Below are 57,671 nucleotides of genomic sequence, written 5' to 3'. Positions count from 1 at the left end.
ATGATGGCGTTTTTAGCACTGAATATTTTTGATCGCAGTATTAATGTTATCTCTTTGGCCGGACTTGCATTTGCCGTTGGCCTAGTACTCGATGCGGCAATCATAGTGCAAGAAAATATCGCACGACTAAAATCAACCGGCTTTGATAACCACAAGGCGGCGCTCAAAGGCGCAACACAGGTCGCTGGCGCCCTGTTTGCTTCAACCGCCACCAGCGTCGCCATCTTTTTACCTATTTTGTTTATGGCCGGTATTGAAGGACAACTGTTTTCAGATTTGGCGCTGACCTTATCCATTGCGGTGATTGCATCACTCGTTAGCGCACTCACCATTATTCCAATGGCCAACCGTTACCTACCTGATAGCAAGGCGAAAAAAGACCCCTACCAGGCATATTGGAAAAAGCTAACCAACTTTATCATGATGCTCACCAACTCTAGGGTGAAGCAAATAAGCTGGATAGCTGGCTTATTAGGCTGCTCGATGCTCATCACGATCACCATGTTGCCAAAAACAGACTTTATGCCACAAGCTCCCACTGATGGCTTCTTCTTTTCTTTAGTTACCCCACCCGGTGGCAATGTTAACTATATGGAAGAAGAGCTTTTAAAGCGGGTTAAAGCGCGCTTAATGCCCCACTACACTGGAGAAAAGCAGCCGGGTATTAAAGACTTTAACTTTTATCTATTCGGTACTAACGCAGGTGGGTTTATTTATTCGGCAGACCCGCAAAGAGTCGAAGAATTAATGAAAGTAACGCGCGAAGAAATCCTCGTTGATTTACCTGATACCCAAGTCTTCCTCTTTAGAGGCTCAATGATCCAAGTATCAAATGGTGGCGATGGACGCAATATTGATATTGAGATCACAGGCCCGAACATGGATGATCTCATTACTGGAGCACAGGTTGCGTTAACTGCCGTGAAAGAAGCGATTCCAGAGGCCACAGCCCAACCACAGCCAAGATTAGATATGGCAGAGCCTGAACTCAGGTTGCATCCAAATGATCGACGTATTACACAGGCAGGCATTACACGCCAAGATGTTGCGCAAGCTGTGCAAGCGTTTACCGGCGGCTTATTCGTGAATGAATATTTTAACGGCAATGACCGAATGAATGTGATTTTACGCGCCGAAAATTGGGAATCACCAGAAGCACTTAAAGCTCTGCCAATTGTTACACCTGATTCAGGTATTCAAACCATAGGTGAACTTGCGCATGTCGAACGCACAGTTGGTCCCAGTCAATTACGTCGCGTGGACGGCCGCAGAACGGTGAGTGTTGTCGTCACGCCTCCAGCAACGATGTCACTAGAGCAAGCACAACAAATTTTAACCACACAAGTTATTCCTAAAGTGAAGGCCTCGCTGCCTGAAAATGCCGGTGTTATTCTCTCCGGCAACGCCCAAAAAATGAATTCTGCTATTCAAGAAATGGCCATCAACTTTGTGCTAGCCCTCTTCATCTTATTCTTATTAATGAGTGCGTTGTTTAAGTCTGCCAAAGACAGTTTGCTCGTGCTTATGGTCATGCCATTGGCCGCTGCGGGTGGTGTGATAGCACTGTATATACTGAATTTATTTACTTTTCAGTCGCTTGATTTACTGACGATGATTGGCTTTATTATTTTGCTCGGCCTGGTCGTCAACAACGCCATCCTCCTTGTTGATCAAACGCGGGTCGCAGAAGCTGCTGGTATGTTGCGACAAGATGCTGTCAGACAAGCCGTATTACTGCGTGCAAGACCTGTTTATTTAAGTACATTAACCAGCCTCTTTGGCATGTTGCCCCTCACATTAGTACCCGGTGTTGGTGCGGAAATCTATCGCGGTTTAGCAACAGTGATTGTTGGCGGCATGGCAATTAGCGCGCTATTTACCTTGATATTAATGCCTAGTTTGCTGCAACTCGGTAAAGGGAAACAGCCAAAACCAAAGCAAAATAGCGAGTCAGAACCCGCTTTAAATTTAGTGTCAAACCAATAAGGACCGACAATGCGTAAAACCTCTTTAACCATTAAATTTTTCTCATTGGCTTTGACATGCAGCACACTCATGTACGGTGCCACCAGCCATGCTGCGCTTCCTGTGTCTGTCGAATCAGTCACCCAAGCACCAATATCTAGCTCACTTGCTGTCAGTGCTACCTTGTTTGGTAAACAAGATGTAGTCATTACTTCGGGGCTTGCAGGACGACTGTTGTTTGTTGCAGAGCCTGGGCAGCAAGTAAAACAGGGGGATGTCTTAGTTCGCATGGACACCTTGCCACTTGAGCTTGAAAAAGCGCGCCAGCAAGAAATGCTCAAACGCGCAAAAGTAAATCTAAAGTTCCATACACAAGAACTCAGTCGTTTACAAAAGCTGGCTAAAACAAACAGTGCAGCGGCAACGCAAGTTGACCGTGTCCAAAACGAACATGACTTGGCGCTTTCTGACATTGCGCTGGCTGAAATAGAGCTTCGCGTTATTGCTGATAAGCTATCAAGAGCGACAATTAGAGCGCCTTTTACAGGTGTCGTCAGTGAACGATTTAAACGCGCTGGCAGAGAAGTCAGCCGTGCTAGCGACTTGCTCAACTTTGTGGATATTTACAACCTCGAAGCCAGACTATATGTCCCGGTTAAGTATTTACACTACCTCAAGCCCGGTATTGCTTTGCCATTTAAAAGTGGCGATTTAAGCAATCCAACAAGCAATACAGCCACCATAAGCAGCGTGATCCCGGCAACCGATCCGCGCTCGCAAACGGTAGAGGTCAGAGCCCAATTGGACGCAGAGCTTGGGCATACTTATGCAGTTGGTCAACTCGTTGATGTCACCGTGCCGCTGCAATCGAAGCAATCTGTGCTATTGATAAATCGCGATGCCTTAATTATCCGCCAGCAGGGGATCCACATTGTTAAAATCAATAACGATAACACTGTACAACAGATCCCTGTGAGTGTCGGGAAAGGTGAAGGCAAACTGGTTGAGATACAAGCGATGGATAAGACGCGTCAACTGAACATTGGTGACCGTATCGCTGTGCGCGGTGCGGAGCGTTTAGCAGATGGACAAGAAGTAGACGTTCAAGCCCGCAATTAAAAGCTAAATTACTAGCCCAATGAGCCTGCTTATGGATGAGTAAGGCTCATTTTTATATTCTTAAAAATCATGCGTTTAATATTTTTTAATAAATTAAAATAGACAAATTTCAGTAAGTTTAATTCGCCCTTTTTGTGCCTGTGCAACAAGCTACTCCAAACACAAGAAAATGGAGTAAACTCGATGCTGACACACAAAATATTAATAAAAGCACAACTTGGCTTATTGGTTGCGGGTACGATGGGTATTTGTGCCACATCCCCTGTCGCAAATGCAAACTCACCTCAGATCATGTTTGATGATTTTAGTTATCGTCAGTTCTCTGATGCACAAAAAAATGGTTGGCAAGTTCGTGATGAAACCGGCCACCCGGGCATTAAAAACGCAACTTGGTGGAAAGAAGGGGTTACTTTCCACCCAGACCCTATCAATCACAACAATACAGTAATGCGCATTACCGCAAAAACTGATGGCACAGCAGAGAATACACGCCACACACAAGTCTGCCACAATCGAAAATATAAAGAGGGAACCTATGCTGCACGAGTCTATTTTAATGACGCGCCGCAATATGGACCAGATGGGGACGCCGTCATACAAACGTTTTACGCCATTAGTCCTTTAAAAGCACCGATGGATAAAAACTACAGTGAAATGGATTTTGAATATCTACCCAATGGTGGCTGGGGGACCGAGCGTCTTGCCTTGTTTGCTACCTCTTGGGAAACCTTTCAATTAACGCCTTGGACCAAGGTCAACGCATATGACTATCATATCGAGTCACTACAAGGCTGGAACACACTGGTTTTGCAAGTCGCTAATAATACCCTCAAGTATTATATAAACGGCCACTTATTCGCTGAGCATGGTGCCGACGTATACCCAGAAGTGCCGATGTCAATTAACTTTAACCAATGGTTTGACCCGAATAAATTAGTGCAATCTACACAAATGCGCCAATACTACCAAGATGTAGACTGGGTCTATTTTGTAAAAGATCAGGTGGTTAAGCCGACAGCCGTTGTAAAAGCCGTAGAGCAACTCAGAAAATCTAACGTTGCTCAACGTGATACCGTGCCTGACTGGCGCCCCAAACAGGCGGATTACTGTAGCCTTTAATTCACTGTGTGAATAGGCACATGAGCAAACCAAGCCTGCACTCTGGCAATGAGTTGCGGGCTATCCGCTAGGTGGGCGATATCTAGCGCCTGTTGCGCCATTGTATGCGCACGTGCTTTTTGCCCCAAATCGCGATACATGTCAGCCTGTGCTAACAATACCCAAATTTGATTTGGGCTGGCGTTACTTTCATTTGCAACTTGCATCGCTTTGGTGAAATAGAGTTTGGCCTCGCTGATCTCTTCTTGTGCTATGGCGATTTTAGCAAGCTCAATCAAAGCGGCGGTTTGCCCATAGCGACCATGGAAGCTCTGGTGATATTCAAGCGCAGCCAATAGCCATCTTGTCGCTTCACTATATTGGCCCTGTAAACGCTTAATTTTTCCCAGCTCTTCATATGAATACGCAATAAATAACTTGTCTTGACTGGATTGAGCTAACCCTTTCGCTTTCGCTATGTACTGCTCTGCTAAATCTAATTCTTGCTGCCTGTTGTCACCTTGAGGCCAATGGATCAATAGGTACCCTATTAATAAATTGGCACGTAAGTGCTCTTTTTGACTGATTGAGTTATCTTCTAGCAATAAACTACCTTGAAGCAAATTAATCGCTTCGGGCAACTTGTAAGTGTTGGCCAAACTGCCAGCCAAATACCGCCTTGCAGCTAACATATTGGGTTGCTCAACTAACGCACTTTGAAACAATACAATGGCAGCTTCATAATCGCGCTTTAAAAATGCATTCACTCCTTTTGCAAAAGCTTGATTGCTGAACGCACCTTGATAATGGCTGCCGTCAGTTATTTCTCGTTGACCAAACTTTTCTGCCAATGCTCTGATTAATTGATTTAGTGCATCATCGACGCTGTGGGACAAAATTACCCCTTGCTGGGGGCCATGTTGAGAATGCAGTGTGTAATGTAACTGTAAATCTTCAGGGTAACCTGTCAATCGAGTTTGGACTATCAATTGTGCTCCGAGCTTTTGCTGAAGCTTAAACACCAGCTGTGCTATAGGCATCGTATTTTGCAGATCTCGTTGCTGTAAATGCTCAACGGCCAATAACACATCGTCAGTATCACTTACAGGTAACTCCGTTTGTTGAGCGAGACCATAGGTAAGGTGATCCATGCCCTTTATAGGCACCCAATCATGCAGTCTATCTGGCATATTATTTTCTACAGGTAAAAACGCAACGCGAGGCAACTGCTGTGAGCTGGATTTATCTAAAATATAATGTGCCAAGCCAATGACTAATATCAACGTTAAAAAGGCCAACGCCAAGATACGCATCGGAATAAGCGCTTTAAGTTGAACTGGCTTTTGAATGCGTTCTATCTCTGCTACCCATCGATAACCTTTTTTAGGAAAGGTTTTAATCGTATTGGGGCCGAGCATATCTCGTATCTCTTTTATCGACTGCACCAACACTTGATCTTGTACGACTAAATCGCGCCAAATCATTTCGAGTAACTCTTGCTTAGTTACAACACGATCAGCGTTTTCAACTAATACAGTCAAAACTTGTAAGGTTTTTGCACGTATCTCATGCCGCTTTCGTTGCTGTGCGTCTAGGGTATAAGCCACTCCGCGAACGAGATCGACTTCCTTGTTATCTATTTTAAAGCGCATGACATCACACCATTAGGTTGGCTTTCACAAACATTCAATATAACCAATTGTTTTACATATAGTTTGCCTCATTGTTTAAATGCACTCAAGCGTCATAAGATAATCTTCAGTCAACATAGTTTGTCGCAGGTTTATTCACTTAATAAATCGAGGAGCATACTCAACCTTACCATCACAAAGTTAACCTTTGTGCTACATTTAATTTTAATTATTTAAATGCGCCGTGCAGTAGCAGTTTATTGGGCCATTAAACAACTTACATAATAAATGTAAAACGTTATGTAAATCGCAGATTTAACTATCTGCTTTTGCAGCACAGTCGCAGTAGTCGTTTATAAGAGTAGTCGTCTGCCAAAGTAGACTTAACCATCAAGGCTAAGGAAAAACTATGACACATTACACATTTGGCAAAGAGATCACGGATAAACCCCTCCCCTCAAAAGTAAAAGTTGCCATTGTTGGCGCGGGCATGTCAGGTCTATATAGTGCCTGGCGATTACAGCAAGAAGCACAAGTTCAAGATCTGGCTATATTTGAACGCTCAAATAGAACAGGCGGACGTTTAGACTCTGATCTCATCGAATTTAATAATCTGCGTTCAGATCAGCCAAAAACCATCACGGTTAAAGAAGAGCAAGGCGGCATGCGCTTCTTGTTTGATGGGATGGACGATCTAATGGCGCTATTTTTAAAGCTCAACTTACAAAACGACATCGTTCCTTTTCCGATGAACAGTGGCGGAAATAACCGTTTATTCTTTCGCGGTGAAAGCTTTAGCGTGACAGACGCACAGCAAGATAATTATGCTATCTGGTCACACTTATATAACCTTGACCAATCTGAGCAAGGTGTGAACCCAAAAGACATCGTTAATGTCGTGTTTAATCGCATATTAGAAGCTAACCCACAGTTTCAGCAACGTCCCGAAGTCAGAGGCCCAGAATTTTGGCAAGCCTTTAGATTAGAATGTAAGTGGCAAGGACAAACGCTAAATGAATGGACCTTGTGGGACCTGTACACCAATATGGGTTATTCACAAGAGTGTATAAATATGCTCTATCGTGTACTTGGCTTCAATGGCACCTTCTTATCGCAAATGAACGCGGGGGTTGCGTATCAACTCCTAGAAGACTTCCCTGCTAATGTGCAATTTAAAACCTTTAAAGACGGCTTTAGTACATTACCGAATAAACTCGTACAAGAAGTCGGCACTGATAATATTCACTTACAGACCAATATTGAAGAAATCGACTTTACTGAAGAATCTGGACTGTATTCATTACACTATAGTCACACTGATGAACATGGAAAAATACACACAGGAGTCGTGCAAGCAGAAAAAGTGATATTAGGCTTACCTAGGCTTGCACTTGAAAAACTATTTGTTCGCTCCAATGCATTTAACCAACTCGACAAAGATAAATCTGAGCAACTTTGGAACACCCTGCAATCAGCCAGCAACCAGCCGCTGCTAAAAATTAACCTGTATTATGACTCTGCATGGTGGGGTCGTGGTACTACTGGTAGGCCTGCCGTTGAGTTCGGCCCTAACTTTGCCGACTTACCCACCGGTTCAGTATATCCTTTCTATGCCGTCAATGATGAATTGGCCGCAGCGCTGATGTACCAAGAGCGAACAACGCACCCTTCAAAAGATGTACAAGCCAAATTGGATCGTATCGGCAATGACAAATACGAGCGACCTGCCGCATTAACCATCTATTGCGACTATTTAAATATCAACTTCTGGAGCAACTTGCAAAACATTGGCGAGACTTACCACCACCCGAATCAAAGTCACTATGTGCAAGATGTCCCAGGTGATATCTATCCAGCGTCGACAGCGGTTGTGGCTCAGGCAACAAAATTCTTCAAAGAAATATTTAATACCCATTACGTACCAGAGCCGATCCTGACCAGTGCACGCATTTGGGAAGGTAGTACCAAGTTTGATATCCCAGCAAGCCGACAATTTGGTTATGGCGTTCACCAATGGGCAGTGGGTGCCAATGATAAAGAAGTCATGGAAACACTCAGTGAACCATTGCCCAACCTATATACCTGTGGTGAAGCTTTCTCTGATTATCAGGGCTGGGTCGAAGGCGCATTGCGCTCAACTGATTTGGCATTAGAAAAAAGCTTTGGTTTGAAACCATTTAGCCAAGTGTACTTTGAAAATACCAACATTCATGCAGCGGATGCAATCAAAGCAATTTATGAAGAAAACTCCAGTAAACTCATCAATCAATATATAGAAACTAACTTCTCAGCAAATGCAGCACCAATAGACCAAGCACAAGACTTTGATAGTGTTATCGGTGTTGACCTTTGCTACTTCGATACCAAGTAATCGGCAGTATCAACGTGGCGGCCAAGCAAATCGCTGAGCCGCTTTTTTGCGAACTAATCTGAGAATTTAGTTATGAGTTCATGTTTCAAAGAATATACGGTAGCAGACTATTTCAAAGACCGGCTGGAAGAAATTGGCGTTGATCACATGTTTGGCGTCGCCGGCAATTACACCGCAGGTTTACTCGATACTATTTTAGCCGACAGCCAATCCCCCATCACCATTAAGGGCAATGCCAATGAAATTTGCGCGGGGTTTGCCGCTGATGCGTATGCCAGACTCAAAGGCCCCTGCGCCGCTTATGTGACTTACAGCGTGGGTGCATTTAGCCTGCTCAATACCATCGCTGGCTCTTATGTCGAGCAAGTTCCGGTTATTTTAATCAATGGTGCTCCCACCAATAAAGAAGACCAAATATCAAAGTGCCAAGGCTTGCTTTACTCCCACACCACAGGATATGAGTTTGTCGATATTCACATGTTTCGTCCAGTCACGGTGGCCGCAGAGCGCATTACCAATGCACTACAAGCCCCCTATCAAATCGACTCGGCATTAACAGCATTGCTCAGTGAGCAGCGCCCTATCTACTTTGAGGTCACTGAGGATATTTGGCGTAGCCCATGTCAAAGGCCACAGGGGCGGATCAGAGAGCGGCAAAATGATACGCTTACGGTCAGTTGTGCCAAACAAGCTGCCGAAGCAACCTTGCAGCTAATGCTATCAAAACCAAAAAGCATATTTTGGGCTGGCATTGAACTGCAACGACTCGAATTGCAAGATGAGTTTCTCAATTTAATGGAAGTTATCAACCGCCATCATGCCATGCCCGATGGACAGATACATTTTGTAACCTCTGCATTGAGTAAGTCCGTCATTGCTGAAACACACCCTTGGTTTGAAGGCTGTGTGACACTCTCCCCATCTGAAGTAAAAGATCTGGTTGGTGAAGATGGCGTGTTAGTCGGTATAGGTGCATGGACAACGGGTAAAGATACCGGCAATCAAGATATTCGTAGTAGCAACACTATATTATCGGCGCATAAAGGTGTCTATGTGGGTGCTGACTTTTATCCATCGGTCCAACTTAAAGACTATTTGTTATACCTCACAGAGGCCTTTGAAAAACTAGCTAAAGAACAACCAGCCCAACTGAGCGGCATTCGCAAACCAATGCCACTAAGCAGTATGCCTACGCCAGAGCAGCAATTGGGCTATGATAGCTTTTTCTCTGCAATCAGCAGCTGGCTCTCAGAAGAGGATGTTTTAATTGTGGATGCCGGCTTCCCACTGATCGGTGCCCAAAAAGTTAAAATTCCCTCGCGAAATGGCTTTGTTGCACAAGCCGCCTGGTTATCGATAGGTTACTCTGTGCCAGCTGGCACAGGCGTAAAATGTGCTTACCCTGATAAACGCTCCATTGTAGTGGTCGGCGATGGCGCCTTTCATGAAACCTGTCAAGCGGTGGCCGATCAACATGCATACGGGCAAAATACCGTTGTGTTTGTCTTGGCAAACGGTATCTATGGTATCGAGCAATACCTTGTAAATCCAAATCCATTTCGTGATCCGCCGGTAGATTACCAAGATAAACTACTCAACACAGTTTATAGCTATAATGATCTGCCTTCTTGGAACATCGCTAAGTTACCGGACGCATTTGGTGGTAAAGGGATCAAAGTTACCTCTGTAGAACAACTGCTCACTGCACTAGAAGAAGTTCGCCAGCACGACAACACCAACTATGTTGTTGAGGTGTGTATACCAAAAGAAGATACCCCATCAAGCATCACAGCCGAAGCACCAACGGCCGTGGGAGAAGATGAAATATGCAACCCTCAATGGCCGCCAGCCGGTAAATTTTAACTGCCAATACCAGCCCAAGTGGCTGGTTTTGATTTTTTGGCTTGCATTAAAAAATGATCTTACTGTGATAAATTTGTGATAATTGAGGGAGGCTTTCGCAATAATTGCCCTGCATGCTTAGTGTTGTCAATTACAAACAACAAGAGCCAATTATGAAAACACGTATTCTATCACTCATCGCAGGCACACTTCTTAGCTCCGGTGCTGCACATGCAGCCTCGCTTGAAGTTAAGGTTACTAACCTAACCCAAGGAATATACTTCACCCCTTTACTCATTACTGCGCACACCAAGGATGCCATGTTATTCAATGTTGGAGACACAGCATCCGATGAGCTACAAGCCATGGCCGAAGGCGGCAGCTTGGATGGCCTTAACACCATATTGACAGGCATAAATGCGAATACTGCCCTTAACCCTGCTGGAGGCTTACTCGCGCCCGTGACAAGTACAATGACCGATTTAGAAACCACTGATGGCAACGATAAGCTGTCTATCGTGGCCATGATGCTGCCGACCAACGATGGCTTTATAGGGCTCAATAGCTGGCAGATCCCAACTGAAGCGGGCACCTATCATGTCTATTTGAACGCCTATGATGCAGGTACAGAAGCTAATGATGAACGTCTTGAAGCTGATTCCGGTGCGCCTGGCGTACTCGGTATTCCAGCCTCCCCAGGTGTTGCACCAGGCACCAACGGCGGTGGTGTAACGACTGAAGAGGAAAATAAAATGATACACATTCATAGAGGCAACCTGGGCGATGATAATGCAACAGGTGGTAACAGTGATTTACACAATACGGTACACCGCTGGTTAAACCCTGTTGCTAAAGTGACTATCACAGTAAAATAAGGTGGCTATCATGAAACTCTCTAAATTGATTATACCGATTGCTTGCCTGGCTCTAGTTGCCTGTAGTGATAATGACGATGAACCAATGACAGTCGTTGAAAGTCCGGCACCGGCTCCCACGCCTGATCCAACCCCAGCTCCAACTCCGGACCCAACACCTGACCCAACGCCGGACCCGACACCAGATCCGGAGCCTAGCGAGGCCATGTTAAAAGTCACTGTGACAAACATGACTTATGCCCAACCTCTTTCCCCTGTAGGTGTAGTATTGCATAAAGAAGGACAACTATGGGAAATTGGCCAGCCAGCCAGTGAAGCACTTGAAAAAATGGCTGAAAGTGGAGACAACAGTGATTTGCTTGCCTTGGGCGTCGTGCAGGGTAAAGTGTCTGGAGAAGGGGTTTTACCACCTGGGGCAAAAACAGAGCTTATGTTAACGCAATCGTCACTGGATGAACAAAAGTTATCATTATTTACTATGATGGTGAATACAAATGACGGCTTTACCGGTCTTAATGCCTTAGATGTGTCTTCTATGGCTGTAGGTGACGAGATGCACTATGTCACCTATGCGTATGACGCAGGTACTGAAGCGAATTCAGAAACCAGTGGCACCATTCCTGGCCCTGCTGATAATGGGGAAGGATTTAATGCGCAAAGAGAAGAACTGAACAAGGTTGCCATGCATCCTGGTGTTGTCGGTCAAGACGATGGTCTGACGAACTCTGTGTTAAGCAGTGCTCATAAATTTGACAACCCGCTGATGTCAGTAACCATTATGAGAACCAAATAGCCTCCTACTCGCCCCGGCAACCGAGTAGCTGGGGCGTGTTTGCTTGTGTAATAAGCACGAGCAGGAGGTTAGGCTATGCATCAACGTGTGCTCATTGTCGAAGACGATTTAGACATCGCTCGTTTACTACAAGTACATTTAAACGAACTTGACCTTGAAGTTGATCACCTTGCGACTGGAGAAGGTGTAATGGCTCAACTAGCGCAGCAACACTATGCCATCGTATTGCTAGACGTCATGCTACCTGTCGTCGATGGTTTAACATTGTGCAGAGAAATAAAAACACTCCACCCCAAAATCAGTGTTGTCATGTTAACTTCAAAAAGCAGCGAGATGGACCGCGTCATTGGTTTAGAAATGGGAGCCGATGACTATATATGTAAACCCTGTAGCTATCGGGAGTTTCAAGCTCGTATCAAAGCACAGTTGAGACACATTAAGCTGTTAGAAGCTCAGCAATCTATTGAAATACCTAAAGGTATTTCAGCTCCAATAAAACTCGGCGATCTGCATGTTGACCCGCACTGCCACGAAGTATCTTTACATCAAAAGCTGTTGGAGCTGACCGCAACTGAATTTGAGCTTATGCTATTTTTCGTCAAACATCCCAATCAGGTATTTTCCCGTGCGCAATTGCTAGAGTCTGTGTGGGGCTACGACCACTTAGGTTACGAACACACCGTCAATTCTCATATTAATCGCATACGAACCAAAATAGAAAAACTCACAGACCAAGCGATCATCGAAACCGTTTGGGGCGTTGGCTATAAACTCAATTCTAAGCCTTTGCAACAGGACAGGTTATGACCTTTTCACTCTATCACCGCCTTGCACTCGTCATTACTGGTGTACTCATGCTCACAGTCTCTGCGTTTGTGTTCTGGACGCAAAACCTCTCTTCTATTTCCAGAGCCCAAGCGGAGCAACAATTACATTTAGGGCTTGCTGAACATTTAGCGCAAGATAATCCGCTACTTAAGCAAGGCGTCTATGATTACAAAGCACTTGAGAACTTGTTCCATACACTGATGGTGCTTGGTCCAGCTTTTGAGTTTTACTTTGTTGATCCCAGTGGCAAGCTACTTACTTTTTCAGCAAAACCCGGTGAAGTAAAAAGACAGTCTATTGATTTAAGGCCGCTTATTCAGCTTATTAATGAACCGACTAAGCTGCCCGTATATGGTGATGACCCGCGTTCAGTTGAGCAAAACAAAATATTTTCAGTCTCCCCCGTGTATAACGGAGACAAGCTGCAAGGATACCTATATGTCATTATCGGCTCGTCGATTGCGGATTCTATCAGCGCGCATATTAAAAGCTCTGAACAATTAGCACAGAGCATTGCTTGGCTAATCGCCATGGCCGTTTTTCTGTTTGCCATTTTGTTGCTGCTATTTCGTACTATGACTCAGCCACTAAAACGTCTCAGCCAATTTATTCAAAAAGTTGAACAAAATGACTTTGATATGCAATCCATTAACCCATTAGCTTGGCCATCCAAACACAACGAAATTCATCTGGTTGGGCAAAGTGTCAACAGCATGCTGGCAAAGATAAATCAGCAAATGACGCAGCTTACAGCCATAGATGAGCAACGTCGCAAGCTGTTAGCACATCTATCACATGATTTGCGTACGCCACTTGCGTCACTGCAAGGGTATTTAGAGCTTATAGAAAAAAAACCTCCGACGGGCAACAACGAGCAAGAATACCTCGCGATTTCGCTTAAAAACTGCAATCAGTTAAAGAGCCTCATCGATCAGATTTTTGAACTTGCTCATTTAGAATCAGGACAGTCTAAAGTCAACTTTGAAGTGTTTAATCTGGGCGAGCTTGTTTATGACGTACTCGCTAAGTTCGCATTAAAAGCGCAAAAAGCAGATATATCATTAAGTGTGTACCCAGTTGAATGCGACTTTACCGTTTACTCTGATATTGCAAAGTTAGAACGAATTCTCAGCAATTTAATTGAAAATGCGCTGCGTCATACCCCTGCAAAAGGCAATATTTGTATCTCAATTTGTGCCGCCGAAAAAGCTTACAGCATTGCCGTGCAAGATACAGGCGTTGGGATCAGCCCCAAAGAACTGCCGTATATTTTTGAAGCGCGCTATCAAGCGAGTAATACGCGTGGCTGTAAAAAATCTCATGCAGGCCTTGGCCTTGCCATCACGGCAAGACTCATCGAGCTGATTAAATCCGAAATCAAAGTAAATAGCCGCCTTGGTCAAGGCAGTGAATTTATTTTTCAAGTCAGAGGGGCTGAAGGGTCACAATGAAGCTGATTTATTTGGTGTATCTTTAGCTCTATATAGTGGTGGCCACTTTGCTTTGAATTCACTGATGGACACCAATTTCAGGCCCTTTTTGTACAATTCACTTTTAAGTAAAAAATGACTGATAACCGCTTGTACTAGCCATGCATAATATGGATATGAACACGCCTTGTTAAACAAAATATTAGCATGCTGTCTATCTTTTCTACCTACAGCATAAGATATCAAAGTACCCATACCCACATTAAGTACTTGCGGCGCTGCCCACTTTTCCCACAAAGTAAAGCTCAACCATAAAGTTTAAAGTATGCACCAACATACCCATCATAATGGGCAAACTCATGAAGGGCAGATGCTTGTGTATCATGCCTTGCGTTAAATCCTTCAGTTTAATTCCTCTTATACTCTGGCATGAGCTATATCAGTTAGGTTATGCCCACTGTAAGGCAGAGCCAGAAAACAAAACAGAGATACAATTTCACGTTGAACGTAAACTTAAAAGAATATCCATGCCATCAAGCGCTAAATATTGCGCCGGATCAACCCTGGCAGTGCAAAACTAGATACACTCAATATCAGCACAATCAATTGTCTTCTATTTACGAAAGGACCCACTATGAAAGCAGCCGTTGTTCATGAATTTAAAGCGCCGCTGTGCATAGAGACTGTTGCACAGCCACAAATCCAACCAGGGACAATTTTAGTTAAAATTGCGGCTTGTGGCGTATGCCACACCGATTTACACGCCTGTCATGGCGATTGGCCCGTAAAACCCAAGATGCCGCTCATCCCCGGCCATGAAGGTGTTGGCGTCATTGAAAGAAAAGCGGATGATGTCCACCATTTAAACATTGGTGACAAGGTAGGGATCCCTTGGCTACACACAGCGTGTGGACATTGTGAGCACTGCTTAAAGGGAGACGAAAACCTCTGTCCTCAGCAGCAAAATAGCGGCTACTCAGTTGATGGTGGCTATGCGGAATATTGCTTAGCTGACGCCAACTATGTCGTAAAAATTCCCGCTAATTTAGGATTTGTCGAAGCTGCTCCCTTATTCTGTGCTGGCGTTACAACCTATAAAGCACTTAAGATCAGTGAGGCAAAGCCGGGGCAATGGGTATCTATTGTTGGTGTTGGTGGGCTTGGGCATTTAGCAATTCAGTACGCTAAAGCCATGGGCTTAAATGTGATTGCTGTGGATACGGGTGACAATAAGCTTGCTCTGGCCAAAGAACTTGGGGCCGATCATTACATCGATTATCAAAAAACCGACCCAGCTACTCATATTCAGTCAAACTATGGCGGCGTGCAAGCGGTTATCTGTACTGCTGCTTCAAAAAGCGCTTTTGACAGTGCATATCAAAGCGTCAAACGCGGCGGTAAATGCGTGCTGGTTGGATTACCCAATGATGCACTGCCGATCCCTATCTTTGATACGGTATTAAAAGGGATCAGTGTAATAGGCAGTATCGTCGGAACGCGGCAAGATCTCATCGAGTGTCTTGAGTTTGCCTCGGCAGGAAAGGTACGCGCCATTGTGCAAACGCAACCTCTTGCCAATATCAATCAAGTCTTTGATCAGATGCTAGAAAACGATATTCAAGGGCGTATTGTACTGACACTAGATTAAACCCCCTACTTTATCCCAACTTGCTAGGCTGCGATGGCAGCCTTTTTTATAAAAACTACGCCCCTTGTTGACTTTGCGACAGCTTAATTAAACACTGCAAAGCCTTATCAGCACATTCATTTTGTACAAAAATATGGTCATGATAATACCCTGCAACGACATTCGCACTGAGTCCTTCTTCCCCCAATGCTGTTGCGAATGCGGCAGTCAGGCCAACCGCCTCTAAACTAGAATGCACATTTAAGGTAATACAGCGATAATCCCCTTGATAATTAATATCCGCCTCTTGTGCATACGCCTTGCTGGTGATCACCGTGATCCCCTCTTTTTCTCGGAACATACCGTGTATTTTACTCAGTGAAAGGTGCGCTAGTTGACGCTCCGATACAACACAATAGACATACAGCTGCGCAGATAAAACAGGCTCCATACTGGCTAGCAGCACCGATAAATTGGTTTCTCCCGACATACTTTGGCTCTCTTTAATTGTTATTTTTAAATATCAAATGATGCATTAATCTTCTTCAGATTTTTGCTTTTTCCGCTGCTCTTGCTTCGCTTTAGCTATATTCTTAAATTGTGGCGGTGGAATTGGAAATAGCGCAATTAAAGGCATTAAAGCCATAAATAAAAAAGCGCCTTTGGGCATTTTCTTGGCCCAACGCACCGCGCGATACATAAGTATAACGACACCGAGTATGCAAAGCATGAGTAGCACGCGAGTTTGCCAGTCCATATTCATTAGTCCTTTGTTAAACTGTCATATTGCTATGTGGCCACCGTATATCTTTTTCAAGCTAAGCGCTGTTTCGCGAGTTTTTATGACGTAAAAAAAAGAGTAAGATTAGGATAGTCATCGCATCGCTGCTAGGAGATAAACATTCATGACACAGGCATCAAACAATCAAGACCAAGCCATTGCTGAGATAATCTTAGCTATTCGAAGCAAAGCACTGTCAAAAATACTCACAGCCTATCAAGCGCAAGATGACAAAGGCCGTGCTGCACAACTTAAGTTTTGCTACGAAACAGGTGAGTCGCAGCCCAACCGCTATGCCGATTATCAGAATATCGCTGCACAATGTATCGCAGCGCATGGTCTGCCTTCAGGGATTATTGCTGGGCTGAATAACAATGATAGAGTGAACTTTTTTATGCCCGCACTGCAAGCATCAGAGTCATTCACACAGACAAATCATCAGGGCAATACGTTTCTACACGCCTTATTTGCCAATACAGAGCAATCGCCTCCTCCGTTTAACTTCATTCGTTCATTATTATTATTTGAACGTAATGAATCACTGGCTAAGACACTGCGTGTACGTAATCAAAACAAGTTAACGCCACTGGAGTGTTATTTTGTTTATGCTCTCAATGAACAACCGCTACCTGAGCATGAGCTCACCGCCCTATTTGCGTTAATCGAAGCTGAGCAATCAGACAATACGCCTGCACTCCATGATAATCTATTGCATGTCAAAGCTGCATTGAAAAACCGTAACATCACGCTGAATACACAAAATCAAACACTACTGATTGTCGCAAGCTATTATCAAGTCGATATCAACCAAGTGTGTCAGTTACACTAATGACTTATTCTCAAACTCATTACGCGTCACTGCATATAAACAGTGCGATTGTAAAACATGCCCATTTGGTAAATCAGGATGGGCAAAGTTTTTATTTAAGTTCGTCATACCCAAGCGTCGCATCAATTGCTGCGATGGCTTATTTTGCAAAGCCGTGAACGCGTACACCTGTTCCAAAGACAGTACCTCAAACGCAAATTTCAGTGCCGCTTGAGCAGCTTCGTATGCATACCCTTTGCCCCAAAAATCACGATGTAATCGCCAGCCTATCTCCATAAAAGGTTGATTTGGATTTACCCTTGTTTGCCAGTGTAAACCGACAAAGCCAATAAACTGGTCCGTGCTTGGGCTAGTAACAGTCACGTCTTTACCTCCACACAGCGCCACAGCCCAAAAGCCATAACCTCGCTCAGCTATCAGTGCTGCAATTTTATCACTCAGCGCATTGCTTTCATCGATGTTTAATTTAGCAGGAAAGTAACGCATCACCTCGGAGTCTGCACTCATTTGTGCAAAAGGGTCTTTATCTTTTTCTTGCCACTGTCTCAGTACGAGTCGCTGAGTCACCAGCTCTGCAACCCAATGATACTCAGGTATTTTTGCCATACTCTATATATTCCTTTGCAGTCATAGGAAAGTACTTAACTTTACTATGCAAGATATGAGTTGGATCTGGATCGACAACCTCAACGGGAATGTCTTTATGACGTGCAATATCTAGGGCCATTTGCGTTATATTGACACTAAAAGAGGTGCCCATGAATACTATTTCACTGGCATCCCACATACGTCTTTGGGCTCTACCAATACCGTATAAATCAGTATAAAACTCATCAAATAGCAGTACAAAAGGCTTCAAAGAGACGTTTAGCTCCGGCCCTTTACTAGAAATTTTAAAAAGTTCTAACAAGGATGTCGTTAAATTATTTTCATCGACTAAATCCCAAGGTGCTGTGTCTATCTCTACGTCTTCTCCTTGAACATGGTATTTGGTCATTTTATCAATCCGACCATGGATGGAGATATAATCATCATTGCCTGCTTTGCCATCTAACCCATCGATGTTTTGTGTTATCAACAACCTATCAGCCAACCAATGATGTACTTCGTTTGGACCATGATGTCGATATGTTACAAAGCGATGATAATACCACTTTAAAAACTCAGCTGGATTTTGCTCATACATGGCTCGTGTCGCCATTTGCTGCGGTGTATAGTTACGGCTGCCTATTGTCCAGAATCCATCCTCACCTCTAAAGGTAGGAATACCACTTTCGGCGCTTACACCAGCGCCAGTAATATATAGTGTCGTCATTTAAAGTTACTCTACAAAAAAATTAAACAGACAATTGAGCTAGGTTCTTACCACAGCACGAATTCAGCAGGTATACTTTGAGTACTCAAACAACATTAGCATCAGGCATTAACTTTACTTGTTGTTTAGCTGAACAAAAAGATAACCATTTTGATGTATTTTTTAGACTAAAACTATACACGGTGCCGCCAGTTGATTTGTCTCTTTTGCAGGCATACTGGACAGCTTCCATGGCACTTTTTCCAAAATCCATTGCAGCAATGGCCCAATTAGCCCCCGAACCAATCGCCCAATTCATCTGCAAAGGCTCTAAAAAGCGTTTTCCATAACGGATCTCACCATAAAAAACTTCATCACGTTTGTTGATGAAGAAAAAAGTGCAACTTATCGCCTCAAAACAGTTTTTTTTCCAGTTACTGAGCAAGTGGTAGATTTCGGTACAATTACCCGTAGCAAAAACAAACCCATTATAAACTCGTTGGCACTTTTGTGCCTCGTCGGTCACGATGCTTTGTGATGTGGTAGTTAAGCTATCAACACAAATGACTTGTGTTGAGTGATGGTATGCTATCGTAGTCAAATAACACTCCTTTTTGGTCAAAATAGACTAGCATGCAGGCTAGCTTAAAGGCACCAACAAAAACAGGTCAAACATGCCCTAATATTACGCCTTTATACTTAACTTTGGCAAAAGAACTCAAACTAAGTTCGATGCTAAAAGTTATAATTGAGACAAAATAAATTCAAATTGCTACTTTAACCAGCTGAGTAATTATTTTTTACCTATAAATAAGGAACATATAATTTATGAAAAGTCAGCGCCATGCCTCCCCTCATTTACACTCTATTGTAATAGATCTCACATAGACATATCACGAGTACATTGGCACCTCTTAAGCAAACGCTAAATAGCCACCGAAGACACCAACTGCAAGCAGTGCTGGTACAATAATCATCCATGGTAATTTAGCTGACTGACCAACACTAACTTGTTTTACTTCATTGGCTGTATCTGACTCTAATCTTGAACTCGGTGTATTGTCTTGACTTGCAGAAGAGCTTTGCGCTTTGGCTTCAACAGGATCGCACGGCAGCTGCCACTGATAGCCTTTTTTCGAAAAAGTCTTTATGGCTTCGTCACCAAATAAAGCCCTTAAGTGACCAATATTTTGAAATACAACCTGTTCTGTGACAGTCCTACCTGGCCAAACTTCCTCTAATATCTCGACCTTACTGTGGATCTTGTCTGGCTGGGTGATCAGCAGAGCCAATATTTGCGCTGGCTTCTCTTTTAGAGAAATTTTTCGTCCATCTTTTGATAATGTGAGCGCCTGAATATCAAATTGAAAATCTTCGAATGCTAGTTTCATTGTCCCTGAGCTTATAATTATAGTTTTTACCGATGTTACTATTTCTACCACAAATTGTAATATAAATTAAACCTGTTATTTCTTTTAGGTATGAATTTCATGTTATTTGAAATAAAACAGTTTGAGTCAATATAATTACAAAATTTTAAGTAAACTTATACAGATCATTTATCTAATTTTATTTGTGATGTATTTTTATTGACCCTAAACAAGCCAGTTAACTGGCCTCCAAACTGATATAGCGCCAAACTTGAAATTATAATAATGGTGCCAGCCAAAAGTAACGGTGTAATCGGCTCATCATTAACCTGTGCTCCCAATGTCATGGCCAGCCCTGGGGTGATTAAGGTCGTCAACGCTACGGTACTCGCTTTCATCTTTTGTAAAATATGGAAATACGCTAAAAACCCAAAGAACGAGCCAAAAATACCAAGGTATAAGGTTGACCATTTCGACTTTTCGCTCCAATTATCAACTTCAAATGGGGCGCCAGCTAACAACCACATAACCAAGAAACCTGGCACCGCAATCACTAAGGACCCTAAGGTTGTGGCCATCGGGTGGATCATTATCTCTACTCGTTTTACTAGAATGCCACTAATGCTAAAGTTGATAGTGGCAAATAAAACATATATCAGGCCTAAAGGCTCAATCTTTAATTCCTTAAGTTGAGTAAAACACACTAAAAACATGCCCACTAACGCCAAGCCAAGTGCACATTTTTTTACCTTGGTAAATTTATCCTCTCCCAAAAGCTTCTGTGCCAATACACCAGATATAATCGGAGCCAATCCGAAAACTAATGAAATGACGCCAGAAGGAACCGTTTTAGATGCCAAGTATGAAAGCATCATGCCAGCTAAAATCCCCCCACCTGAGTAGGCATATAAGCGCCAAGCAGTGCTTGTCCAGTGCATTTTGATTTTACAGAGTGTCACTACAACAGCTGCAAGTATCAAAGCGATGACCATCCTCAGTAATACACTTGTCGTCGGCGCCATAGACGAGCTACTCCAGACAATAGTCAAAGGTGTAGTAGACCAAATTAAAACGACAAATGCATAAGACAATTGCACGGGCATTGTTATTTATCCTTGTTAAAAAAGGACGATAAATGGGGTGAATTATTCAAGATAAGCTAACCGCATTCATCGTCGCGGTTAGAAAAGTGCTAAACCGCTACACACTTAGCCATGTGACAGAGTGCCACTTGCAATTGAGTTGTGTATTGGAAAGCAAATTCATGGTTATTTCTTATTATCCTGTGAAGAAGAATGGTTACTATGTACCCTTCAATGGAATGAGTCAATACGATTCGCAAATAAAATCTGATGACCTCTCAAAGCAATTCAGATAGACAAATAAAAGTGCTCTGGCATAGCATCGCACAGTGATGAATTAAGGGTAGTTTGAAAATGTTATTGGCCTATATTTTAGTAATTGTATTAGTGAAGACTTCCTTGTTAGGCTTGGGTGCAATCAGTATTTTGCTCGCAATGCTCGCGCTGTTAGTCATTAAATATGCGCCCTTGAAAATAGAGCAGCAAACAAAAAGTCAATTCAACAAAATATATCTCGTGGTTTTGTTTGGGCACTTAAGTGCCTACATCGGGTTACTCATAAAGGCATTTTTTATCGATGGCATTGAAGATATTCCCACGTTTATTGTCAGCCATTTAGTGCTACACCATATTCTGTGCGCATTGGTTGCGGGCGTTACAACTTTTATGGCGCTGCGCATATTCACTGCACAGCGCAACCACAATAGCGCCACTGTCACGCACTAATTTATAAAAGATCATGATTGATTTATCCTTGGACATATTTTAAGCAAATCGTCCCTAAAGAAATAACACAGTTGGCCGATTAATAGAGCCGTAAATCAGATTCTAAGGATAAGGTGATGATTAATCGATTGGCCAACTTGGTTGCAGGCAGTGCACACAACTATTCGAACAACAGTAAAAGCCCCCATCTCAATTCAGCAGTCAAAGACGCAGGCGCAAAGTATGACCCGAATACACTGCCCAGTGGCGGTGATTATCATGTATCACTTTCAGCAGCTCAAGGCGATGACCTTTTCGAAGATTTTTTAGATGATAGCTTCTTTAAAGCAATACCGGAGTTAGTTTCTTTTGGCTATTCCAGTGTATATAGAATTCGAGCTGATAATAAAGAAGAGAACAGCTTTCAATATGGGGAGCTCACAGAACAAAGTGATATTGACGCATTCTTGGTACAAAAAGACAGACTGTCCTCAGACGGGCAAATTCGATTTTCATTCATAAAACCCACTAAAGAATTACTCGAACTGAGCCAGCGTTTAAATGACGATGAATTAGAAAAACTGGCCGAAGTCCTAACATCTGCGCCACGCTATAATGAGTACACCAACTTAATCAGCGATCACAGTGAAGACATCATCTCAACATTAAGCACATTATCAGATGATGTGCTCAGTAGTTCACTGGACGTTATGGCTCACTTAGTTCAACAAAATAAAGCACACGACAGAACAGCCCCCTTCACACCTGCGGGGCTACTCGGTGAAGATGGAATTGAAAACCCATTGCTACGAGTTGAATATGGCCTATTTGAAGACCTAGGATTAAGCGAGTTAAACGATTACTCTTCACACCTGATGCAATACGTTAAATTGCTTGATAACAATAAAATGCATGATGGCCAATTACTAGAGCTCAATCAACATATTAACCAAGGTGATTTTGCAACCAATGCGGGGATCATTGATATGGCCACTACCATCAAACCTTTTGAGCAAGACAGTTTCTTTGCCATGTTACAAGAAGTAGATAAGTCAAACACTCAGAATATTTTCGCCATGCTAGGACAACAAACAGACAAATGGGCGCATACTCAATACTTTATGACAGAAGGCCGAGAATTTGTAGTACATCACGATGAAGATACCGATGAAAGCGAGCGCAGAGATTTGCATAAAAGCGTCTTGGAAGCGTATGAAAATAATGGACTGAGCTGGATGAATGAAGTCATTGAGTTTACTTTTGATACGCCCGCAGCGACTCACGGGGATATGTGGCAACAGCTTTTGCACGATGTAGATAACCATCCAGATGAATTTCTACATTCAGACTCCATTGAGGTATGGGCAGAAAATAATTTAGACATCATAAAGAAAAACTTTGTGCAACAGCAGATACAAAAAGTCTACGAATTCAACCTCGATTTACGTGTCCCTTACCAATTAGGCGAGTTGAAATACATCGAACCGGAAATACAAGATGAGCCGACGGATAATAGCGTACAACCTTAACTTTTAATCCAAGCTTGGGTATATCCGCATAAAACATGTCTTTAGCCGTACTACAAAGTAAAGCGGATATATTACACTTGGCTCATTTTTTACAACAGCTTCACTCGTTCAGCATTGACGCAAGCAAAAAAGCATGGTCAACTAGCGCCGAAAAATAACCAGATAAATAAACCCGTCGAACATCGCAAGCCCAGCTCGCTTCCAAAGTTAAGTAAGACGCCACTGAAATATCCCAAAGGTTTAACACATGAATCAAAACGACATGATACTCTGTCGCGCGCCTCTAAGATTAGGCCTTGCCGGTGGTGGCACGGATATTCCCCCTTATGTTGATTTATTTGGTGGGGAGGTACTCAATTGTACTATCAACTTATATGCCCATGGTAAAATCAAGCCAGGGGGCAATACTCTGAAAATGCACTGTCGAACTTCACAGCAGGAGCTCGTTACAACAGCGTTACCGCAGCCCCCATTGACCGGAAAACTAGTTATTCAACAAGCGGTGTACTTATATTTTATGGAGAAATATAACAATGGGCGTTTTTCTCCCTGCCAGATAGAAACATGGTGCGATACCGGCTATGGTAGCGGTTTAGGGGCATCCTCGGCTTTAACCGTGGCACTGATCAAAGGGTTTTGTCAGCTTTTTAAACTGTCTTTTTCTTCGGCTAAACTTGCTGAGACTGCTTATTTCATAGAACGAAATATATTGAAGTTAAAAGGTGGATTACAAGATCAGTACGCAGCTGCTTACGGTGGACTGAATCTCTTTAAGTTTGCTAATCAGCACTCACATCAAGTCAAAAACATTGCTCTTCCAACTCAAGCAAAAATGCAGTTGGAGTCTCAAATCGTGTTAATTGACAGTAATATTACTCGTACTTCCGAAAAAGCTATTACAACACAGTCGATAGACTCTCCCTCCAATAACGCAGCTAAATTACAAAGCCTAAATAAGCTAAAAGCGCTCGTTTCTCCTATGTTTCATGCGCTAGAGCATAATGACATTGCGCTTTTTTGGTCGTTATTTAATAGCGCTAGCAAACACAAACACACCCTTGGGGAGGCAGTTTTGCCTCATACTCTAAATAATATTTTTGCTAATATTATGGGCGCTGGCGCCTTAGCTGGAAAAGTATGTGGTGCCGGAGGCGGAGGATTTATGATGTTTGCTATTGCAGAGCATAAGCTCTCTACTTTAAAAGAACAATTAGGTGAGACACACGCACAGAGTATGCGACATATTAAACTCGTTAATCACGGCGCTCAGGCACTTACATTACATCACAATGATGCTTATAAGCAGCCATTTATTGAAACAACTAACAAGGAGTTAATATGGATGTAGTAGTGCTGGTTGGTGGTCGAGGAACTCGTTTAAACTCTATTGTAAATACTGTCCCTAAGCCCCTTGCCCCAGTTGCTGGGCGGCCTTTTTTTGATATTATTTTACACAAATTACAGCATGCTTTTGGTCAGCAGCTTAACTTAGTATTTGCAACTGGCCACCTGCATCAATGCTTTGTCGATTACGCGAATCAGCATACTCACCAAGTGAATATCTCATTGAGCCAAGAGCTAACGCCACTGGGGACCGGTGGAGCCATTCGCCAAGCACTTACATATTGTAAAAGTGAATCGGTCTTAATACTCAACGGTGACTGCTATTTTGATATTTGCTATCGAGCATTTGTTGAAAGTATTCCTAAAGGTGAAATCATCAGTATCGCTAGCGCTTATGTTAATGATATCAGCCGCTATGGCGCCCTCACATTTAGTGACAATAACACCGTTATTGATTTTAAAGAGAAAGGCCAAATAGGTTCAGGCTATATCAACGCTGGTGTTTACTTAGTCAATAAAGCGCATTTGCTCGCAACAACCGATATGTCAGCATTTTCTTTTGAGCAATACCTTATGAACTTTGTCAAAACAACGCCCTTGTTTGCAAAGCGGTACAATGCTGAATTTATAGATATTGGTACGCCTGAGGACTTTCACAAAGCACAATCTTTACTCAAACCTCTGCCAAGAGCATAAAGCAGAACTCGCTTCCACATTATTTGCGCAATTAGTAGTCAAACTAAAATAACTAACCTGTTGGAGCTAATTGCCCATGATCACACAAGCTACGCAATCATATTCACACTCTGCACAAGCAAGTCGCCCTCAGACCACATTATCTGAGCAGCAAACAAGTACTATCAAAGAGACCTTGGAACAGTTTGACCCCGACAACTTGTCAGAAGCCGATGCACAAAGCATCGTAAACAGTTTCAGCGAGGCCGGTATAAAACCGTCAAAAGCATTAGCTGAGCAAATGTCTGAACTCGGCTTTGATGCCAAAGCCATCGGCGAACTCGCAGGCGCGCCAGCAAAGCCTCCAAAAGACAAGTCTGCTCCGCAAGTGGATTTAAAGCAAGTCGTCGATTATTTGAGTGATGCCTTGTCGGCGCAAGATACCAATCAATTAAATGATGAGCAAAAGCAAGCGCTATTATCTGACTTAAAGTCTCAATTTGGTTTGCCCGAAGATGGGAAGTTAGTCAATCTTCATGTTTGAAATTTGAGCGCAGTTATGTCATTGTAGCGTTATCGAGTGGGAACCATTCGATAATCACAACGTAAGCGGGATAGACCTGCGTCGCGTTTTACAACAACAGCAAGGGGTTTGCTGCAATGACATTACAATACGATCAAAAGTACGATTTTCTCGTATTTATTGGCCGCTTTCAGCCTTTTCATCAAGGTCACTTAGCTGTGATCCAAGAAGGGTTAAGACGTGCTAAACATATCATCATATTATGTGGCTCTGCCCACCAGCCTAGAACAGTTAGAAACCCATGGACAAGCTCTGAAAGAGAGTTAATGATCCGCGGTTCACTCACCACTGAACAAAACAATCGAGTCCACATTGCGCCTCTAATGGATACAGTCTATAACGACGACGCTTGGGTTCGTAATGTGCAAACAACCGTCAAAGGCATCATTACCGCACAGCATAAAATGCCGCACAAAACGCCTCAAGTAGGTTTAATTGGCCATAGTAAAGACCAGTCATCTTACTACTTAAATTTGTTCCCTCAATGGGGCGCTATTCCTGTAGAAAACTATCAGTCTATCTCTGCCACACCAATTCGAAAGCAGCTCTTTTCATCTCAAGGTGAAGATTTTTTAACTTCACAAGATGCCCAAGTGTTACCTCACTTTGTCCGTGATACGCTAGATAAGTTTATGCGAACCGATGACTACTCTGCGATTCAAAGTGAGCATGATTTCATTGAAAAATATCGTCAAGCATGGCAAAACGCCCCTTATCCGCCGACATTTGTCACCGTCGATGCGGTGGTCGTACAAAGTGGCCATGTGTTGTTAATTGAGCGAAAAGCACGTCCAGGAAAAGGGCTTTGGGCGCTGCCTGGTGGCTTTGTCGATGGCAGTGAAAAGCTTGTTGACGCTTGCTTGAGAGAGCTCAGAGAAGAAACCAAGTTAAAGGTGCCTGCCCCGGTGTTAATGGGGTCAATGAAGCAACAACAAGTATTTGATGACCCAAATAGATCGGCACGAGGACGCACTATCACTCATGCATTTTATTTTGATTTGGCGCCGAATAAATTACTGCCCAAAGTCAAAGGCGGGGATGACGCCAAGCATGCCATGTGGGTACCGCTCGCAGAGTTAGAGCCAAGTAAATTATTTGAAGATCATTACTTTATCATTCAAGAATTAACCGGTATGTAAATGCCAATGCCGATTGGGATAGACCCAGTTAGCAAATAGATAGGAGGAACTCCATCATGACCAATATCATACTTAACGCAGATAGCTACAAAGCCTCACACTTTAAGCAGTATCCAGAAGGCACTAGCCAAGTATCAAGCTATATTGAGCCTCGCGGTGGGCAATATAACAAAACGCTGTTTTTTGGTTTACAGATGTTCATAAAACAGTACCTAACTACCCCGCTCACACATCAAGATGTGGATGACGCTAAAACCATTCTAGAAGCCCATGGCGTGCCTTTTCATGAGGCAGGTTGGCGACACATTGTCGACAAACACCAAGGTTTGCTGCCCATCAAAATCCAAGCATTACCAGAAGGGAGCGTTGTGCCGATCAGTAATGCATTGGTTCAAGTTATCAATACCGATCCCAAATGCGCATGGCTAACCAGCTATGTTGAAACCGCCCTGCTGCGCGCAATTTGGTATCCAACTACAGTTGCTACTGTGTCTTATCACTGTAAACAAATTATTCAGCAATATTTGGCCGAAACGGCTGACTCGCTAGATGGGCTTGAATTTAAGCTACATGACTTTGGTGCGCGCGGCGCAACCACTGAAGAGGCAGCTGCTGTCGGTGGCGCTGCGCACTTACTCAATTTTATGGGTACCGATACGCTCAGTGCCATCGTTGCTGCAAGACGATTTTATGGCGCAGCTATGCCAGGGTTTTCAATTCCTGCGGCAGAGCACAGTACCATTACAGCATGGGGGAAAAACGGCGAAAAAGCCGCGTATGAGAATATGCTCAAACAATTTTCAGGCCCAGGAAAGCTCGTCGCAGTAGTCAGTGATTCATACGACCTTTGGCATGCCATCGATAACATCTGGGGTGATGAGCTGAAAGAGCAAGTAGAGCAAACAGGTGGCACTTTAGTGATCCGCCCAGACAGTGGCGAACCTGTGGAAGTCGTTACCAAAACCATCGAAAAGTTGATGGCAAAGTTTGGCTATCGCATCAATAGCAAAGGCTATCGCGTCTTACCTGATTGCGTTCGTGTGATCCAAGGGGATGGCATCGCAGAAAACAGCATTCGTGAAATTTTGCACACCATGAAAACCAAGCAACAAAGCGCTGAGAATATCGCGTTTGGCATGGGCGGTGCGCTGCTGCAAAAACTCGATAGAGACACGATGCAATTTGCCATGAAAGCAAGTGCCGTCAAAGTGAAAGGCCTGTGGCATGATGTATTTAAAGATCCCATCACAGATCACGGAAAACGCAGTAAAAAAGGTCGCCTCGCAGTGGTTCACGATAAGGTTAAAGGAGTGAAAACCATTCGCGAGAGTGATTTGGGCAACCGCGAGAACTTACTTAAAACTGTATTCAAAAATGGGACGTTATTAATTGAACACAGCTTTGATGAAATCAGAGCGAACATTCGCTAATACAGGGTCTAGTCACATAATGGCGTATGTCATTGTGTGACTTTTTTCTATTCAACATCAACAGTGAGTTCCGAAACTGGCCAGTAGTACAGAGTAATTCGCATATACTTATCCCATTAACGCGGAAGGACTGATTTGATGTTAGATGTAGAAATCTGTAAAAAAGCGCGCCATTCACGAGACCCACGCTTTGACGGTAAGTTTTTTATTGCAGTAAAAACCACGGGGATCTATTGCCGTACAACTTGCCCTGTGCATCCTCCAAAAGAAGAAAATGTGACTTATTTTAGTACTGCGATGTCTGCTGCACAGGCCGGGTTTAGACCATGTTTGCGGTGCAGGCCAGACAGTGCACCTGGCTCTGCACCATGGAAAGGGGTTGGCACAACATTAGACAGAGCACTTCACTTAATTGATCAAGGTGCGTTGCAACAGGGCTCCTTGCCGCAACTTGCCAGCCGGCTTGGCGTCAGTGACCGATATATCCGTAAGCTATTTAATCAGCACCTAGGGGTGTCGCCAAAAGCTTACGCGCTGTATCAGCAGTGCTTGTTCGCCAAGAAATTACTGCATCAAACTCAGCTCCCAATCACAGAAATTGCCTTGGCAAGTGGCTTCGATAGTATACGTCGCTTCAATGATTGCTTTAAAAGCCAGTTACAGTTGACCCCCACGCAAATGCGCAAACAGCAAGGCCACAGCAATTCAAACATTACATTGACGCTTTATTATCGCCCTCCCTTCAACTGGCAAAAAATGCAGCAATTTTTGTCCAAGCGCCAAATCGACGGACTTGAATGGGTAACGGCCGATAGCTATGGCCGCACCTTTTTTTGGCAAGGTTGTAAAGGGCAATTCACCGCCAAGCACTGTGATCAAAAGCATTGTTTTGAAGTAGACATTGAAATAGATGAAATCAAATACCTTAAACCTGTGGTAAACAATATCCGTCGTATTTTAGATTTGGACGCCGACTTGGGCCAAATTGAAGGAGATTTGAAAAATGCGCTGCCCAATGAGTTTACATTGGTCACTGGGCTACGATTACCCGGGATCTGGAGCTTATTTGAAGCAGGCGTACGGGCCATACTTGGACAACAAGTCTCTGTGCAAGCAGCGAAAAACTTGGTCACTCAGCTGGTACACGAGCTGGGAGAAAAACACGAAGAACAGGCTTTTTTCCCAACCCCAAAAGCAATGGCGACCAGTGATTTAGCTTTTTTAAAAATGCCCACCGCACGTAGGCAAACGCTGATCCGCTTTGCTGAGCATTTTTCACAAAACGATGTGACCGACAATGCAGATGACTGGTTACCGATTAAGGGTATTGGCCCTTGGACAGTCGCTTATGCCAAAATGCGTGGACAAAGCGACCCGGATATTTTTCTGGCTTCCGACCTTGGTGTAATCAAAGCCCTAAAATCACAACAAGCATTTGATGATAAAAAAATTTCACCTTGGCGCAGCTACCTCACTTTTCAACTATGGAGTCAATTATGAGCTTGTACACAGACTATTTTCAAAGCCCACTGGGGCTGATTGAAATAAAGGCATCTGATATCGGCGTGCGCCAACTGATATTTTGCGGGGAGCAAACGTCTGATGTGCATCCCAGCGCATTATTGCAAGAGTGTAAACAGCAATTATCTGCATATTTTGACCAGAAACTGACGCAATTTGATCTCGACCTTGACTGGCAAGGCACGCCTTTTCAAAAACAAGTCTGGCAAGCTTTAACGACCATCCCATTTGGCCAGAGTTTATCTTACTTAGAATTAGCACAGCAGCTTAATAACCCCAAAGCTGTACGCGCAGTTGGCGGTGCCAATGGACGAAACCCGATTACCTTGATCGTGCCTTGCCATAGAGTAATAGGCGCCAATGGTAAAATGACAGGTTATGCAGGAGGCGTTCTACGTAAGCAATGGCTGTTAGCCCATGAAGGCTTAATCGATCAAAAGCCAGATGATCAAGCTATTGCAGAGCTGGCCACTCAACGCCAAGCCAAAACTGAGTTTTTACAATAGGTATTCTGACAGCAAGTCATCGACTCTTCGAACTTATATACTGAACAATCCGCTGTAAATTGGCAGCAACCAAAGCACATAAACAGCACAAATCATTTCAGCACGAGTTTGCTCCTGATAATCCCACTGTATTAACGACACAAATAATTACCAAATAATTAACACAAAAACCCTTTAAAGTAAGAATAAACTATATATATTTATAAGGGTGACAGTGCATAATTTATGGTAGAGAGTATGTCGCGTGCCAGCAAAAAATAACAGTCAGTATTCGCTGCGTTTAAACACCTATTTTGATGGTAAAGGCAGAGTGTTTCCGCTTTTATCTTTAATCATTTTAGCGGTGTTTACCCCCTTAGCAATCAAAAACCTGATTGTCGGTGAGCATGCCCTCGGTGCGCTCATATTGATTTTTGTATGCGCTTTCATTGCTGATGCAAACGCATTAATTAAAGGCCACGCCTTGCCCATTCATGAGCATATAATTGCTACTTTGGCCATATCATGTGTCGCGTTATCGCTTTTTACCTTGGGGGCTGGCACCATCTTTTGGGTATTTCCTGTGAGTATTATCATCAGCTTCGCATTTCCATTGGCCACATCCATTCTCTTTAATTGTGCATTACTACTCACCGCAACCACCTATGTGTTTTTAAATTATGACATGGCAGATGCGCTGAGGTTTTTCTTTGCCTATTTACTCACGGCTTGCTCAGTCCACTTATTACTTAAACATATTGATGCCCTGCACACGCTATTAAAAGAGGAGTCAAGCAAAGACGCCCTCACAGGGGCGCTGAACAGAAGACAGCTCAACCTTTTTTTGAAAGATGCGTTAGCAAATAAGGTGCACTACCACTATGACTCGACATTAATCATGATTGATGTGGACCATTTTAAGCAAATAAACGACGTATATGGTCACGCAAAAGGTGACGAAGTACTTATCAACTTGGTGTCTGATATTCGCGAACAGATCAGGGAAACGGATTTACTGTTTCGCGTCGGTGGAGAGGAGTTCGTCGTATTACTCCCAAATACAGATCTCAAGACTGCGCAAAAAGTTGCACAAAAACTCAGGGCAAATATCAAATCTCTTGCTCTACTGGATAATCAAACGATCACCGTCAGTTTGGGCTTATGTGCAAGTGCTGATGACCTGACACAAACAAAATGGATGAACTGCGCCGACAAAGCTTTGTATGCTGCCAAGCAGCGTGGCCGAGACAGAGTTTGTCAGTACAACTTACATCACAACCGTATCGAAGACGTGGCAGCCTAACCTGATATTTACTCCCCAGATAGTCAAAATGGCTGATGTAGCGCTTCACCGAACACTTGCTATACTCAGCCCAAGACCGAAGCACAAAGGAAATACCATGAAAAAAAATTTTCTGTTCACGCTCATCTTTGCTTTTAGCTTTATTGCGCTCGCAAAAGAAGAAAAAAAAGAACTCCCGCCTTTAAACCCTGCTTATCAAGGTGAGCATGGTATGGTACTGATGAATCGCGGTTCCAAAATCTACGCCACCAACTTTGCGTCTTACAAATTACCCAGTGATATTCAAATTGTGTATCAGATTGATAACCCAGACGTCGCCTTTTTAAACCTTGTCAGAGATTCAGATCTCATCACCATTAAGCCAAAGCCTTTCAACTTGCAACGTCTAGAGCGAGGTGAAGAAGTCAATATTGTCGCCGATGTGTATGAAGGCCACTACAAACGCGACGGCTTTAAAGTCTACAGTGATCGCACCATTGTTTTTAGCAAAAAACTGTATGCACGCAAATTAAAAGATTTACCCGCAGCATCTCAATGGCAAGAGTATGACAGTATTGAGATCAATAAATCTGAACGGATCTACATTCATAAATTAACCCAGCCACCGAGTTTTAATCACTTGATTTTTGTTGATTTAACCAATGCATGTATGCAGAAATTCAAAACGTCAAAGCGCGTGCCTAAAAGCTCAGAGCTAATGTATAAATTCGTAAATTGCGGAACGTTAAAGCACCTGTATTTTGATGAAGAAGACTACCGTTAAATTACAGCTTTAATGGATACAAGCGGGGTCAGTTTGTTTAACCTACTGTTGAATTGCTCATAGGCAGTTTAATACCAAACTGACACCCTTGATGATGCGCACTTTGACAAGTTATCTCGCCATGTAGCTTTTGCGTCACAATATTGTAGACGATATGCATACCCAACCCCGTTCCACCCGCACTGCGCCTTGTGGTATAAAATGGGTCAAACACCTTTGCCAACGTTTCTTTACTCATGCCCACCCCATTGTCAACAAAGCGCCACTCAATATGTGAGGCTTTATGTTGCAAGCTAATTTCTATTTTGCCTGCATGCTTGCCCTCTTCAAAGCCATGGCGCACGGAGTTTTCAATCAGATTTGTCAGCACTTGCGCAATTGCACCAGGGTAAGTCGACAACACAATCCCATCATCAAAGTTAGTTTCCACAACTATCTCAGTATGCTTCCATTTTGGCCTTAAGCTCATCAAGATATCTTCAAGATATTGGCCAAGATTGACCTCCCCACGCTCCTCTATCGATTGATCGACAGCAACTTGCTTAAAGTTTTTAACCAACTGCGCGGCTCGAGATAAATTCGACTCAAGTAAGTACAAACTTTCGCTCATCACCTCAAGAAATGAGTGCAGTTTTCTTTTTGTCAGCTTGCTGCTATCAAATAACCCTTGGCATTCGCCCAGCTCTTTCATTGCATGTGAGCTCGCTGTAATACTAATACCTAATGGCGTATTGATCTCGTGAGCAACGCCAGATACCAAACGTCCCAAACTCGCCATCTTTTCCTGCTGGACCAATTGCTCTTGTGTTTGCTGAAGGTTGTCATGGGCTTCCTTGAGCTGGGTAAAAGTAGTCTCTAGTTTTTCCACTGACTCCGCATTAGCCAATGCAATTGCAGTGTAATTGGCAATGGTACGTAGCATTTGCACATCATTATCATTAAATGCGGCCGGTTTAAAGCTCTGTACAGTAATACAACCTAAAACATGTTTATCAATAATAAGGGGCAAATAAATTAACGACTCTGTATTAGCCCCGCTCACAGGTGCTGCCACATATTCCACATACTGTTTCAACTCCTCAATTCGATTAACCACCAATTCTTTTTGATTATTGATACACCAAACAGCGGGTCGGCGTAGGTCAGTGAGCGAGTACTCAAAAGGCGTTAATTTTTCTCCTTGCTCTATTGCCAATTGGCATAAAATTCTTTGACTTGGCAAATCCAAAATCCCCACCACAAAGACATCTGCATTCATTAGCTTGTTAACATGTTTATATACCCGATCTAATACTGAACCTAAGTGCAAAGTCGAGGTGATTTCCTGACCAATAGTACCAAGCATTGAAATATTTTCGGTACGAGATTGCACCAATGAATCTAGCACTGTTTGCCGCATCGTTAACTCGCGGATACGCCAGCGATAAAAACCATAAAAAAGAGCTAAAAACAGTGCAAATAGAAAAAACTTAGACCACACAGTTTCAAACCACTTAGGTAACTGCTCTATGCTCAAGATAACTTGATGGTCACTCCAAATACCCTTACGGTTCGTGCCCTTTATATGTAATTTATAATCTCCAGGAGGAAGACGAGTATAGCTAATTCGCCTTTTTGAGGCACCTGTATGGATCCAGCCCTCATCAAAGCCTTCAAGTTTATATGCATATTTAAGTTCAGAAGATGTAAAGTCCAATGCTGCAAATTCAACGGAAAAACTTTTCGTAGTAGCTGGTAAAACTAAGTGTTCTGGAATGGGGATAGTCTGATTATTAATTTCTAGCTCACTAATCACCAATTTTGGATGATATTCCCAGCTTTCCCAAAGGTCTGGTCGCAATAATAATACTCCCTTTGTACCACCATATAACATAGTGCCATCACGCAGTTTTAAATATGCACCTGTCCACATAGTACCAACATCCCAATCATCTGCATTTGACAGATCCTCCCAAGTCCGTTTATCAGGGTCTAACCATCCATATCCATTCCATAACCGCCCCTGCTTATCTTCCAATAAATTACCCGCGGTGCTACTTGGCCTGCCAACTAGTTGATTTAAGGATTCAAACTTGGCGGTACGTCCATCAAAGTCAACTAGACGGTCCAATCCATGGGATGTTGCAACAACCAGATTTTGTTCCTTATCAAAGAGCAAGCTATTTATATAGTTATCAGATAAATTTTGTGCTGTCCCCGCTGCTTCACTAATTTCAATAACTCGTTTTTCATTCAAATAAATGACAAATAACCCGTTATGAGTGCCCACCCATAACTGAAACTTGCCATCATAAGCAAAGTTAATGATAGATTTACCCTCTATCAAGTCATGTCCTATATACTCAGATAATGATTCAATTTGATTAGTTTCAATATTCATCACAGCCAGCCCCTCGCCAGTGCCAAGCCATAATAAACCTGAGGGTGCCTCTATAAGAGATACAACTTGAACACTCGGCAACCCATGTTGTTTCGAAAATCGCTGAAATTCAGACGTCTCTTGTATAAATTTATGTAATCCTTTATTTGTTGTTCCAATCCATATACTGCCATCTTGAGTTTGATACATAGCCCTGATATATCCGTCGGCTAAAGCAACGGGATTGTTTGGTTCGGGGCGAATGCTTCTGATCACACCGTTATTCGGGTCTATCACATCAATGCCTGTTTGTGCTGTACCAACCCAAACCAAGCCATTATCTAGTTCAACGAAGCCCCTGACATCATTATGGCTTAGCGTGTTCGTTTTATCTAAATGATGCGTCACTTTTCTAAATGCCCTATTGTGTGGGTTATAGCGGCTCAACCCTCCCCCCCAAGTGCCAACCCAGATAACCCCTGAGTCGTCTACTAACATAGCCCCTAATGAATCAAGCCGAATACTGTGTTCGTTCAGAGGTTCATGGCGTATATGTCTCTGTACTTGCATAGTACTTGCGTTAACAACAATTACTCCATTTGCCGATGTGCCTAACCAAATTTCATTTTGATTCGGCTGTATAATGCCATTAATCCATTTAGTGCTTCGCGCCTCAGAAGATTTAGCTTCATATCCTAACCAATCTACTTTTGAAAGAGCTTGGCTGATACGTGCAGCACCATGATCTGTCGTTCCGACCCAAACATTACCATCTGAAGCTTGAAAAAGACGAAACACATTATGTCCGTTAAACTCTTTATAAGTGACCCCTTGTAACTGCGAACTCCAATTGGAGCTATCTAAAGGCAGTGAAATTCTGCATAACCCCGATGTAGTCCCTACCCACAGAAAACGCTTTTCATCGAGCAATAAAGAACGTATTCGAGAAGTTTTAAAAGGAGCTTCACACCCTCTCACTTTTTCTACCCGAGTCACAGTCCCTGAAAGCCCATGGATATAATTAAGCCCCTGATTGCTTCCAACAAAAATATCTCCTTCCCCATTACCAACCAACGCGCGAATGTTATTGTTAGAAAGGCTTTCTTGGTTAGAGGGGATATGTTTGAAATGATTGAACAAAAGAGTTTTAGGGTCAAAAACAGTAACCCCATCAGAGAAAGTACCAATCCAAATCTTATCATCATGCCCTACCCAAAGCGTGCGGATAAAATCACCAGATAAAGAGTTTGGATCATTCTGCTTATATTCAAAAAGCTTAAACCTGTAGCCATCGTAGCGTATTAAACCTGTCTGCGTACCAATCCATATAAAGCCACGCTGGTCTTGTACCATCGCTGTGATAACCCCCTTAGGGATCTTGTCACTGTCCCCGACCTGATGAAAAATCAATTCCCCTAAATCAAAAAAAGAACTATTAAGCTTTTTTGAGTTAAAGCCATCATTTGCAGAGACAACACAAGAAAAAAGTACACAGAATGTGAAGATAAAAAAATTTAAAAGTCGAAAGGTCACACTGGCGTTCACTGCAATATCCGCTTGAAAAGTTCAACGAAGGTAAAGCTCACACAGCTATTGAGTATAGATAAGGGATAGAAAGTTGAAAAGAAATCAGCAGACAGAGATGTTATATGAGTGATTGCAGGTTAATCTAAGTCGCTGCCATCTTTGTCTATCACAAGAAAACCCAATAAGCGATATAACAAACGTGAGATCCAAATAAAGCATTCAACAGGAAACAGAACTATCGCTTCGAGGATATCTAACGCAGTACTACCTTTTTCACGGCTTTCACGCTTTGGCCAGATAAAATATGCGCTCACAAAGCTAATAGGGATTAATAAGCAGAAAATAAGATTAAAGCCTGCCGAAAAAAGAATATAAAGTGCCACAATCGCAACAACAAAAAGCATCGTTGCCACCACTTCACGAATGAAATCAGTCATAGTTATATTCCTTATATAAAAAATTAGCGCTTGAAGCTGACAAGGCGCAATAAAACGAATCCCTTCGTTTTAATCAATATTCGAATCCTGTCGTTTTACGCCATACACGAATCCTGCCGTTTTACGTCACAAACAAATCCTGTCGCTTTACGTCATACACGAGTCCTGCCGCTTTGCGTCATACACGAATCCTGCCGCTTTGCGTCATACACGAATCCTGCCGCTTTACGCCATACACGAGTCCTGCCGCTTTACGCCATACACGAGTCCTGCCGCTTTACGCCATACACGAATCCTGCCGCTTTACGCCATACACGAATCCTGCCGCTTTACGCCATACACGAGTCCTGTCGCTTTACGTCACAAACAAATCCTGTCGCTTTACGTCACAAACGAATCCTGTCGCTTTACGTCACAAACGAGTCCTGTCGTTTTGCGCTAAATGCGACTCCTACTGCGTAATACTAATAAGAGCTCTCTCATTACATTAAATAAACGACCTTATTTGATTTAAAAAACGCAATAAAAAACAAAAAATAACACGCTACTGAAATTAATTTTGAAAAAGTTTAATGAAAGTTCCTAGACTTGCTTTCAAAGCCTTGCAATAACTGGCTTTGGTCAATCAGCCTACCTGCAATAACATGGATAACCTCCCCTTCCTTTTCTACAATTCCTTTAACTTCTAGTAACTTTGCCCCCAAATAAGCCTGCTTTTGAGCCCGCGCAGTGCCAGCCCACACCACAACATTAATATTTCCCGTATCATCTTCAAGAGTAAAAAAAGTCACGCCCGCTGCGGTTCCAGGTGACTGTTTCCCTGTGACAACGCCTATTACAGTGACCAAGCTTTTATGCTGTTTTTTACAAAGCGCATTCATGCGCGTAAATGCACTCAGCTTGCCTTGTTCATCCAGTAAAGTGATCGGGTGTTTATTCAAGCTAACCCCAGTAGATGTCTGATCTTCCAATAAATCCTCAAATTCACTTGGCGTTTGAATCTGCGAGGTTTGCAACAAAGGCAAGTCACTAAAAAGCGGCAGTGTCGTTTCTTGGTTCATCAACTGCCATCGAGCTTGATATCTATTATCGCTAAACTGTTTTAACGCATTGGCCGATGCAAGACGCTCAAGTGTGCCTTTATCTACCCCTAACTCACACAAGCTCTGGATACTGGAAAAACCCTGTTTAGGACGTTCATCCACTATCAAGGTTGCCATTGTTTGATTCAGCCCTTTCACTATTCTAAGCCCTAATTGAATCGCCCATCGCCCTTCAAACTGGCAAACCGTATGGTCATAACTTGATTGATTCACGCAAACAGGAAGAATAGTGACATGATGACGCTTTGCATCCTGAAGCAGCTGCGACGCACTATAAAACCCCATCGGCAAACTGTTGAGTAAAGAGGTATAAAACATGGCCGGATAATAATATTTAAGCCAAGAGGACGCATACGCTAACACAGCAAAAGAGGCCGAATGACTTTCAGGGAAACCATACTCCCCAAACCCGCAGATCTGCTCAAAAATACGCTCCGCAAACTGATGTTCATAGCCTCGTTCAGTCATACCTGTTAGTAGCTTATCTTTAAACTGCATCAGCTCACCGGTTTTTTTCCAAGATGCCATTGCCCGCCTTAACTGATCGGCTTCCCCCCCTGTAAACCCAGCTGCCACCATAGCGAGCTTGATCACTTGCTCTTGAAAAATAGGCACTCCTAAAGTCCGTTCCAACACTGCCTTAACTGCCTTAGATGGGTAAGAGATTTTCTCTTCACCACGACGACGCTTTAAATAAGGGTGCACCATATCACCTTGAATTGGCCCTGGTCGCACAATGGCGATTTGCACGACCAAATCATAATAACAACGGGGCTTTAACCTTGGGAGCATGCTCATCTGCGCACGAGACTCAATTTGAAATACCCCCACAGTGTCTGCTTTTTGTATCATCTCATAGACTTTGGGGTCATCTTGTAACCGAGTCAGTTTCGCAATACTCAAACATTGCTTGGTGTGTTTTTTAACTAGCTCAAATGTTTTTCTAATCGCGCTGAGCATACCCAATGCCAATACGTCCACTTTTAGCAGAGCAAGGCTTTCTAAATCATCTTTATCCCATTGGATCACAGTGCGCTCAGGCATAGACGCATTTTCAATCGGAACTAGATCATGCAAAGGACCTGCAGAAATCACAAAGCCTCCAACATGCTGGGATAGATGTCTTGGAAAACCCATTATTTCATTGACCAGCTCAATAAACTGCGCACCTTTTAACGAGTCAGGCTCAAGCCCCAATTCAACAATTTGCGCCTGCCAATTCAGCCCTCGGTCACGGCGATTAACATTTTTAATAAAGTATGTCAGTTGCGATTCGCTTATACCCAGCGCTTTGCCCACATCGCGCACAGCGCTTTTAAAGCGATAAGTGATCACTGTCGCGGCCAATGCAGCTCGTTTTCGGCCATATTTTTGATAAATATATTGAATCACTTCTTCGCGCCTTTGATGTTCAAAATCAACATCAATGTCCGGTGGCTCATTTCGCTCTCGACTAATAAAACGCTCAAAAAGAACTGCCACTTGGCGAGGGTCAACCGCAGTGATCTCCAAGCAATAACACACGACTGAATTCGCCGCAGATCCTCGCCCTTGATATAAAATACCCTGTGCTTTAGCAAACATCACAACGTCATAGATCGTTAAAAAAAAGTACGGATAATCGAGCTCTTCTATTAAATCCAATTCTTTTTCTATGGTCAGGGCAATGTCTTTGGGTACAACTTTTGCAAACCGGCGCTTGATACCCTGTTCAACCAGCTCACGTAGATAGCCCATCGCCGATTGGCCTTTTGGTACCAACTCGCTCGGATACTGATACCGTAATTCATCCAGATTGAACTCACATAGCTGGGCTATTTTGTTTGTTTCAGCCAGCCATTGCGGCTTAAATAACTTTGCGATTTTGTCTTTTGCACGCATCGCGCGCTCACAATTAACCAATAACTCTGCTTTGCTTTTTTCAACACTTTGATTTGCCTTGATAGCTCTTAAAACATCTTGTAGTGGCTTTCTTTTTGCAACATGCATAAGCACAGCACCCACCGCACACACAGGTAAATCAAACTGCTCAGAGAGCATTTCGCAGTGCTGGGTATATTGCTTTTCTAGATTGCTTAACTCTCTTTGAACGCTAATCCAAGTCCGTTTTTGGTGATGGCGCGTGAGTAATTTTCCCCATTCCTCATCTGCTTTATTACCTGTCGGCAACCACAAAATGAAGCAGTGTTTTAATGACAGTAGATCCCACTTTTCAAGTTGATATTCTCCTTTGCTCGCTCGGCGCCTGGCATTGCTAATCACTCGGCACAACTCACTGTAAGCGACTTTATTTGGACAAAGCAATACGACCTTGAGCGACTCAAAACGCAGCACACTGCCCACAATCAACTTTAAATTAAGCTCAGTGTTTTTAATTAAGGTATGTGCTCGAACAACACCCGCTAATGAACATTCATCGGTGATCGCCAACGCTGAATACCCTAGAAAATGCGCTTGCTTGACCAGCTCTTCAGGGTGAGATGCCCCCTCCAAAAAAGAAAAGTTGCTCTGGCAAAAAAGCTCTGAGTATTGCATCAGCTGAATACCCCATGTATAAACCAGCGATTTTGCCTATCTCTGAACACCCACAGCTGCCTATATTGCATATCTTGTGCAACAAAATAATCTCGTTCAATGTCATGACCATCCCACCAGCCAGTTGAGATCCGCTCCGGTCCTTGAAGTAAAATAACCTTGTCATTGAGCGGTTGAATTTCATTAAGCAGCAAGTTTGGTCTAAGCAGCGGTGCGGTATGCTCAGATAACTGTGCTGGTGCTGCATGCAAAGCGGGTTCACTTCGAACTGAGGCATACTCAGGGCGAGCATCAGGTGTAGTTTGAATACCAAATACAGACTCTTCACCTAGTTTTGCTTGTAGCATAGAAAGCAAACCTGCACGTGTCATAGTGCCGATGCGCTCAGAAAATAAATCATCACTGTGCGCCTGTGGCTCACAGAATGTGTCTACTTTTAATGCCACTGCTTGTAACGGCGCTGATAACTGCGTGCGCGCCAATACCAGCTGACATAAACCTTGCCATTTTTGTGCTCGATACTCTCCATGTGCACAGCCGATGGTTAAACAAAGCGGCTCGATATCTCTTTGCATTAATACTAATTCGATCGATGATGTCAGCTTATCGCGCAACCTTAAAAATACTTCTAGCTGTTTTAGTAATTTAAATAGAGGCTTTATCAGATGGTCGAGGTTTTCTAATTCATACAACAAGGTGATCTCTCGTTCAAATACCTCAGGGGGCTGATAAAACTCGACAGGGTGATGCAACTTGCCTTGCAGTCGACCAACATACTGCACCAGCTCATTATCAAAACGCCTCCCTAGTTCAACCAAAGGGATTGCAAAGAGGGCTTGCACTGTGTGTATACCAACTCGATTAAGTTGCTGCTTTTGACGTTCACTCAATAAAAGCGACGAAATAGGTAATTTTCCAAGCTCTATTGCCAGTTGTATCCGGTCGTCACAAAGCCGATTAAAACCCGATTGTGCGAGCAACTGAGCCGCCAGTGGTGAATAACCGAAGCTGTAGTGATACTGCACATTTTGCGTTTCAAGGCGGGCTTTAATAAGTTGCCAATAATGTGCTAAATCAGTATGTAAAGACAGCATGTTAGACACTTTGAGCAGTAAACCACAGGACTTCGAAATATGAATTTCGGCGGTATCTAAATACAACCACTGAGCCAGCTCTAGCAATCGTTTCTGCTCATAACTGGCTTTAAATTCATACACATTTAATGACGTGCTCATTGACGAAGCAACACCTAGCCCCATCCCTTGCCTCACACCAAGTTCGTGAGCTGACACATCTAATTGCACAACCGTATTGTTACTACCGGACACAATAATGGTCGGTGAGAAATGATCATCTTGAGCTAACAAACCATCTAACTGTAACTGAGGAAAGTGTAAATAAAGCCAAAGCACCGCAATTACCTGCTAACACTCTGCTTAAACGGCAATACCTGCCCATGCAAAGGTTCAGAATGGCTAACAAGTTGCGGCCAAAGTAATGACCATGCAAGCGTCATATTTGGCTTTGCCCATCCCCCTTTTAACTTATTTACTTTGATATTTAACCCTGCAGAGCTCGGCACCAGCTGCATAGATAAACTGACAGGCAGTGCGCCACCTTGCACCATGCTATGACGTAACAGGCAACACATGCTTTGCCCAGTTTGCGCACTCAATAACAAGCGTTTTGCTTGATGGATATGTACTTCTTGGTGCCATAACAGCACACTGCTACACACGCCGCTTTTTAAACATTGCTCAGCCGCCCAAAGCGCTTCAATAGGCTCGGAGGTTGTTACTCCCCATATTAATTCTGTGGGTATATTTTGATGTATCAATGCATGTGCATTCACATTAGCGGGTGGGTTTATCATCACACACAAACGTGTGCGCGAACGAATAAAAGGCAGGAGTAATTGCAGCTCACCAATACCTGTTTCGCTTTGCATATCCACCACCCCAGGGAAAGGAAAGCCGCCATCAAGGTGATTATCTAATGCCTCATAGCCTGTGCTGTGCTTTTCACTCACGCATTGAGACAAAGGCGCGTTATCGGTGCCTTGCCAAACAAGATTCTGATGCTGTAAAAAATCAATTAAATTGGCCATATCACACACTTCACTGTATACACATACAGTATTATAGATCATAACTAAAAGTGCAAGTATGATCATTTTTTATCAATCACCGCTAAACTCAAGTGAATATCACTGATGTGTGAAGTGGAGATGAGGAGTGACTATGTGTGGCCGACTCAATATCACTGACGACCCATTTGTGATCCAAATTCTATTGGATTTAGGCATTGAAAACCCAGCAGAGAAAATACGGTTTTCACGCTTCAAACGGGCGACAGATAAGATAAGTATCTTATATCAAGAAAATAATCAGCGTCTGCTCAGCGATGCCATTTGGTGGTTGTTACTATCAGAAACGGAGACAGGATTTAAACCTTCAAAATACACATCATTTAACAGCCGGTACGATAAGCTCAATGTGAAAGGCAGCGCAGCTTACCATCCATATCGGTACCATCGCTGTATTGTGGTAGCAAAAGGATTTGGTGAAACCCAATATAAAAATGGCAAACCAATCCTCTATCATGACTTTAAAGCGCACAATGCGGCATTGTGCTTTGCAGGGCTTTATAAAAAGTGGCTACACCCAATAACAGGCGAATACACTTTTTCTTGTTCAATTATCACTCTTCCACCTCACCCCAAGCTCACACCTTTTCACGATAAAGCGAGTCCATTGATATTGCCGCAACAGCCTGAACTTCTTAATAAATGGTTAGATGAGCGCTATCATGAAGTCAGTGCATTTTCCCACCTACTTACACCATCTATGCCACAAAGACTGATTGCTCAGCAAATTGATAAACCAAGTTTGTATAACCCTGTCAACGAGGAAATTATTATCGAACCGGATAGATAAAGCCTATTAACTGCATAAAAAACAGGCCCACTCATCAAAAAAAGCAATACTAAATCAGTACTTTTATTTTAAATTTAGAATAAATACTAAATATTTTATTTAACCTACCGACAAGTGCTTTGAAATTACAACTAAATAAGGAAAGGAAAATGAAAATTAAGCCTTTAGTGCTTGCTTTGGTCAGTATATGTAGCTATCAATCTTATGCTCAATCAGTCGCCCACCTTAACTTTGAACAGTCTCTGGAGAATATAAAAGTAAACTATGGCGATGTGACGTCTATCGCTAGGACAAATACCAACCCTATCTCTGGCGAATACAGCCTACAGGTGAACGCACAAAGTCATTTTGAAATTGAGCGATCATTCGAGCTTAATCAAACATTTATACAATCGACGCCATTCAAAGTCAGCTTTGACGTGCAGTTACCAGCGCTTGCACATGCACAATTTGCTCAAGACATTTTATTCTATACCTCATTTACCATTGAGTTTAGTGATGGCAGCGAAATGCAAGTCTATGGCTCTGACGCACATGTTATCCCGCCACAAGCGCAAAGCATTCACTCTTTTGATGCTAAAACCACATTGCCAAAAGACAAAAAAATCAAACAAGTATCCGTGCAATGGAGCATGCATCTACTCGAAGAAATGCCCGTCATCTTTGATAATATTTCAGCCATATTGGGTGAGAACCAAGGTGAAGCCAGTACGGCGATCACCCACTTCCCAATTCAGGGTGACTTTGAGTCTGCTACACAGGCGCAGTTGAATCACCATTTTAGTGGTGCTCCCTCACTCATTCACCACCCAACGACATCAGGTCAAAATGCGGTGCAAATTAATGCAGATGACAATGGCCGCTTTAAATTGAGATTTGAAAAAAATAACCTGTTTATTGTCCATTCAACACCTGAATATCTAGCCACATATATCACTGTACATAACCCAGGCAATGAATCACTTGCCGTCAATTTTTCTGGTCGAGCAGACTACACCAAAGCGTTTTCAGGGGCAGCTAATACCATCGCAAACTACAACACACTCGAACTGGCTGCAAACGAAACAAAACGCGTGCCTTTGGTGCTCGACTTTAGCGATGACTATGACACTTCAGCCATTTCATCTGTACATTTTGAAATTGAATCAAACGATCTCATTGTGATCGATGACATAGATATGTACAGTGCATCGACAAAAGTGGATGGGGCCATGTATCAGGTATTGAATGATTATGAATCTGGACAAATTGATTTCACAACACGCTATCCGGATGACGTCACAATCGCCATTAACCAAGACTCACCACTTTATGGCGACAAAAGCCTTGCACTCTCTCTATCACCATGGCGACAAGCAAGTTACTCACATTTTACCCCTTGGGGCCAAGCAGTGTTTGCAAGTCAGACCCACACGCAATTAGACCTCAATGCCACCCAAGCAGAGTATGGGAAACCAATCCAAGTGTGTACGGATGTTTATTACCATGGCGGGGAACGTACGTCTTTTTGTGAAGAGCGTATATTGGGTAATGGCAACTTCCAAATAAACGAGCTATATCAGCTTGACCAGAGTAAAGCACTATATCGTTTACTCGTTAGAGTCAGATCATTTAGTAGCTCACCAGTTGAGGTAAATATTGATAATTTCTCATTAAAGTACTGGCGTCATTTCCGATAAGTTTAGCTACTGAACAGACAAAAAAAGTAAATACTTTGGTATTTCAAAACAAAAAGCGGCACCGTAAGGCGCCGCTTTTTTTTAGCAAATTTCATTTCTTAACACGATAAATTCAAATTAACTTTGACTTATCGTACCGCAACCACTTACACAATTGTGCAAAAATGCCTCTTGCCAATTTGAACTGAGTCCTCAATGAGCAAGTCAACTTTCTTGTTATTCAATTAAGCGAGTTTGTGATTTTTAGTTTTAACTTTATTTGCAAAATCCTTTTACTTTGCAACTTTGTAAAAGTACGCGGAAAATACAATTACCAGCTAAAAATACCCAAAATTGACGACAAACACAAGCAAACAAAGACCAAATAAAAAAATAAAAATTGTTTATAAATAAAATAATAAAACTTAAATTTTCATAACCTTACAAACATATTTTCACCTTTTACAAGTCTAAAAAAAGACCTTAGACATAATTTTGCCATGTTTCTGACAACGCAGTTTCACTTTTGGGAAATACACTGCTTTTTGTCAAGCAGGAAGCACCCCACCGACATATCTCTAAGGGCCAAATCAACAGGGAGGACGAACAATAATTTTTTAGGAATTACAATGAAGCAATCTAAATTAGCATGCGCAAGCATACTTTTAGGGAGTATGAGTTTACATACCGCCGCCGCCCCTGAAGTACCTTATGAGCAATGCCAATCCAACTTTAGCTACCAACTTGCTCGCTATCAAGGCACTACAGACAAGAACAATAGTAATAGCCAGTGGTGCTATTTAAAACAAGCTATCGATGGGCAAACTTGGGGAAATGTTCGCACTGAAACCATCCCAGAATTCAAAACAGTATCTGGAAAGTCATGCCTAACACCTTCCATATTTCAAGGTGAGCGCTTTTATGGCTGTGCGACCATTAACAACGATGAACCATGGTGTTATACCGATGAGCAAGGAAGTTGGGAAGCATGCGCCCCCGTTGAAAATGAACCGCTGTTATCGCATACCCATCCTCAAGCAAGTAAACGTTTAGATAGAGTTGCACTGGGCTCGTGCTTTAAAACCAAAGGCGATATGCCTCAAGCACTGGCCAAATTAATTTCACATCAGCCAGATTTATTTCTTTGGTTAGGTGACAACATTTATGCCGATACCACAGATATGGATACCATGCGGCAAAAATATAATGATAAAAAACGTAACATCGATTATCAAAAATTTTTGGCTGCTCAAATTCCTGTCATGGCAACATGGGACGATCATGATTACGGCGCGAATAACGACGGTAAACATTACCCACAGCGTGTCGCCAGCCAAAAAGAATATCTTCACCACTTTGATGCACCGGCAAATGATCCAAGGTTAAATGGTCAAGCTGGCGTTTACGAAGCAAAAATGCTTGGACCTGCAAATGAGCGCACCCATGTGATCACTTTAGATGCCCGTTATTTCCGCTCACCGACATTTACTAACTATGGTACGTGCGAAGGAGATAAAACCACCATATTAGGTGAGCAGCAATGGCAATGGCTTGAGCAACAGCTCAATACGCCATCTGAGATAAAGCTCATCGCCAGTGGTATTCAGTTTTTACCACCGCTTTATCAAGGCCGCAGTCGAGACAAATATTGTGCATATGGTGATGGACAACAATTCGAACAAGCCATTGCTGAGCTGAATGAAACAGGTCTATCGGGCACCAGCTACGAATCATGGGCAGAGGTGCCATCAGAGCGCGCCAAACTGCTGCGTTTAGTACAAAAATCAATAAATTCAGGCAAGACCAAAGCGGTTGTTTTCCTCTCCGGCGATCAGCATTGGGGTGAGTTGTTACAAAAAACAATTCCAAAAAGCGCAGAACACGGCGATGCCGTCACCGTCTATGAAGTGACAGCCTCAGGGTTTGGTCAAAATTGGCCATATCACATTGAAAACCCATTAAGACTCCCTGTTTACGCGGATACCAAAGGCAGTGGCCAATATGACCAAGCGTGTCAATTCCCATTCACTTATGGCGGAACCACCTACCGAGGCTGTACCACAAAAGATCATGACCAGCCTTGGTGTTACACCCAAGTGGATGACAATGGTAAAGGTATTGCTGGAGAATGGGGAAACTGTGCGCCTTCAGGTGCCACTATTCCTTCAGGCCAAGTGGGCATTGTCAGTGATAACGTCAGTAACTTAACCACCAGCGACAGGCATCTCATTAATAAGTCGGGTAGCAACTATGGTATGGTTGATATCGACTGGCAAAACAAACAAATTAAGCTGTCGATTCAGACGACTGAAGAAGAAGCGGTGTCGACCATCATCAACTTCTAATACATAAAAAAGCTCCCATCACGGGAGCTTTAACCGTTGGCACTTTAAGCTACCCCCTAGTCACTTGCACTTTCTGCTAACTTGTAAAGGTAGAGTGCTTTTACACTGGCAATTGCCATCGCAATGAACAACACAGCCCCACTGCTCCAATCGAGCAGTACACCACCAACAAGTGGCGCAAATGCAAAGCCCAATGAGCACAAACCAGCAGCACCAAAATAACTCGCTTTTAAATGGGAAGGTGCCATACGGTCAATATGAATATTGATATTGGAAAACATAATGGCTTCACTGAAACTCAATACTGCGATAGCGCCAATCCATCCCCAAAATCCATAAACGGGATTTATCGCCATCATCACTTGTGATAGAACCAGAATACCACCACCACAATATAGGCGAGACTGAATACTCCAATTGCGCATCACATGTAATAAAGGGAATTGGAAAATAACAATGACCAGTGAATTGGTTATAATCAAACTTGAAACCAGTACTGCAAGCTCAGGAACCTCAGCGCGAGTCAGATACTGAACTAAGCTTGAATCGCCCTGCCCATATACCAAATACACTAGGAATGTCGCCAATAAAACCCATAAAAAACGGGTGTCTTGACGCAAAATAGCAAGCCAAGACTTAAAGCTTGGCACCTGAGCTTGCTGCGCATTGTCCTCGTTTTTCACCGCACTTGATTGCTTTAAAATTAATGCCAGTAACAGTCCTAAGTACGCAAATGCAGTGTAAATAAAGCTAAACTGCTCACCATTGAGTCCAGCCCATAGACCAAACAGTGGACCAATTGCCGCGCCCACATTCACTAAAAAATACAGTAAATGCAAGGCAAGCTCTCTATCTTGACCATTGCTGAGTTCATCACTTAACAGTGCTTTACTAGGCGCATCCCACAACGTTCTGGGCATACATGCAAAAAAGACGGCGAGGCAAAATGTCCATAGCTGCTCTGCTAATGCTAAGGCTGTAAAAGCGAGTACACCAACGACAGCTGCCGTATATAACAACGCAAATCGACCAAATCTATCCGCTAGGTTACCCGTATAAAAACCAAGTAATACCGCAAACACCGCAGAACCTGTGAGCAGTACACCGACCTCTGTGGCACTTAAACCATATTTGCTGTAAAGAATTACCGCGAGAAAAGGCCAAACCATATAGTAACTGGCTCTCACAAAAAAATTGCCAAGTAACATGACCCATACGAGCGGCGTGAATCGACCTATTTGCGAAGAGAATTGAGTGAGTTCCATCTGAATATCCTGTTGTTTATTATTTATCTTTTACGGCCAGACTAAAACCTCAAGTTAAGTTTAGGTAAAGGTGTTTTTTCGTTTTTTTAATTCCCCCGCAGATTAACAAACGGGGGAATGCGCTTTTACATGCGGCTTTTGACTTTATTCGTGGCGGTCGCTATCGCTGGGTCATCAGGCCAAAAATGCTTGGGGTACCTGCCCTTCATTTCCTTCTGCACGTCTTTGTAGCTTGATTGCCAAAAATGTGCGAGATCTTGCGTCAATTGCAACGGCCTTTGTGCAGGTGATAACAGTTCCATCAAGACGCTCACTTTCCCTTCGCAAAGTGTTGGGCTTTGCAACATCCCGTAGACTTCTTGCATTTTAACTGCCAAGCGCGCAGGCCCCTCTAGTTGATACTCAACTCGGATCTGAGAACCACTAGGCACCTTAATTCTCTCTGGTAACAACGTATTTAATTGTTGCTGCTTTTGCCAATCTAGGCGAGTGAGCAAGGCATTTTTCAAATCGAGTTTTTTAAGCTGATTATACTGTTTAACCTCACTCAAAAATGGCGCTAACCACTCTGATAAATCTGCAACTAAGTCTGACTCAGTGCTGGTTGGAAATGTATCTGGACAATGCTGTGCAGCCAATTGCATGCGTATCAGCAACTGCTCAATGTCGCCATAAGCAGAGAAGATGCTTAAGCCCTTTTCTTTAATAATTGACACCCAAGCTTGTGTTCTTGCAGCTTCATTTAACGGTGATGAGCTCGGCTTGGCACTGAGCACCCACTGCCCTAAGTACACTCTGTCTTGATGTAAAAACTGGGTCTGCTTTTGGTCAAACTCACAAACCGTTTTTTGCTTAAATAAGTGAGGTAAAACCACTTCAAGCAAAGTCGGCTGAAACTCAGTTGCACTAAAAATGGTTTGACCTTGTTGACCGCCCAGCTCTGCAATGGCCAAATAGTCACAGTCTTGCCAAAACTCATTGTGAGCGTTTACACCCGCACCATTTGCTAAAACAAACCCGTTTCCGCGTCGCTTTGCCAATCTATCAGGGTAAGCGAGCGCCACAACAATGGCCAAATGCTCAAGCGCAAGCTCATTGGTCTTATGCGATATATCGGCACGCTTACACCAATATTTCAACTGCTTAGTAAATGTTTGAGGCGCATTGTGGTGCAATTGATTGAGTGCAAGGCTGAGCTCCGGCGCACACTTCATACGGCTATCTTGTAGCGCCATAAAATAACAGGCCAATAAAGTGATGCCGGGTAGTTGTGTTTCAAGCGCTTGTACTTTAAGCAACATATGCGCAAACCTTGGCTCACTGCCCATTTGCTGCATGCGCTTACCAAGGGTCATTAGCTTTCCTTGACTATCAATGGCCTCTAAATTTATCAGCAATTGTTCAGCTTGCTTGCGCTGGGCATCCGTTGGCATATCCAATAATGGTAAATCAGATATCTGTGTCCCCCATACTTTAGACTCTAGAATCAGCCCACTGATATCTGAGCTCAAAATATCCGGTTTATCATGTGCATCGCGCCGCTCAAACAGTGCTTGGCTTCCTAAACGATACACAACGCCGGGCTCTATTCGTCCTGCACGACCCGCTCGCTGCACTGCGGATGCTCGCGAAATGGAGACGGTTTTGAGCTCAGTAACGCCCGTTTTTAAATTGAATACGGCTGCACGGCGCTTTCCTGAGTCGACGACAACTCGGATCCCTTCAATCGTTAGTGATGTCTCAGCCACATTTGTTGTCAGTACGATTTTACGCTCACCATCAGGTGCTGGCGCAATGGCCGCTTGCTGTGCGCTTTTATCTTGCTCACCGAATAGGGTCGCTATATGCACTTTAGGCTCGCTATCAAGCCCCCCTTGCAATGCATTAGCCACGTAACGTATCTCTTTTTGACCGGGTAAAAAAACCAAGATACTGCCATCTTCTTCTTTCAAAGCTTGGCGTATCACCGGGGCGATTTGCATCAACCATTGGTTTTCGTCTTTAACTGGAATATATTTTTGCTCGATTGGGAAACTGCGCCCCTCAGAGCAGATCAGCGGGCATTGTAAAAATGTTTGATAACGTTCACTATCAAGCGTTGCTGACATGACTAAAATCTTCAAATCATCTCTGAGCGCTGCTTGCGTTTCTAGCGCAAATGCCAAAGCCGTGTCTGCAGCCAGTGAACGCTCGTGAAACTCATCAAAAATCAGCAGATCAATACCCGTTAGCTCAGGATCTTGCTGTATCATCCGCGTCAGCATTCCCTCAGTGACAATTTCCAACCGAGTTTGTTCAGATATTTTGACTTCTTGGCGGATCCTCAATCCCACTTGCTGACCTAACGACTCATTCAGCTGACCTGCTAAAAATTGGGCTATATTACGGGCAGCTAAACGCCGAGGTTCCAACATCACAATGCGTTGATATTGACCTGACTTCATTAGATTAAGAGGTAACCAAGTGGATTTACCAGCACCAGGTGGAGCTTGTAATAACACAGTTTCATGGGTATTGAGGTGGTCGACTAACTCGGAAAAAACAGCTTCAATTGGGAGCACAGCGGACTCAAGTTTTAACAGTGTATAGATGCAACTAGTTTACCATGCTACTGGCCTTGTTATGCCAATTTTTACGCTTAATAGCTGGTTGACGCGATCACTTGCCCACTATTTATCAAGCTTCGATAGTCTTCATTTAACTGTTTAATAGACGAGTTTAACGGCTGATTAAGGCTTTGTAACCCGACCCAAGCATTGCGATGCTCTTTTTTCGCCATATATAAGCCATTATCAGCAAGTTCAATAACTTGCTCCCAACTCAAAGTATTGTTCGCACCATTCGTCAGTGGGTACGGCGCAAACCCGATAGAGCAAGTGACTTGAATAGGCTGCTCATTGACCACAAATGGAAAGCACTCCACTTGTCTACGAACTCGCTCTACTGCCTCTATGGCCTCATTATGCGTCATATTCGGCATCACGATTAGAAACTCTTCTCCGCCCCAGCGGATCACCAAATCACTTTCTCGGGTGCACTGCTTTAAAATATCGGCAACCGTTTGCAGCACAATATCCCCTGCTGCGTGGCCATAGGTGTCGTTTACTCTTTTAAAGTGATCGATATCCAGCAAGCAAAATATCATTTCTTGTTTGTCGTTGTTCATAGATACATCGGGCTTAATTTGAGCATCAATCACACTAAAAAAGTAATGTCGGTTATTTAACCCTGTTAAGCTGTCAGTAAAACTCAAAGCTTGCAGACGCTTATTTCGCTCCGCAAGCTCTTCTGTGCGTTCTGCGACCTGTTGCTTAAGAGTGATGAGATAGCGCTTGTTTTGCCAGCGCCAATAACCAAAACCAACCACCAATGCGATTAACAACAGACCAAGTACGCCTCGCTGCTGCGCAAGATGTGCATTATCAATCTGCTGCTGGTGCTGAATAAGTTGTTGCGCCTGAAGGGCATTGTCTTTTTCTAATACGCTCAACTGCTGCTTTTGTGCCGCGAGTGAATACTGGGCCTCTAGCTGCAAAAGCTTATTGTTACGCTTTTGCAAATTAAGCGCTTGCTGAGACAATGCAAAACGCTTTAAATACAAATGTGCTTGCTCAAAATCACCGAGTTGTGCATACGCCCCTGCTAAGATATTTTGCAACAAAGATTGCTCAGTTAAAAAGCGTGTTCCAAAGGTGTCATTCAATGCCTGTTTAGCTGTATCAATAGCCAGCGCAAAATCTCCTGCTTGCAAAGATGCCGTTGCCCCCATCAATTTATAACGAACCCGTAAATGCAAATTACGTTTGAGTACCGACGGCTTTACTAAGTCAGAATTGATAAGTTTACGGGCCTTTTGATACTCTCCAATACTCAAATGTGCCCAAGCTCGTGCTAACGCGAGTTTGCTTGTCAGCAATGTATATTCAGTTAATGTAGCATCACTTAAAGTCATCAGCGCTTGGCGGTAGCTGCCTTTGAGTAAATATAACGACCCCTGCCAAAGCACATACTCGCCCATTAACGCATGGGCTTCATCGGCTGCAACCTGTTTTGTAATTAAAAAATAAGCTTGGTCAAGCAGCTGCTGAGCATAGCGGAATCGTTCCAAATCCATTTCAAGCTGTGCCATCGCAAGGTAAATTTGTACTTCTAAAGTAGGTAAGTTTAGAGGTTTAGCGATATTCAGTGCATCATTATGCAAGACCAAACTGTGCTTGTAATCTCCGAAGTGTTGGCGAATTAACCCTTCTAACAATAAAGACCGCGCTTGTAAGTCTTTTGCACCCAGTTGCTTTGACTGCTCTCTGAGCACTCGCACTTGCGGTAATAAATTAAGATCATAATCTTCTTTGAGGCTATCTGTTAAATGCATCAGCATTTTTGACAAGTCTTCACGCTGAGAGGAATTTGGCTCTAGACTTATATTGGCCCAAGCCCCAAAGCTCAACACACAGTACCCCACTAAAAAATACAGACTTTTTTTCATCGTGCAGCCTGACTTGGATACAGCATTTGCTGATTCACATATTGCCAGTCCTCAACTAGGTGACTGATAAACCCAGACTGTTGCAGCGCTTTATCCAACACGCCTTGAGCACGTAATATTTTTAAGCCGCGGTTGAGCGCAGCAAAAATCATTTCACCCTGCGGATGATTCTTGCTTACAATAAAATGACGAGAATCAGGCAGCATCATTTTAATATTTTGAATAGGCACATACTCTCGGCCTTCAAAATTGAGCAACAGATCTTGGCTGACACTAAAATTAATAAGCATGGCATCCACGACCTCCGTTTCAACCATATTCAGCATGGTCTCCCAAGGCCCTATGAAGCTCACAATATTAATATCTGTGTTATTTAAAGCACGCCAATCAACCCGCCATCTTGGGTTAGCGACCACTGTTAATTGCTCTAACTGCTCTTGTGGCAAGTTTTGCAAAGCAACATTGCGCCTAGTCACATACAAACCGGCCTCGTACTGGCCAAATTTAACCAGTGCGTCACTCACATAGAGCGACCCTCTATAATTAATAATATCTTCATGCCAAACACTGCGCGCTAAAATTAGACTATCCCCGGAAATCATATCCGAAAACTCAATGATGTTTACCGACGGTTTAGGGTTAAAAACGACCTCTCGAGTTTCTCCTCCCAAAAACAGTGCTTGCTGGAGCAAGACCATTTCAATAATTTCAATATGGGAGCCTTTTGTCGTGGGATAAAATGATTTGACGTCCAGAGGGGAGCGGCCATTAAGAAACTCATTATAACGCTGACTGAAGTTTTCACTGCTCATGATATCAACTACCAATTGATTATGAGCATAGAGATGACACGTATATAAACTGAGTACCCCCCAGATCAGCCACTTCATGTTTACCCCGCAATTTATTACCTACTCTACTAAGAGTATACTAAAATCATTCTCCAAATGTTAACTTAAAGCAAACACAAAAATAAGCTTTTTTTACTACTTAATAAAATTAGACACAATAACAAGCACATAAAAACATACTCATTCATTCTGCTGGATGAGTACTTATTGAAATAGATTATTGATAAGCTACTCTATCAAAGAAAACGAATAACTTTGATAGAGTGTGAGGAGAACTAGACTGAACGCGTCGCAGTCGCAGGGGAAATATTAGCTGCGCTATACGCTGTAGGGATCACCGCGACTAGACTAGCCACCAAGACAATTAAGCCTCCATAAAGAAAGTACTCCAATGGAACTGAGTCCACTCGGAAAATTTCCATCAGTTTGACATTTAATAACACAGCCATCAGACTGCCTACGATTACACCTGTGCCAGCAACCAAAATACTTTCAATGATGTAATACCGCATAATATGAGACTTACTTGCACCTAAAGCTCTTCTTGTGCCAATTTGACGACGGCGTTTCATCAAGGTAAAACGTGCTTGTCCAAACACACCCAGCATGGTTAATATTATCAGTCCCACCGTCACGCTCATAAGAATAATGAGTGATGACTCCATGCCTTTATAGCCTTTTTCACGTGTGTCTTTGAACTTTTCTAGATCAGCGACAAATCGCCCCGGCTGTTGCATTAGTAAATCTTTGACACCCTCCATAACTTGTTCAAGCTCGCCTGGCTTAGTTTTCACCATAAACTTACCCTCATTAACATAATGGTAAGTGGGAAAAACTATACTGCGCTCATTCCCAGTCCAACTAGGCCACACAGCGACAAGCTCCTTAATAATACCCACAACCTGATAAGGTTGGCCATTAATATAAACGGTTATGCCTGCTGCTGTGGACCAATCTTCGGGCGAAATCCGCTCAGCTAGACCTTGTGTGACTAGAATTGAGTTTGGACGCTCATGGTAATCAAGGTTTGCGATCTGTACTTCGCTTTCTTCAAAGCCTCGACCAGCAACTATCTCAAGGCCTAGTGTATCTATAAACCCCTTGGAGCCACTATACGCACCTGCGTATGCAATATAGCTATCAGGATCTTCTGCCTCATTGACTGAATAAAATTGTCCCCAGCTCGACAGTGGAATTGAATTCACCGTAGTTGCATTCTCAACGCCTTCTACGCTTTTTATATCCCGTAGATCTTGCTTTATTCGCGCTGCATACTGTTCTGGTTCAACGGGGAAATTTGTACGAAAAGAAAACAGTACGTCTTCATCAAGGCCACTTGGCACTTTCAGCTCATGTAATTTAGATACCGCCATAAAAGAGATATTTATCAAAATAGTGAACGCCACCGCAATTTGCATGATCAATAGCAGTGGGCCGGTTTTATTCTTCCATAACGTTTTAAGTATGGGTGCGAGATCCTTCATCTTACGCTCCTATAAACTTTTAAGTTGACTGGATAATTGAACTCGAACTGCACGATAAATCGGCCAAAGTCCAAATAGTAAAGACGTCCCAACTGCAAGCAAAATAGTACTCACCATCAAGGTCAAATCCATCGTCATCACATTCACATGATACTCTGGGTACATCTCTGTTAAGGCTGAAAGCCCTAGCTGCGCTAGTATCAAGCCTATCACACCACCAAAGAAACCGAGCAAAGCTGATTCAAAGCCAAATTGTACTGCAATGTTTTGCTTTGTGGCACCGACAGCGCGGCGCAAGCCTACTTCGCCCCCTTTACCGTGAAACTTGGTCATCATTAAGCTCATTACATTACACAAGCAGGCAAATAAAAATGCTAACGCAAAACCGATTCCGATTTTATTTTCTTCACTAACAGCGCCTTCCTCTTCTAAAAACTCTGTCACAGACATGAGCCGGTTAGGCTCAGGCCGATTAAAGCGCCCCACTTTCCTTTGCTCTTCAGTGTAGTCCTCCATAAACTCGAAATAATCATGCTTTTTTTCCTCAGTCTCAAACTCTAGCCAAAACTTTATCCAGACACATTCAGATAGCATGACTTCTTGTAAAGTCGAAGTTGGGCCATCCCCCCAACAATTCCAAGGCATAGAGGTTGGCGAAAAGAGGTTATTTCTCATTTGTGATTCAAAAGGGACAAAATAGGGCAAGGTCGGTTTATACATATCGAATTCGTTGACATAAAACTTCGGGGTCGGCTGCCAGTCGTCTATGACACCCACTACACGATACAAATGTGATCCGACAATAACATGTTCACCTGTAGAGTCAGCCCCCTGAAACAAGCGATCGTTTTCTCTTTTTGATAATACGATGACAGACTGACCTTGCATATCAGCCTCTTCACTCCAAGTCCCCCCATGAATGAAAGGCGCACCAAAAACACTAAAGAAATGACGACTGGTTGAACGGACCTCATGTAATTGTGCGGTTCTTACATCAGCATCTTCCACTCTTATCGTAGCTGCGAAGTTTGTGAAAGGGACATGTTTATCGGCTCTGTCCGCAGTGATAAGCGCCATAGTGTCTCGGTAAGTCAGCATACTAGGAATGTCTGGATCACCATTTCTTCTGTGAGTTATCGGTTCAGCAGGATCCCAAGCATTTAAATGTACCATAGCGACACGTTCACTTTTGTGGGGTAAAGGGTTTTTACCCATCATATATCCTACCGTGATAGTCATCATGGCAGCAGCTATCCCGATGGCGATTGTACCGACCATCAATAAGCTCAGCAAAGGCGTTTTTTTCAAACTGAGCCAAGCTAACTTAAAGTAATAATTACCCATTAGCCTACCCCTATGCTGTCATTGCAACTTTTTGCTCGCTTAGGTGGCCATCTCGTATCTCTACAATTCGACCCGCTTGCTGCGCCTGCTCCATATCATGGGTCACCATTAGAATACTGGTACCTTGTTTATTAATATCTTTGAGTAGAGACATAATGCCGTCGGCCATTTTTGAATCAAGATTTCCGGTCGGTTCATCGGCAAGTAGAAATGAAGGGCTGCCAGCCAAGGCTCTTGCAATCGCCACACGCTGCTGTTGGCCGCCCGACAATTGTTGAGGGTAATGGAATTTACGTCCTGCAAGGCCAACTTGCTCTAACGCATTTAATACCCTTTCTGAGCGTTCTTTCGCGTTAAAATCTCGATACCTAAGTGGCATTTCAACATTATCAAACAGATTGAGCTCAGGGATAAGATTAAAGCTCTGAAAGATAAATCCAATTTTTTGATTTCTTAGCGATGATTTTTGTTTATCAGATAATCCTGTGGTCTCTTTTTCATCTAAAAAATATTGCCCCTCAGAGTGCTCCTCTAGCAAACCCGCAATATTTAAAAATGTCGTTTTCCCAGAACCAGAAGGCCCAACTACAGCAACAAATTCCCCTTGCTTAATCTCAAGATCAAATGGCTGTAACGCCTGCGTTTTGATCGTGTCAGTGATGAAAGACTTAGCAACTCCCCGCATTTTTAACATGGCATTTCCTTTACTTTTTTACTAATTATTCTACTGCATTTCATTATTCTTATTGACCGCTTAACGTAGTATAAAGAATATACTTAGCTGTTCTTTATGCTATTTATCAAACAGTATGGCAAGACTGGGTCATTGAGTACCCAAAAATAAAACTTAAAATATTGTAAAGCAAAATGAAGGAAAGAAACACAAAATTAATACTGTATTCACTAACAAGCATCTTAATTATTTTGGC

45 protein-coding genes (1 of these 45 running past the window's edge) are annotated in these 57,671 nt (G+C 43.1%); 25 read left to right on the top strand and 20 right to left on the bottom strand.

What is annotated here, in order from left to right; all coding sequences use genetic code 11:
* The 3 genes from L1077_RS02115 to L1077_RS02105 form a co-directional block, all read left to right on the top strand.
* Nucleotides 1–1,986: the 3' portion of an efflux RND transporter permease subunit gene (locus L1077_RS02115; RefSeq protein ID WP_237135405.1), read on the top strand. 1,137 nt of this gene lie to the left of the window's left edge; only the last 1,986 of its 3,123 coding nucleotides appear in the window; its start codon lies off the left edge, out of view; its stop codon occupies nucleotides 1,984–1,986.
* 9 nt (nucleotides 1,987–1,995) lie between these two features.
* Nucleotides 1,996–3,084 (top strand): efflux RND transporter periplasmic adaptor subunit, encoded by a 1,089-nt coding sequence (locus L1077_RS02110; protein WP_237135404.1) that lies wholly within the window; start codon nucleotides 1,996–1,998, stop codon nucleotides 3,082–3,084.
* A 183-nt stretch (nucleotides 3,085–3,267) separates the two neighbouring features.
* Entirely contained in the window at nucleotides 3,268–4,203 is a 936-nt protein-coding gene (locus L1077_RS02105) for a glycoside hydrolase family 16 protein (protein WP_237135403.1), read from the top strand.
* Here L1077_RS02105 and L1077_RS02100 read toward each other — a convergent pair.
* The gene (locus L1077_RS02100; RefSeq protein ID WP_237135402.1) at nucleotides 4,200–5,834 is read right to left on the bottom strand and encodes a winged helix-turn-helix domain-containing protein; all 1,635 of its coding nucleotides are present in this window, start codon (nucleotides 5,832–5,834) and stop codon (nucleotides 4,200–4,202) included. The genes L1077_RS02105 and L1077_RS02100 overlap by 4 nt on opposite strands.
* Before the next feature lie 388 nt (nucleotides 5,835–6,222).
* Here L1077_RS02100 and L1077_RS02095 point away from each other — a divergent pair, with 388 nt between their 5' ends.
* The 7 genes from L1077_RS02095 to adhP all read left to right on the top strand — a co-directional run bounded on the left by L1077_RS02095 (nucleotide 6,223) and on the right by adhP (nucleotide 15,600).
* Entirely contained in the window at nucleotides 6,223–8,184 is a 1,962-nt protein-coding gene (locus L1077_RS02095) for an FAD-dependent L-amino acid oxidase (RefSeq protein WP_237135401.1), read from the top strand.
* Nucleotides 8,185–8,256: 72 nt separating this feature from the next.
* Nucleotides 8,257–10,047, top strand: coding sequence for an alpha-keto acid decarboxylase family protein (locus L1077_RS02090; RefSeq protein ID WP_237135400.1), 1,791 nt, complete (start codon nucleotides 8,257–8,259; stop codon nucleotides 10,045–10,047).
* A 152-nt stretch (nucleotides 10,048–10,199) separates the two neighbouring features.
* Nucleotides 10,200–10,901 (top strand): spondin domain-containing protein, encoded by a 702-nt coding sequence (locus L1077_RS02085; protein ID WP_237135399.1) that lies wholly within the window; start codon nucleotides 10,200–10,202, stop codon nucleotides 10,899–10,901.
* A 10-nt stretch (nucleotides 10,902–10,911) separates the two neighbouring features.
* Nucleotides 10,912–11,694, top strand: a complete 783-nt coding sequence (locus L1077_RS02080; RefSeq protein WP_237135398.1) for a spondin domain-containing protein — start codon at nucleotides 10,912–10,914, stop codon at nucleotides 11,692–11,694.
* Between the two features lie 75 nt (nucleotides 11,695–11,769).
* A complete protein-coding gene (locus L1077_RS02075) occupies nucleotides 11,770–12,501 on the top strand; it encodes a response regulator transcription factor (protein ID WP_237135397.1) in 732 nt (243 codons plus the stop codon).
* Entirely contained in the window at nucleotides 12,498–13,973 is a 1,476-nt protein-coding gene (locus L1077_RS02070) for a sensor histidine kinase (protein ID WP_237135396.1), read from the top strand. Before L1077_RS02075 ends, L1077_RS02070 begins: the two co-directional genes overlap by 4 nt.
* A 613-nt stretch (nucleotides 13,974–14,586) precedes the next feature.
* The gene (gene adhP, locus L1077_RS02065) at nucleotides 14,587–15,600 is read left to right on the top strand and encodes an alcohol dehydrogenase AdhP (protein WP_237135395.1); all 1,014 of its coding nucleotides are present in this window, start codon (nucleotides 14,587–14,589) and stop codon (nucleotides 15,598–15,600) included.
* A gap of 55 nt (nucleotides 15,601–15,655) precedes the next feature.
* Here the strand turns inward: adhP and L1077_RS02060 are convergent, their stop codons facing one another.
* Nucleotides 15,656–16,069 carry an ACT domain-containing protein gene (locus L1077_RS02060; RefSeq protein ID WP_237135394.1) on the bottom strand — a complete coding sequence of 138 codons (414 nt, stop codon included), beginning with the start codon at nucleotides 16,067–16,069 and terminating at the stop codon, nucleotides 15,656–15,658.
* A 45-nt stretch (nucleotides 16,070–16,114) separates the two neighbouring features.
* Entirely contained in the window at nucleotides 16,115–16,336 is a 222-nt protein-coding gene (locus L1077_RS02055; RefSeq protein ID WP_237135393.1) for a hypothetical protein, read from the bottom strand.
* 148 nt (nucleotides 16,337–16,484) lie between these two features.
* Between L1077_RS02055 and L1077_RS02050 the strand changes: the two genes are divergently transcribed.
* The gene (locus tag L1077_RS02050) at nucleotides 16,485–17,189 is read left to right on the top strand and encodes a hypothetical protein (RefSeq protein ID WP_237135392.1); all 705 of its coding nucleotides are present in this window, start codon (nucleotides 16,485–16,487) and stop codon (nucleotides 17,187–17,189) included.
* Here L1077_RS02050 and L1077_RS02045 read toward each other — a convergent pair.
* The 5 genes from L1077_RS02045 to L1077_RS02025 form a co-directional block, all read right to left on the bottom strand.
* The gene (locus tag L1077_RS02045) at nucleotides 17,181–17,795 is read right to left on the bottom strand and encodes a GNAT family N-acetyltransferase (RefSeq protein ID WP_237135391.1); all 615 of its coding nucleotides are present in this window, start codon (nucleotides 17,793–17,795) and stop codon (nucleotides 17,181–17,183) included. The genes L1077_RS02050 and L1077_RS02045 overlap by 9 nt on opposite strands.
* Entirely contained in the window at nucleotides 17,779–18,504 is a 726-nt protein-coding gene (locus L1077_RS02040; protein WP_237135390.1) for an SIR2 family NAD-dependent protein deacylase, read from the bottom strand. Before L1077_RS02040 ends, L1077_RS02045 begins: the two co-directional genes overlap by 17 nt.
* A gap of 85 nt (nucleotides 18,505–18,589) precedes the next feature.
* On the bottom strand, nucleotides 18,590–19,084 hold the full coding sequence (locus L1077_RS02035; protein WP_237135389.1) for a proteasome subunit alpha: 495 nt from the start codon (nucleotides 19,082–19,084) through the stop codon (nucleotides 18,590–18,592).
* Nucleotides 19,085–19,397: 313 nt separating this feature from the next.
* Complete coding sequence (locus L1077_RS02030; protein ID WP_237135388.1) at nucleotides 19,398–19,874, bottom strand: winged helix-turn-helix domain-containing protein; 477 nt, start codon at nucleotides 19,872–19,874, stop codon at nucleotides 19,398–19,400.
* A gap of 164 nt (nucleotides 19,875–20,038) precedes the next feature.
* Nucleotides 20,039–20,956, bottom strand: coding sequence for a DMT family transporter (locus tag L1077_RS02025; protein WP_237135387.1), 918 nt, complete (start codon nucleotides 20,954–20,956; stop codon nucleotides 20,039–20,041).
* 366 nt (nucleotides 20,957–21,322) lie between these two features.
* Here L1077_RS02025 and L1077_RS02020 point away from each other — a divergent pair, with 366 nt between their 5' ends.
* From L1077_RS02020 to L1077_RS01970, 11 genes are all read left to right on the top strand, one after another.
* Nucleotides 21,323–21,661 (top strand): hypothetical protein, encoded by a 339-nt coding sequence (locus L1077_RS02020; RefSeq protein WP_237135386.1) that lies wholly within the window; start codon nucleotides 21,323–21,325, stop codon nucleotides 21,659–21,661.
* Between the two features lie 116 nt (nucleotides 21,662–21,777).
* Nucleotides 21,778–23,169 (top strand): hypothetical protein, encoded by a 1,392-nt coding sequence (locus tag L1077_RS02015; protein WP_237135385.1) that lies wholly within the window; start codon nucleotides 21,778–21,780, stop codon nucleotides 23,167–23,169.
* Nucleotides 23,170–23,416: 247 nt separating this feature from the next.
* Nucleotides 23,417–24,517 (top strand): GHMP family kinase ATP-binding protein, encoded by a 1,101-nt coding sequence (locus L1077_RS02010; protein WP_237135384.1) that lies wholly within the window; start codon nucleotides 23,417–23,419, stop codon nucleotides 24,515–24,517.
* The gene (locus tag L1077_RS02005) at nucleotides 24,508–25,209 is read left to right on the top strand and encodes a sugar phosphate nucleotidyltransferase (RefSeq protein WP_237135383.1); all 702 of its coding nucleotides are present in this window, start codon (nucleotides 24,508–24,510) and stop codon (nucleotides 25,207–25,209) included. The genes L1077_RS02010 and L1077_RS02005 overlap by 10 nt, the downstream gene beginning before the upstream one ends.
* Nucleotides 25,210–25,285: 76 nt before the next feature.
* The gene (locus L1077_RS02000; RefSeq protein ID WP_237135382.1) at nucleotides 25,286–25,732 is read left to right on the top strand and encodes a hypothetical protein; all 447 of its coding nucleotides are present in this window, start codon (nucleotides 25,286–25,288) and stop codon (nucleotides 25,730–25,732) included.
* A 116-nt stretch (nucleotides 25,733–25,848) separates the two neighbouring features.
* Nucleotides 25,849–26,910, top strand: coding sequence for a bifunctional nicotinamide-nucleotide adenylyltransferase/Nudix hydroxylase (locus tag L1077_RS01995; protein WP_237135381.1), 1,062 nt, complete (start codon nucleotides 25,849–25,851; stop codon nucleotides 26,908–26,910).
* A gap of 56 nt (nucleotides 26,911–26,966) precedes the next feature.
* Entirely contained in the window at nucleotides 26,967–28,340 is a 1,374-nt protein-coding gene (locus tag L1077_RS01990; RefSeq protein WP_237135380.1) for a nicotinate phosphoribosyltransferase, read from the top strand.
* A 138-nt stretch (nucleotides 28,341–28,478) separates the two neighbouring features.
* On the top strand, nucleotides 28,479–29,840 hold the full coding sequence (locus L1077_RS01985) for a DNA-3-methyladenine glycosylase 2 family protein (protein ID WP_237135379.1): 1,362 nt from the start codon (nucleotides 28,479–28,481) through the stop codon (nucleotides 29,838–29,840).
* The gene (locus L1077_RS01980; RefSeq protein ID WP_237135378.1) at nucleotides 29,837–30,367 is read left to right on the top strand and encodes a methylated-DNA--[protein]-cysteine S-methyltransferase; all 531 of its coding nucleotides are present in this window, start codon (nucleotides 29,837–29,839) and stop codon (nucleotides 30,365–30,367) included. Before L1077_RS01985 ends, L1077_RS01980 begins: the two co-directional genes overlap by 4 nt.
* 244 nt (nucleotides 30,368–30,611) lie before the next feature.
* On the top strand, nucleotides 30,612–31,649 hold the full coding sequence (locus tag L1077_RS27545) for a GGDEF domain-containing protein (RefSeq protein ID WP_237135377.1): 1,038 nt from the start codon (nucleotides 30,612–30,614) through the stop codon (nucleotides 31,647–31,649).
* A 97-nt stretch (nucleotides 31,650–31,746) separates the two neighbouring features.
* On the top strand, nucleotides 31,747–32,412 hold the full coding sequence (locus L1077_RS01970; protein ID WP_237135376.1) for a hypothetical protein: 666 nt from the start codon (nucleotides 31,747–31,749) through the stop codon (nucleotides 32,410–32,412).
* Between the two features lie 37 nt (nucleotides 32,413–32,449).
* Here L1077_RS01970 and L1077_RS01965 read toward each other — a convergent pair whose 3' ends face one another.
* The 5 genes from L1077_RS01965 to imuA form a co-directional block, all read right to left on the bottom strand.
* Nucleotides 32,450–36,181: a two-component regulator propeller domain-containing protein gene (locus L1077_RS01965; protein ID WP_237135375.1), complete on the bottom strand. Its 3,732-nt coding sequence runs from the start codon at nucleotides 36,179–36,181 to the stop codon at nucleotides 32,450–32,452.
* A 254-nt stretch (nucleotides 36,182–36,435) separates the two neighbouring features.
* Nucleotides 36,436–36,735 (bottom strand): hypothetical protein, encoded by a 300-nt coding sequence (locus L1077_RS01960; RefSeq protein ID WP_237135374.1) that lies wholly within the window; start codon nucleotides 36,733–36,735, stop codon nucleotides 36,436–36,438.
* 569 nt (nucleotides 36,736–37,304) lie between these two features.
* Nucleotides 37,305–40,373, bottom strand: a complete 3,069-nt coding sequence (locus tag L1077_RS01955) for an error-prone DNA polymerase (protein WP_237135373.1) — start codon at nucleotides 40,371–40,373, stop codon at nucleotides 37,305–37,307.
* A complete protein-coding gene (locus L1077_RS01950) occupies nucleotides 40,373–41,785 on the bottom strand; it encodes a Y-family DNA polymerase (protein ID WP_237135372.1) in 1,413 nt (470 codons plus the stop codon). Before L1077_RS01950 ends, L1077_RS01955 begins: the two co-directional genes overlap by 1 nt.
* A gap of 5 nt (nucleotides 41,786–41,790) precedes the next feature.
* Complete coding sequence (gene imuA, locus L1077_RS01945) at nucleotides 41,791–42,480, bottom strand: translesion DNA synthesis-associated protein ImuA (RefSeq protein WP_237135371.1); 690 nt, start codon at nucleotides 42,478–42,480, stop codon at nucleotides 41,791–41,793.
* Between the two features lie 133 nt (nucleotides 42,481–42,613).
* Between imuA and L1077_RS01940 the strand changes: the two genes are divergently transcribed.
* The 3 genes from L1077_RS01940 (at nucleotide 42,614) to L1077_RS01930 (ending at nucleotide 47,312) form a co-directional block, all read left to right on the top strand.
* Nucleotides 42,614–43,309, top strand: coding sequence for an SOS response-associated peptidase family protein (locus L1077_RS01940; protein WP_237135370.1), 696 nt, complete (start codon nucleotides 42,614–42,616; stop codon nucleotides 43,307–43,309).
* A 149-nt stretch (nucleotides 43,310–43,458) separates the two neighbouring features.
* Nucleotides 43,459–44,988: a hypothetical protein gene (locus L1077_RS01935; protein ID WP_237135369.1), complete on the top strand. Its 1,530-nt coding sequence runs from the start codon at nucleotides 43,459–43,461 to the stop codon at nucleotides 44,986–44,988.
* Nucleotides 44,989–45,596: 608 nt separating this feature from the next.
* The gene (locus L1077_RS01930; protein ID WP_237135368.1) at nucleotides 45,597–47,312 is read left to right on the top strand and encodes an alkaline phosphatase D family protein; all 1,716 of its coding nucleotides are present in this window, start codon (nucleotides 45,597–45,599) and stop codon (nucleotides 47,310–47,312) included.
* Between the two features lie 56 nt (nucleotides 47,313–47,368).
* Here the strand turns inward: L1077_RS01930 and L1077_RS01925 are convergent, their stop codons facing one another.
* The 7 genes from L1077_RS01925 to L1077_RS01895 all read right to left on the bottom strand — a co-directional run bounded on the left by L1077_RS01925 (nucleotide 47,369) and on the right by L1077_RS01895 (nucleotide 57,436).
* Nucleotides 47,369–48,577, bottom strand: coding sequence for an MFS transporter (locus L1077_RS01925; RefSeq protein WP_237135367.1), 1,209 nt, complete (start codon nucleotides 48,575–48,577; stop codon nucleotides 47,369–47,371).
* Between the two features lie 125 nt (nucleotides 48,578–48,702).
* Nucleotides 48,703–51,138 carry an ATP-dependent helicase HrpB gene (hrpB, locus tag L1077_RS01920; protein WP_237135366.1) on the bottom strand — a complete coding sequence of 812 codons (2,436 nt, stop codon included), beginning with the start codon at nucleotides 51,136–51,138 and terminating at the stop codon, nucleotides 48,703–48,705.
* A gap of 77 nt (nucleotides 51,139–51,215) precedes the next feature.
* Entirely contained in the window at nucleotides 51,216–53,063 is a 1,848-nt protein-coding gene (locus L1077_RS01915) for a GGDEF domain-containing protein (RefSeq protein WP_237135365.1), read from the bottom strand.
* Nucleotides 53,060–53,953, bottom strand: coding sequence for a transporter substrate-binding domain-containing protein (locus L1077_RS01910; RefSeq protein WP_237135364.1), 894 nt, complete (start codon nucleotides 53,951–53,953; stop codon nucleotides 53,060–53,062). The genes L1077_RS01915 and L1077_RS01910 overlap by 4 nt, the downstream gene beginning before the upstream one ends.
* Before the next feature lie 236 nt (nucleotides 53,954–54,189).
* The gene (locus L1077_RS01905; protein WP_237135363.1) at nucleotides 54,190–55,398 is read right to left on the bottom strand and encodes an ABC transporter permease; all 1,209 of its coding nucleotides are present in this window, start codon (nucleotides 55,396–55,398) and stop codon (nucleotides 54,190–54,192) included.
* Nucleotides 55,399–55,407: 9 nt separating this feature from the next.
* Nucleotides 55,408–56,742, bottom strand: a complete 1,335-nt coding sequence (locus tag L1077_RS01900; RefSeq protein ID WP_237135362.1) for an ABC transporter permease — start codon at nucleotides 56,740–56,742, stop codon at nucleotides 55,408–55,410.
* 10 nt (nucleotides 56,743–56,752) lie between these two features.
* The gene (locus L1077_RS01895; protein ID WP_237135361.1) at nucleotides 56,753–57,436 is read right to left on the bottom strand and encodes an ABC transporter ATP-binding protein; all 684 of its coding nucleotides are present in this window, start codon (nucleotides 57,434–57,436) and stop codon (nucleotides 56,753–56,755) included.
* Between the last annotated feature and the right edge of the window lie 235 nt (nucleotides 57,437–57,671).

The sequence above is a fragment of the Pseudoalteromonas luteoviolacea genome (assembly GCF_021654285.1).
Taxonomy (GTDB): Bacteria; Pseudomonadota; Gammaproteobacteria; order Enterobacterales; family Alteromonadaceae; genus Pseudoalteromonas; species Pseudoalteromonas luteoviolacea_J.
Note: the sequence above shows the minus strand (reverse complement) of the source record. Positions and strands in the feature narration are given on the sequence as shown.

Coding starts and splice junctions, on each gene's coding strand:
- L1077_RS02090 (WP_237135400.1), top strand. CDS start 8,257: ATGAGTTCATGTTTCAAAGAATATACGGTAGCAGACTATTTCAAAGAC.
- L1077_RS02100 (WP_237135402.1), bottom strand. CDS start 5,834: ATGCGCTTTAAAATAGATAACAAGGAAGTCGATCTCGTTCGCGGAGTG.
- L1077_RS01990 (WP_237135380.1), top strand. CDS start 26,967: ATGACCAATATCATACTTAACGCAGATAGCTACAAAGCCTCACACTTT.
- L1077_RS01970 (WP_237135376.1), top strand. CDS start 31,747: ATGAAAAAAAATTTTCTGTTCACGCTCATCTTTGCTTTTAGCTTTATT.
- imuA (WP_237135371.1), bottom strand. CDS start 42,480: ATGGCCAATTTAATTGATTTTTTACAGCATCAGAATCTTGTTTGGCAA.
- L1077_RS01955 (WP_237135373.1), bottom strand. CDS start 40,373: ATGCAATACTCAGAGCTTTTTTGCCAGAGCAACTTTTCTTTTTTGGAG.
- L1077_RS02005 (WP_237135383.1), top strand. CDS start 24,508: ATGGATGTAGTAGTGCTGGTTGGTGGTCGAGGAACTCGTTTAAACTCT.
- adhP (WP_237135395.1), top strand. CDS start 14,587: ATGAAAGCAGCCGTTGTTCATGAATTTAAAGCGCCGCTGTGCATAGAG.
- L1077_RS01960 (WP_237135374.1), bottom strand. CDS start 36,735: ATGACTGATTTCATTCGTGAAGTGGTGGCAACGATGCTTTTTGTTGTT.
- L1077_RS01910 (WP_237135364.1), bottom strand. CDS start 53,953: ATGAAGTGGCTGATCTGGGGGGTACTCAGTTTATATACGTGTCATCTC.
- L1077_RS02055 (WP_237135393.1), bottom strand. CDS start 16,336: ATGGACTGGCAAACTCGCGTGCTACTCATGCTTTGCATACTCGGTGTC.
- L1077_RS02025 (WP_237135387.1), bottom strand. CDS start 20,956: ATGCCCGTGCAATTGTCTTATGCATTTGTCGTTTTAATTTGGTCTACT.
- L1077_RS02110 (WP_237135404.1), top strand. CDS start 1,996: ATGCGTAAAACCTCTTTAACCATTAAATTTTTCTCATTGGCTTTGACA.
- L1077_RS02015 (WP_237135385.1), top strand. CDS start 21,778: ATGATTAATCGATTGGCCAACTTGGTTGCAGGCAGTGCACACAACTAT.
- L1077_RS02085 (WP_237135399.1), top strand. CDS start 10,200: ATGAAAACACGTATTCTATCACTCATCGCAGGCACACTTCTTAGCTCC.
- L1077_RS01900 (WP_237135362.1), bottom strand. CDS start 56,742: ATGGGTAATTATTACTTTAAGTTAGCTTGGCTCAGTTTGAAAAAAACG.
- L1077_RS02030 (WP_237135388.1), bottom strand. CDS start 19,874: ATGAAACTAGCATTCGAAGATTTTCAATTTGATATTCAGGCGCTCACA.
- L1077_RS02040 (WP_237135390.1), bottom strand. CDS start 18,504: ATGACGACACTATATATTACTGGCGCTGGTGTAAGCGCCGAAAGTGGT.
- L1077_RS01940 (WP_237135370.1), top strand. CDS start 42,614: ATGTGTGGCCGACTCAATATCACTGACGACCCATTTGTGATCCAAATT.
- L1077_RS02000 (WP_237135382.1), top strand. CDS start 25,286: ATGATCACACAAGCTACGCAATCATATTCACACTCTGCACAAGCAAGT.
- L1077_RS01905 (WP_237135363.1), bottom strand. CDS start 55,398: ATGAAGGATCTCGCACCCATACTTAAAACGTTATGGAAGAATAAAACC.
- L1077_RS01995 (WP_237135381.1), top strand. CDS start 25,849: ATGACATTACAATACGATCAAAAGTACGATTTTCTCGTATTTATTGGC.
- L1077_RS01935 (WP_237135369.1), top strand. CDS start 43,459: ATGAAAATTAAGCCTTTAGTGCTTGCTTTGGTCAGTATATGTAGCTAT.
- L1077_RS02075 (WP_237135397.1), top strand. CDS start 11,770: ATGCATCAACGTGTGCTCATTGTCGAAGACGATTTAGACATCGCTCGT.
- L1077_RS02060 (WP_237135394.1), bottom strand. CDS start 16,069: ATGTCGGGAGAAACCAATTTATCGGTGCTGCTAGCCAGTATGGAGCCT.
- L1077_RS01985 (WP_237135379.1), top strand. CDS start 28,479: ATGTTAGATGTAGAAATCTGTAAAAAAGCGCGCCATTCACGAGACCCA.
- L1077_RS01980 (WP_237135378.1), top strand. CDS start 29,837: ATGAGCTTGTACACAGACTATTTTCAAAGCCCACTGGGGCTGATTGAA.
- L1077_RS01930 (WP_237135368.1), top strand. CDS start 45,597: ATGAAGCAATCTAAATTAGCATGCGCAAGCATACTTTTAGGGAGTATG.
- L1077_RS02045 (WP_237135391.1), bottom strand. CDS start 17,795: ATGGCAAAAATACCTGAGTATCATTGGGTTGCAGAGCTGGTGACTCAG.
- L1077_RS02080 (WP_237135398.1), top strand. CDS start 10,912: ATGAAACTCTCTAAATTGATTATACCGATTGCTTGCCTGGCTCTAGTT.
- L1077_RS01915 (WP_237135365.1), bottom strand. CDS start 53,063: ATGAAAAAAAGTCTGTATTTTTTAGTGGGGTACTGTGTGTTGAGCTTT.
- L1077_RS02095 (WP_237135401.1), top strand. CDS start 6,223: ATGACACATTACACATTTGGCAAAGAGATCACGGATAAACCCCTCCCC.
- L1077_RS01925 (WP_237135367.1), bottom strand. CDS start 48,577: ATGGAACTCACTCAATTCTCTTCGCAAATAGGTCGATTCACGCCGCTC.
- L1077_RS01895 (WP_237135361.1), bottom strand. CDS start 57,436: ATGTTAAAAATGCGGGGAGTTGCTAAGTCTTTCATCACTGACACGATC.
- L1077_RS02070 (WP_237135396.1), top strand. CDS start 12,498: ATGACCTTTTCACTCTATCACCGCCTTGCACTCGTCATTACTGGTGTA.
- L1077_RS02105 (WP_237135403.1), top strand. CDS start 3,268: ATGCTGACACACAAAATATTAATAAAAGCACAACTTGGCTTATTGGTT.
- L1077_RS02010 (WP_237135384.1), top strand. CDS start 23,417: ATGAATCAAAACGACATGATACTCTGTCGCGCGCCTCTAAGATTAGGC.
- L1077_RS02050 (WP_237135392.1), top strand. CDS start 16,485: ATGACACAGGCATCAAACAATCAAGACCAAGCCATTGCTGAGATAATC.